This window comes from Campylobacter concisus (genome assembly GCF_050447445.1).
GTDB lineage: Bacteria > Campylobacterota > Campylobacteria > Campylobacterales > Campylobacteraceae > Campylobacter_A > Campylobacter_A concisus_BI.
In genome coordinates this window covers 461,373-519,043 of record NZ_JALMFW010000001.1, presented here as the reverse complement: position 1 = coordinate 519,043, position 57,671 = coordinate 461,373, and the positions used below count along the sequence as shown (strand labels likewise).

Here is a 57,671-nt window from a genome sequence, read left to right as displayed (position 1 = left end):
CATAACCACGCCTGACGGCAGTAGCATTAAAGCTTTAAGACGTGGTTTAATACCTAAAAAGACAAACAAAGGCAGACCTAGACGTTTTGTAAAACAAGGTGCAAGCGATATATAAAACAAAGCCGTGCGTAGTCTACTGTGCTTCCATTAATATACCAAAAGTGATTGATTACTTAATCTATTTAAAGCTATATTGTAGTATTTTTCAGATAGTTCAATGCCTAAGAATTTCCTACCATTGTTAATAGCGGCAACACCTGTACTGCCACTCCCCATAAAAGGGTCTAGCACCAAGTCGTTTTCGTTTGTGTGTATCTGCATTATTTCTTGCATAACCTTTAAACTTTTTTGGGTTGGGTGCTCTGTTCTCTCAGAGCCACTGACAACAGGTGCTGTATATATTGCACGTAGGTATTTTTTATCATCTGGTTTATTAAAAACCCATTTTGCACCTTTTTTTATCGCCCAAACGGCAAATTCCATATCCTGAACATATCTTCTGTCGATATTTCTAGGCATTGGATTGCTTTTTTGCCATACCAAGATATCCTTAACTTCACAATTACTATTTTCAAGAGTATCGCAAATATGACTTAAGAACCTATAAGAACAAAAAATTATAAAAGAACCATTATTGTCTAAAATTTTAGAATAGCTTTTTATCCAACTAAAAAGGTCAAAGTTCTTATCCCAATCTCCAAAATCAACCCCTTGTCGTTTTGCCTTATTCATAGTCGAAAAGTTATTATCTTTTGAGATATTATAAGGTGGGTCTGTAATGATATGATTTACTTTAAGTCCTTGTTTTATAAAACTCTCCACCATAGAGTAGGCATTTGAATTGTATATAGTGAAGTTTTTTTCTATACGCTGTTCTTGATTTACTTGGTTTGCAATGCTATCTGCTAATGCCTTGGCTAGTAACGGCGGAACTGCGTTTCCTATCTGCTTACACACTTGTGTTTTTGTCCCTTTAAAGTAAAAATTATCGCTAAAACTCTGAATTCTTGCAGCCTCTCTTGGTGTTATTGCTCTATGAAGCACTGGGTGCGAGTTTCTACCGTTGCTTGGAGTATCAAATCTGGTATCTATCGTAGGGCTAACATCATCCCAGACTAATCTACCCCAGGTTGTAGAGAATTTTTGCTTACCGTGTAGATGTTGTGGCAAATGCTCTTTACCGCATTCTGGTGGTATCATTTTTAGCTTGTTTATTGCTATTTTAGAGTGATTAGATGCTATATGATACTGCAATTTAGTTGTTCTCATCATCTTTTGATATTCGCTTTGTGGCTTCATTTTATAGTCTGCTTCCACTGCCCCTTCTCCACTTTCCAAATAGTTAAGGTCGCTAATGGCATCTCTTACATTTACTAAGCTACTACTTTCACTTGGAAAATCCAAAAATAACTCTTTATGTGCTATAAAAAAAACTCTTTCTCTATTTTGAGGAACACCATAATCTTTTGCATTTAGAATTTTGCAATTTACTGCATAGCCCATATTTTTAATCTTGTTTATAATCTCTTCTCTAAAATAACCACCTACTGCATTGTATAAATTCTTTACATTTTCTATTATAAAAATTTCTGGATTTACTCTCTCTACTAGCTCTAAATACTCTAAAAATAAAAAATTTCTCTCATCATCAAGACCTAAATTTTTACCTTTTAAACTAAAACCTTGACAAGGCGGACCACCTATTATCATATTTACTTTTAACTCTTTTGCTAAATTTACAACCCTATTTTTAACTTCTTTATTTGTTATATTGCCGCAAATACCAACCGCTTCTTTAAAATTATAACTAAATGTATCTATTGCTGCTTTTTCAAAGTCAAGACCTATAACAGTTTTAAACCCGTTATTCTGCTCCAAACCATATGAAAAACCACCAGCTCCGCAGAATAAATCCAAAATTCTATACACTGCCATACTCCTGAGGGATAACTTTTTTGTCCCTCAATTTTATTGTATATTTTCTTTATTTTTTATAAAATCCAACAATTACAAAAAGCAAGGATAGAATATGAAATATTTAAAAGTATCGGATTTTTTAACATCTAAAACAGAAATGCCATTTTTGCTCGGTGCTTTTTATGGCAGGTATTGCTTTACAGATGACAATACTCTTATATATACTCTATCCACATACAAGACATCATCTTATGTACCAGATGAAGCCTTTTACAAAAAAAGCAAAATTGACTATTTGGAGCGACTAAATTTTCAAAGTGAAATCTCTCAGTGGCACATTAATAACAATAAAAATATAAAGAGAGCAGAATTTGTATTTGTTCTAGAAAATGACCTAGGGCTAACCCAGCACCAATTTTTTGCTAGGCTTTATACTAAAATTTTATTAAGCGACTTTACAAGCAACAATAAAGCCTTACAAGATAGACAAAAATTTACACGAGCGTTTTTCGAGTTAAGAGGAAGCATTGACACAACAAGACCATTATTAGCACAGGATTATTTTTATAACAGCATTCCAGAGTTAAAAAGAATAAGTCTATTTCTAGATAATATAGGTTTATCTATAAATGTTTTAAATATAAATTTTAGAAATTTACAAGCTCAATATGTCTCTGGCGAAAATCGTAGAAACACCCAGTTAAGAGTAAATCTGTACTGGTACTTAGAAAAAATGGGGCTTATGAATATTTATAAAGCAGAAATCGTAAAGAAAAATTTTGGAATTAATTATGTAGATAGTGGAAAAGGATACTATAAATTTGATTGTGAAGCGCCAGCATTTAACCAAAATAGTTTTCAAGAGAGAATAAACTTCTACTCTACTCGTATTTTGGATAACGACTTAACGGAAAGAGATATTAACAACCTTAGAAAAGAGCTAAACTTTGACGAAGATATAAGCAATGATTTTAAAAGAAATATGAATATAACACAAATCGTAAGATACCAAACAAAAGATGAATGTGCTGCTTGTAAAAACAAATACAACATTGCAGACAGAAGCTTCTTACTGAGAAAATTCCCAGAGAGATATTATACAGAAATTCACCATTTCGTATCAGTAGGTAAAGAAAAAGAATTAGATGTTATAGAAAATTTAACAAAATTATGCCCAACTTGCCATAGGGCTTTAGGGCGTGGCAAAGCAAGTAAACAATACCAAAAAGAGTTAATTAAAAATATCATAAATGCAAATGAGCACAATTTAGAATTTGCTAGTCTTATATTCGAAAGCGACGATAAAGATTATTTAATTCAAAAAGTATATGAGAACTTAAAATAACCATAAAAAAATATTCTTAAAAATATAGGAGTAGCATATGAGTAATTATATGGTAAGCAACACAAGATATTCTGAAAACTTAGCAATAGAAATTTTAAAAAAACTTGATATAGTAGCAAAGTCAAACAATCTTAATGATATAACAAATGTAGATTTGTTAGCCGGCGATAAAAACATTAGAATTGATGTTCAGTATTCGCAGGATTTTTTAAAATATGGTGATTTAAGAATAGATTTTGTTTCAGCATATTCCATTGGATATAAAAATAATTTTTATCATAACCATACAATATTTCAAAATTTTGAATCGTTTTATGGCTTTAAAGTAGATAAAGTAGGTAAATACTTTCAGGTCGATTATTTAGATGCCGTAATTATTCTTTTTTATAATAATAAATTAATACAAGACAATAGTATGCCAGATAAAATTTTAATCATCAAGAGAGATGATTTACTAGGATATTTAAACAGCAATATACCAAATATTATAAAAACACTAAAATTAAATCACAAAGAAGAGCTTGGGGATAAACACGGATCTGCATTTATTCCTATAAATATAGAACAACTTGTGCAAAGTGCTTCGTGTTATTATGGCCCAATATCCTTCCTAATTAGCAAGAAAAGTGATATAAAAAAATATTTAAACTGCTAAATTTTTTAAGAGATATGTGTATTTAATTGCTTTTTACCCTTTTAAAAAACTCATCTAGGCTCTCAGCCGCCACTTCGCGTCTCACTTTTGAATAGCGTTTGGTTACGCTCGTAGTCGTATGACCCAAGATAGAGGCTATCTGTTCTAATGTCTTGCCTTCTGAAACAAGCACTCCACCTATCAAATGCCTCAAATCGTGAATGCGAATTTTTATCCCAAGTTTTTTTATAAGCTTTTGCCAATGACCCCTAATGGTGCCTTTATCCATCTTTTTATCTTTATCAGTTACTGCGTGAAACACTAACCCACTATCACGCCTACCGATATTTTTAAGCGTATTTATAAGCTCATCACTTAGCTTATAAGTCATCGGCTTTCTTACCTTATTATTCTCATACCTTATATTATATGTTTTGCTACTAAAATTTATATCTCGCCACTCCAAACTAAGAACTTCATTTAGTCGCCTACCGTGTGAGAGCCACACGAAAATACTTCTAAACGGCTCAGCTGGATAGCTATAAAGCGTATCGTACAGCTCTTTTAGCTTGTTTTCATCTAGTTCGACATTGATTTGGTTGTCGAATTTTGGTATCTGTATAAGCGTGGCTGGATTTGTTTTAAGCGTGCCATCTAAAACATATAGATTAAACATCGGTCTTAGGGTTTCTTTAACAGACTGCGATGTTCTAGGACTTTTACCCATATCTAGCATTTTATTTACGATGTTTTGCAACATTTCAGTCGTGATGTGAGTTATCGGCTTTTTGGCTAGATTGCTATCAGACAGAAGCCACTTTTGCATAAAGAGATTATAAGAAGCGAGCGTGTTTGCCGATAGTTGATTTTTCTTCATAGCCATATATCTGTCCCACGCTTGACTTAGCGTAGGTATTCGCACTTTTACCTCTTTATGCTTACCTTCTTTTAGCTTCGCTAATAAACCCTCCCTTTTTGAAGCCACCTCTTTTATAGCCTGTAAAAATGTAATCTTTTTACTAAATGAAAATGTCTTTTTGTTTTGAACTCGCATACCACTTATATTTACGATAGTAATTCTTAAAACTATTTTATAATCCCTATTGATATAAGTCGGAGCCTTTCTTATCGTCTTACCGCTAAACAAATCATCATTATTCACAAAGTATATATTTTTACAATCCGCATTATCAAGGTCTATCTTTATAAGCTTATTCGCCATTTTATTTCGCCTAAAATTTTACTAGGGTACACATTAGGGTACACATTTTTATAGCATATTATATATATTTATCACTTACAAGAAAATTATGACAGCTTTTAAAATGCGATATACATGGCTTTTATAAAAAGTTATAGTTAGTTGTAATTTGTATAGACTCCAGACTCAAAATCTGGTAAGGGCAACCTTGTGTCGGTTCGAGTCCGACCTCGGGCACCATTATAAACCTAAATACTTTCTAAATTTATCCGATATTATCTACAACATCTTTAAAAAGGATTTTAGATGAATATTGCATCATTGAAATATAACTTTATAAATTTAAAAGATTTAGAAAATCCTACAGATATGCTCCATGCCTTTAAGGATAAACAAGGTTTAGAGATAAATAACGAACAAATTTCAAATTTAAAAGAAAGTATAGAAGCAAGCAAAGTTATAAATGTTACTGATGCCGAGATAAAAGAGCAAAACAGACACAAAATCCTACAAAAAGTAGAAGAAATTTTAAATAACTACTCAAAAAATCTCATCTACAGTAACAATAAAATCCACTCCGATGAACTTTCTAGAGGCTATCATTTTAGTGAAAATGCCTACTTTAAAAATATAAAAGCTTCAGATAGTAGCAGCATGTTATCTACACTAAAAAGTGGATACTTAGAAAATACAAAATTTAAAAATTTAAATGATTACGCTTATTCAAACACTCTAAAAACAAAATATGGCGAAGTAGAAGTATTTTTAGATATTTACGGCGATAACGATAAACTTGGCACTACAAAATTAGAAAATAATAGTTATCTTTTTAGCTTTGATAGTAATAGTGATGGTGTGCTAGACCAAAAAGATATACTCTTTGATAAGCTAAAAGTAAGGGGTTACGACAAAGATGGAAATGAAAAAATAGCAAATTTAAGCGATGTGATGCCAAGGGTTGATCTTAGGCAGTTTATCAGCACAAATGTCATAAATCACAATCAAATAAAAAGAGAAGAGTTAAATCGTAAAGCAACGATCACAAATAATCCCGATCTTTATGTGGATACAAAAGATATTGATTATAGACACTCTTACTACGCCTCAGATCCAAATACTTTGTTCGCTGCAGAAAACAGATATGAAAAGATAGAGAAAAATGATATAAATAATTTCTTTAAAAAATATGCCCAAAATGACGGCTGGGTCGATCTAAGACACAATAATATCTTTGGCAAAGATAGCTCTTTTAAAAATTTTGCCTATCTTAAAGTGGGTTTTGATGACACTGCAAGACTAAGCGAGTTTAATCCGATCATTGAGCCGAGTAAAGATTACAAAAAAGATGAAAATTTCTCATATACAAAATTTCAAAAAGATAGTTTTATGAAATTTTACAAAGATTATAACGCTGAGTTTGACGCATACAACAAGATGATAGAAAATCTTGGCAATAATTTAAAGAAATTTGAAGAAAATACGGACGCTTATATATCAAAGCTTGAGAAGACGAAATCAGCCAAAATGATCGCGATGGAAAATGAATTTAAACAAGCAACTGGGCTTGAGTTTAGTATCTCAAATTTAAAAAAGGTAAAAAAGGCTTTTATAACAAATGAAGCCACAGCTGCCGCATCTTTGCAAGATAGCGATAGCGTCATAGCTATGAAGCTAAACAAAGATGGCACCATAAGGCTAAAATTTGATAGTGGTAGAGAGATAGACGTAAAAGAGCTTTATAACGATACTGGCAAGCTAAATACATCAAGTGAGCTAAAAACTAGCATAAATTTAGAGGCAAAAGAGATGAATAATGTGCAGCTAAATAGTTTGGATTTTAAAGATGTTGGCTTCATGCAAGGTGATAAAATCGTAAGCCTAAAAGATGCTGGAGCGATCGCTATTGCCAATCTATCTAATAAATTTGAGAGTAAATTTTTAATCAGTCTAAATAATGGTAAAAGCATATCTACAAGAGAAATTTATAATATCAGCTATCTTGAGAATGATTTAAAGAGTAAAGAAAAGATAGATGAGAGAGATAAATTTTATAAAAAGGTTGATATTAAGGCATAAATTTTGAGAGCAAATTTTAAAAAAGGTTTATTGTAATTTAATCTTATGGGTCCTATAATCAATTTTCCGTAAAAATTTAGATTTAAAAGAGAATGTTATGAATTTCACTCCACTTTTTGCAATTTTTTTCATAATCGCAACTGGTTTTTTTGCTAAAAAAGTCGGTATTGTTGAGCAAAAGCACTCGATCCCATTTGTGGATTTTGTCCTTTGTTTTGCAATGCCTGCGCTAATCTTTGACAAAATTTACCACGTAAATGTCGATGCCTCGCTTATAAACACGATCCTTATCGGCTTTGCCTCAACCGCCATTAGTGCTGCTTTGGCATTTGTCATAGGTAAGATTTTTAAATTTACCAAAATAACAACCGTCAGCATGATCATGCTAAGCCTTTTTGGTAACACACTATTTGTCGGTATGCCTGTCATTCAGGGCTTCTTTGGCGATGCGATGGTAAATGAGGTCATCTTTTACGATCAAATAGCCACTGGTATCCCACTTTCGATCCTTGGACCACTCATCCTCTCTTTTGCCGCACCAGAGAAGGTCTCGCTCTTTCAAAATACGATGAAAATTTTAAAATTTCCACCATTTATCGCGCTCATTATGGGTCTTATCTTAAAAGAAGTCCCGCTTCCAGATTTTATCTTTGCGCCACTTAGGATGTTTGAAGGTAGCGTCACCCCAGTGGCACTTTTTGCGATCGGCGTTGGTCTTAACTTTAGCAGTATCACAAGCTCATATAAAGGCGTTAGCGTCGTGCTTTTGTGTAAGATGATATTGCCAGCTATCGTATTTTTCATCATATTAAAAGTCTCAGGCATCCAGATGAGCAAAACTTGGGTCGTTGGTCTCTTTCAATGTGCGATGCCGACATCAGCCCTTGCAAGTGCGATGGTCATAAAAGCTGGACTTGATAGCTCGCTAGCCATCTCATCAGTGGCCATAGGCGTGCTATTTTCATTTATCACGCTTCCAGTTATATATTTTGTATTTGCGTAAATTCACACTTATTTCACACTAAGTGACTACAATTGCAACATAATTTAATTTAAAGGAGACTTTATGAAAAAGTTAATCTTAGTTGCACTTGGTGCTATGTTTATGTTTGGCGGTCTTGCAAATGCTACTGAAATGATGCAAAAGGACAAGATGGGCAAAGATGAGATGATGAAGAAAGAGCAGATGATGAAAGATGATATGTCTAAAAAACATCCTGTCAAAAAACACGAAGCTAAAAAAGAAGACATGGGCATGAAAGACGAAATGAAAAAAGACGACATGGGCATGAAAGACGAAATGAAAAAAGATGACATGGGTATGAAAAAAGACGACATGGGCATGAAAGACGAAATGAAAAAAGGCATGTAAAGGCACTTGATGGTCAGAATTTTGCTTGTTGAAGATGATGAAACATTACTTGATCTAATAAGCGAGTATCTGGGCGAAAATGGTTACGATGTCACCACTACAAACAATGCCAAAGACGCACTAGATCTTGCATACGAGCGAAATTTTGACCTACTTATACTAGACGTCAAACTCCCGCAAGGCGACGGCTTCTCCCTACTTTCATCGCTACGTGAGCTTGGCGTCACAACACCTAGCATATTTACCACCTCGCTAAACACCATAGACGACCTTGAAAAAGGCTACAAAAGTGGTTGCGATGACTATCTAAAAAAGCCATTTGAGCTAAAAGAGCTACTTATCCGCATGCAAGCTCTCATAAAAAGAAATTTCTCACACCAAAACGGCGAAGATATCAAAATTTTAGATGATCTTTGCTTTCACCCACAGAGCAAAACTCTAAGTAAAAACGGCGAAAATGTAAATATCTCGAGCAAAGAGAGCGACCTGCTCGCCCTATTTTTGCAAAACAAGGGCAAAATTTTAACCAAAGATGAAATTTTTAATAAAATTTGGAAATTTGACGAGGAGCCAAGCGAGCTTAGCCTTCGTGTATATATCAAAAATTTACGCCAAATTTTAGGCAAAGATGCCATTTTAAACAAGCGTGGAGACGGCTACATCTATGTCTGAAAAGACGCAAATTTTATTTAAAATTTTATCCCTCTATCTTGTTAGCTCTGTGCTATTTTTGAGCTATTTTTTTATACACGACTACCAAAATAAAAAAGAAGCACTCATCTTAAACGAGGTAAAAAGCCTAAAAGAGATCAAGATGGGCATATATATGAAAGCCAGGATGAATGGCCTAGACTCGGTCTCAAGCCTCACAAACGAAAAGGGCGTACATGCTTGTATCGTGCTGGAGAATGGTGAGAAAATTTATAAAGATTTTGAGTGCAAAAATATCAACAAAGGCAAAAATGTAAATTTGATAGACGGCAAGGTAGCGATCTTTGAAAAGATCCAGTATATGGAGGACAACGCCACAGACGAGCTCGCACGCGCAGACATCTTTCTAGTTGGCAAAAATATCAACGGCGAAATTTTATCCTTGCAAATTTCGACCACACTAAAGGCTGCATTTTTCCTCTTTGCCCTGCTCTTTGTCGCCTTTTATCTAGCAAAACTAAGCCTAAGACCGCTTTATGAAAAGATAGATACGCTAAATCACTTCATAAAAGACTCAACACACGAGATAAACACGCCTCTAAGCGTCATCTCGATGAGCATAGAAACGGCTGATCTTGAAAACCTAAATGAGCGAAATTTAAAGCGCTTTAACAACATCAGCCTCGCTGCAAAGAGCCTAGGCGGCATCTATGACGCACTCGTTCATCTAAGCTTCAACCTCGATAAACCAAGCAAAAAAGAGCTAATCGATCTAAATTTACTAACCACGCAAAGGCTTAGCTACTTCTCGCCATTTTTTGCCAAACGCGGACTTAAGATAGAGGCTAGCCTAAAGCCAAGCTTCATAAACGCAGACCTTGAAGATGTGAGTAAAATTTTAGACAACCTCTTAAGCAACGCCTCAAAATATGCAGCGCCAAATTCAAAGGTTAGCATCATTTTAGAGTCAAATTTCTTTAGCATAAGCAACACTGGGCATGGCATAAGCAAAGAGCAGCAGATGAAAATTTTTGATCGCTACACGAGATTTAACGACGATCAAGGCGGCTTTGGCATAGGGCTAAATTTAGTAAAAGAGTGCTGCAAGAAAAATGGCATCACCGTAAAATGCACAAGCGAACTTGATGGCGAGACTACGTTTTTACTCACTTGGCAGAGTTAAATTTAAAACCACTCTACTCTAAATAATAAAATTTATTAAAAAAGAGAATTTATATCCAAAATTTATTTTTGATAAATTTTATTAATATTATAATCCTTTTACAAAATCTTAATCAAGGAGAAAAGTATGAAACTACTTGAAAAATACGGGCTTTTCATAAATGGTGAGTGGCGTGACGCAAAAGACGGCGCTACACTTGATGCCAAAAATCCAGCAAACGGCGAGCACCTTGCAAAGATCGCTGACGCTACTGAAGAAGATGTAAATGACGCAGTTCGTGCTGCACGTGAGGCTTTTAATAAATTTAAACACACCACAGTTAGTGAGCGCGCAAAGCTGCTAAACAAGATCGCTGATATCATCGATGAGCACAAAGAGCACCTCGCAAAAGTTGAAAGCATGGACAACGGCAAGCCAATCCGTGAGACGCTAAATGTCGATATCCCTTTTGCAGCCGAGCATTTTAGGTACTTTGCTGGCGTTATCATGGGCGAAGAAGGCAGCGCAAATGTGCTTGATGAGAAGCAACTTTCTATCGTTTTACGCGAGCCAATAGGCGTAGTGGGTCAGATCGTGCCTTGGAATTTTCCATTTTTAATGGCAGCTTGGAAGCTAGCTCCAGTGATCGCAGCAGGCGACGCGAGCGTGTTTAAACCTTCAAGCGAGACAAGCCTAAGCGTGCTTGAGCTATTTAGGCTTATAGATAAAATTTTGCCAAAAGGTTTGATAAACATAGTAACTGGCAGAGGTAGCAAGAGCGGCGAGTGGATCAAAAACCACCCAGGCCTTGACAAGCTAGCATTTACTGGCTCAACTGAGATCGGCCGTGATATCGCCATAGCTGCGGCTCGCCGTATCATCCCAGCCACACTTGAGCTTGGAGGCAAGAGTGCAAATATCTTCTTTAGTGACGCAAATTTAGACAAGGCGCTTGACGGCCTTCAGCTTGGAATTTTATTTAACCAAGGTCAAGTTTGCTGCGCAGGGTCTAGAATTTTCGTAGAAGAGAGCTTTTATGACAAATTTATAGAAGCTGCGGTTAAGAAATTTAGTACTATAAAAGTTGGCGATCCACTTGATACTAAGACTCAAATGGGCTCTCAGATCAATAAAAAACAAGCTGAGCAAATCTTAAACTACGTCGAGATCGGCAAAAAAGAAGGTGCAAAAGTAGCAGTCGGTGGCAAAGCCTACACTGCAAATGGTTGCGACAAGGGCGCATTTGTCGAGCCAACGCTGCTAGTTGATGTGACAAACGATATGAGAGTGGCTCAAGAAGAAATCTTTGGACCAGTTGGCGTTGTCATCAAATTTAAAGATGAAGCCGAGCTTATCAAAATGGTAAATGACAGCGAATACGGCCTTGGTGGCGGTATTTTCACACAAGACATCACAAAAGCGCTAAGAGTTGCAAGGTCTATGGAGACTGGCAGGGTCTGGATCAACACCTATAACCAAATCCCAGCAGGCAGCCCATTTGGCGGATATAAAAACTCAGGTATCGGCCGTGAGACGCACAAGATCATCCTTGAGCACTACACTCAGATGAAAAACATCATGATAGATCTCACCGGCAAGGTTAGCGGCTTTTACGCACAATGATTTTAGGGGGTTTTGCCCCCTCTACTTCTTTAAATTTCATAAATAATTTTTCTTTCTAAATTTATCAGCAAATAACAATCTTTATTTTTAAGTTTAATAGACTAAAATTTGGCACAAAGGAGAAAATTTGAGCGAGCAAATTTACATTATCGGCGACGTTCACGGCTGTTTTAACACGCTTTTAGAGCTTATCAAGCAGTTTCCAAACAAAGAAAAATCTCAAATTTGCTTTGTCGGAGACGTGGTAGATCGTGGGCTTTTTAGCTGCGACGTGGTCGAACTTATCATGCAAAATGACTATAAAATGGTTATGGGAAATCACGAGCGAAGGCTACTTAGCAATAAACTTGAATTTCTAAACAACAAAGTGCCATTTGATAGGAGCTGGTTTTTTGGAAACGGCGGAGAAGCGACGTATAGATCATATCTTGGACAAAGCGTGGAGTTTAAGCAAAGGCATGTGGATTTTTTAGAAAGCAGGCCAGTTTATCTGGAATTTAAAGATTATAAAACCCAAAATGGCGAGCATCTAGTCGTCTCTCACTCAGCCGTTGGCAATATGTGGGAGCTAAGAAATGACAAATATGCTAGCGAAGAGTTTAAAAGGCACCTGCTCTCAGGCAGAGGCGACGAGATGCAAGTTAGTGGCATCTTTAACGTATATGGCCACACGCCAGTAAGAGAGGTAAAATTTTATAAAAATAGCGCAGATATCGACACAGGCTGCGTTTTTAACGAAGTTGGTTTTGATAAACTAAGTGCGTTAGAATTTCCATCGATGAAAATTTATACGCAAAGAAATGTAGAGTCTTTTGAAAAGGGGAAAGAATATGGAATTTTTACATCATAAAAACTCAAGTTTTGCTAGCAGGGTTGATAAATTTTGGAGCGAACTTGGTAAAAATTTAGACGTCATCAAGCGTAATTTAGAGGATAAAAATTACGAAACAGCAAGTAAAATGACTGAAGAGGCGCTAAATTTATGTTTAGTAGATCCAACCTTTATGATAGGCCTTGTTGATAACAAGATCGATCTAGTACTCACTCCAGAAGGACTCAAACATAGGCTTTTGTGGCTTAAATTTATCAAATCGCGCATGCCAAAAGAGTGTGAAGCAAAGCTTACTTGCACGCTTGGCAAACAACGCGCACCACGCGAAGTAGCCACTATACAGATGTATGGCGTGAGTGTTGATGCAAACGAGGTCATGGTCTATGCAAATTTTGAAGAAAAAAGCGTGGATATGTGCCTATACAACGAAACTTTGAGTAAGCTAAAAAGCGAAGATGAAAACAAGGCCTACACGCTAGCTTTCATACTTTGCGACAACGTTGTTGGCGAGACAGCGATGATAAACACACTTGGCGACTTTGAGATCGTAGATGAGCCAAGAGAAAAAGGCGTCGCGCTTACCGACTTTGCTGATCTTATAGATGATAAATTTGGCAAAGAAGCATCAAACGAGCCGCTTAAGAATTTTATGGTCTACGAGCTAGAGCCTCGTTCAAATGAACTGCGTGACGACGTTTTTACAGGATATACATCTCTTAGCGAGCTACTAAACGAGTACTACGACGGCATAAGCGATACTTATAACGAAGCTTTTGAACTTGGCATAAATTTTTGCTTTTTAGCCCTATCTCACGGTGGCGACATACAGTTTGGCGTTGATAGCAAAAACAAAATATCAGACGCGCTACATGAGAGTGAAATTTGCGAGATCATAGGTGAAGCAAATGGCGAGATGCGATCTTACATAGATATTATCTGCTTTGACAAAGATGAGCTAGATAAGGCTGTGAGTAAATTTAGCAAAGAGCTTGGTATAAAGATAGAAATTTGCGAGTTTAAACGCTGATCCACATAAAATTTTACATAAAATAATACATACGCTAGCTGGTAAACTTATAAAAACATATAGCCAGCTGGCCCGAACTATTCATTTTATCTTTTAAATTTAGAACTATTTGATAGATAAGCACAAAGTTTTAGCCCATATAAAAAGATGATCCATGAGATGTATATCCAGACAAAGAAGAAAAGCACAGCCGAAAACGAGCCATAAACGCTTAGATAGGTTTTGTTATAAAGGACATAATAGACAAAGGCCGACTTGCCAATATACCAAACGAGCGAAGCGACAAACGAGCTAAAAAATGCGCTCTTAAATTTTATCTCATCATTTACTGAGATGAGATATGTGATGCAAAATATCGCCCAAATGATGAGATATGGGAATATGCTTAAAAAATTTATCGAGTTTGTGATCACATTTGAGTTTAGCATCTCCTGAATGAGGCTTGAGAGATAAAAACTGCCAGCAAGACCAAGTGGCGCAAGCGTGATAAGCGTCCAATATGAGCTAAGTGCTGACCAAAATCCTCTAGCCTTACTTGCACGTGTCACTTTCAAAACTACATATTCATAGTCGCTAAAAAACATGGCCGATGTAAATATCATCGCTACAAAGCCAACTATGCCTAAATTTCCGCTATTTTGTAAGAAATTTTGCAAGTAGTTTGAGATGATCTCTTGATTACTTGGCAAAAGAGCCGAAAATATAAAGTCCTGAATTTTGGCGTAATAATCCTCAAAACTAGGCAGTTTTGTAAAGATAGAAAACGATATAAGAAGTATCGGAATGATCGATAAAATCGTATGAAAACTAAGGCTTGAAGCGTAGTGAAAGAGCTCTTTGTCCTTAAGCGTTGGGAGTAAATTTAAAAACTCTTTTAAGCTTTGCTTACTTAAGGACAAACGGCTCATTTATCAGTTATCTTCTTCGAAAAGTTTTTCGTAGTGAGCGTCGTAGTTGTTGATATGCTCGCTATTTAGCTTCCAAAACACAGTGTCTATGTCGCTAACTCTTGTATAAAATGGAAGTTGATAGTACTCAACCTCGCCACTTTTAAATTCTTTTAGCACTTTAAAGCTTTGGCAATCAGCAAAAACGCTTCTGCCATCCATTGCTATAAAAATTAAACCAGCTGCACTTTGAGCGCACATTTTTCTAAAGTCATCTCTGCTTGGATTTGGCTTGTATTCGTAGCTTAAGTATGCTCCGATAAGGTCTGGGTGGATAAATATCATATTTGGAAACGCAGAAGTGATCTCTTCGTAAATTTCTTTATTTGGCACAATGATTAATGAGCGGTTATAAAGATAGTTTAGCACGACCATATCGCCATTTGCAGGTGCGATGCCTGGAAGTGGGAGCGCCTTTTGCTCAAGCAGATCAAACACCTCAAATCTAATCTTAGCAAAGCCAGAATTTTTTGAGATAACACTAACTCTTGCGATGATAGAGCTATCAGTATCAAATTTATGAAGCACAACGCCACTTGAGCCGATTAAAATTTCTGGACTATCAACTATCGTCGCTGTGCCATCACTATCGACGCTAATTATAGGAGTTCTATACTCATTTAAAGAAAAATCAGCCCCAAAAGCAAAGCCAAAAACTAGCGATAAAATCACAAATATACGTTTCAAAAATATCTCCTAAGTTTAAATTTTTAGAGCGATTATAGCCTAAAATGCTTTATCTTTTGCAAAATTAAAGCAAGTTTTAGTTAAAATCCCACCAGCTTTTTAAAAGGACATTAATGCCTCGTATTTTTATAATTTTTGCAATATTATCTATAAATTTATACGCTATAAAGCCAAGTGTCGAAGAGCTTAGCTGGCCAAATGGAAGTAACTTCTTAAATTTCTTAGAGACAAACAAAATCCCACTTTCACTTTACTATAACTTAGCAACCGAAGATCAAGAACTAACAGAAGAGATCATCGCTGGCACAAAGTATCAAATTTATAAAGACGACAACGGCAATACCAAACAAGTACTAATCCCTGTTAGTGACGAGCTTCAAATGCATATTTTTAGAGATGACAATGATAAATTTAAACTCGAGTTTCTTCCCATCTCTTATCAAAGCGAGGATAAATTTTTAGCCTTAAAGGTGGACAAATCAGTCTCTGAGGACATTTTTGACTATACTGGCTCTGGCACGCTAGCTCTTGGCTTTAAAGAAATTTTTAAAGGAAGTGGCATTGATTTTAAAAAGATAAACAAAGGCGATACGATCGCTATCGTTTATAATCAAAAAATACGCATGGGCCGCTCTTTTGGCACTCCAGAAATCTATGCTGCGATGATAGAAACGAAAAATAAACGATATGTTATGTATAAATTTGAAGATAAATTTTATGATAAAAATGGTAAGAAAAATGATAAATTTTTACTAGTCCGCCCTCTTGCAAATGCCAGAATCACATCAGCTTTTACCCTAAAAAGATGGCACCCTATTTTACAAAGATATAGAGCGCACCTTGGCGTTGACTACGGTGCTCCAAAAGGCACACCGATCAAAGCCGCAGGCGATGGCACGGTTAAATTTGTCGGACAAAAAAGCGGATATGGCAGAACCGTCATCATCTCTCATGCTAGTGGCTACGAGACACTTTATGCTCACCTAAATGGCTTTGCTAAAGGCATAAAAGGTGGTCTAAAAGTCAAACAAGGCACGCTTATAGCCTACGTTGGCACAAGCGGTATGAGCACAGGGCCACACCTTCATTTTGGTCTTTATAGAGACAATAAACCTATCAATCCAGAAAGTGCAATAAAGGTTGTTAAAAGCCTAGAGGATAAGAAAGAATCAGCTAAATTTAAAGCAGTTGTTAGTAAAAATGATGAGCTAATAAAAAATGCTTTAAGCAACGAAAAAGAGTATCATAAAGTGGAATTTTTCCCTAATGTAATAGAATTTTAAAGGTAAAACTTGAGCCAAGAACTAGAAGAAGCAAAAGAGCTGATAGATCAGCATTTAGATGAAAATTTAGAAGACAATGAACTCTCGCCTTACGAGCTAGCCCAGCACCTAAAAACACTTAAAAAGCACGATGAAGAGCTTTTTGCCCACTATCTTGAGAAGCTAGATCCTGAAATTTTAGGTGATGTTGCTATCGAGCTACCTGATCACATGCTAAAAGATGTGATCGAACAGCTTCCAGCTGAAAAGATCGTAGAAGCACTTGAAGAGCTAGAGAGTGATGATGCGACTGACTTGCTTCAATACATCGAGGACATTGACGAGGATAAAGCTAGAGAGCTTTTTAACGAGCTTGACAGAGAAAACCAAAATGAAATTTTAAGACTTAGAAGCTATGAAGAAGATAGAGCTGGTGCTCACATGCAAACAGAGCTTTTTTCGGCTCACCTTGAAGAAAAGCTTGGCAATGCAGTAGCAAGACTTAGACAAGAAAAGCAAGAAGGCAAGCTAGAAAATATCTCGCAGCTTTTTATTATCGATAAAAATGGCGTTTTACAATACGCTATTCCGCTTGAAGATCTTATACTTTTTGATTTTACAAAGACGCTAAAGCAAAATATAGAGTCAGCACAGATCGATCACTACAAGCCACACGTTGCAAATGATATGGACCTTATGCAAAATGTCGCTGATATGTTTCAAGAGTACGATCTAAATGTTATTGCAGTTACTAGTAGCACTGGAATTTTGCTTGGTCGTATCACGTCTGATGACATCCACGACTACATTCAAGAGAGTGCAACTGAGCAAATTTATAACCTAGCCGGTGTTGATGACGAGTCAGAAGAGGACGATACGCTTTTTAAGGCTGGTCGTGGTCGTGCGGTTTGGCTTGGTGTAAATTTACTAACAGCTCTTTTTAGCTCATCTATAATAGGACTTTTTGACGAGACAATCGCAGCCTATGTCGCTCTTGCTGTTTTAATGCCAATAGTTGCATCAATGGGCGGAAATACCGGCACACAAGCGCTTACTGTTACGGTTCGCCGTCTGGCACTTGGCGAGATCGAGTTTAAAGATGCCAAAAATGTCCTAAAACGTGAGGTTAGTATTTCACTCATAAATGGACTAATCTTTGGTGTGGTAATGGGCATAATCGCCTCTGTTTGGTTTGACAAAGGTATGCTTGGCGTTGTTATTGGGCTTAGTATGATCACAAATTTATTCTTTGCTGGCTTTTTTGGTACGATCATACCTTTGACGCTAAGGCGCTTCAACATAGATCCTGCAGTCGGCTCAGCCGTCATTCTTACTACTTTTACTGATGCGATAGGATTTTTTAGCTTTTTAGGACTTGCAAAATGGATACTACTATAACTAATTTAGAAATTCTGCCTCTTGGCGAGTCAAAATACCTAAAGCCATTTAAGATGAAATTTATGCAAAATGGTGTCCAAAGAGATTGGGACTGCGTAAAAGTGATGAATAGCGTTAGCATTTTTTTATATCACGAGCAAAAAGATGCCTTTTTATTTGTAAAGCAGTTTCGTCCTGCCGTTTGGTACTCGCAAGAGAAGGAAAGCATCAAAACAAATGAACAAGGCTTTACCTATGAGCTTTGCGCAGGTCTTATGGATAAAGGACTTATCGAAGAGCAAACAGCCAGAGAAGAAGCGATCGAAGAAGTGGGCTATGAGCTAAAAGAGATAGAGCGTATCACGATGACATACGGTGCTTTTGGCTTTGGAGGCAATATGCAAACGATGTTTTACGCAAAGATCGATGAGAGCATGAAGGTAAATTCTGGCGGTGGCATCGATGGCGAAGATATAGAGCTTGTTTTTATAAAACGAGAAGATATGATGAAATTTGTCTTTGATGAGAGCAAAGTCAAGGGTTTTGGGCTTATCTTTGCCTATATGTGGTGGGAGAAATTTAAAAGCTAAAACGATATCTTTTTAATAAGCGCAAAAACAACGACTGCCACTAAAAAGATACCAACCAATATCACATAATCAGACATAACAAGCCTTTAAATTTAAGTTTTGGCTTATTGTAACCAAAATTTTAAATAAAGTAAGAACTTTATAACCGCATATATCATAAAATAACTCAAAAACACACAAGGAGAAGATGATGAGCGAAAATGAAACTCTTTTTATAAACCGAGAATTAAGCTGGCTACGCTTTAATTCAAGGGTACTCGCTCAGTGTGAAAAGGAAATTCCTTTACTTGAAAAGCTAAAATTTATAGCCATTTATATGACAAATCTAGACGAGTTTTATATGATCAGAGTCGCTGGCTTAAAGCAGCTTTTCGCAGCTGGAGCTACTACAAGCAGTGGCGATGGCATGAGCCCACTTGATCAGCTAAGAGAGATTAGAAAATATCTACAAAATGAGCAAAATTTAGTAGAAGATCACTATAAAAAGACAGTAAATGCTCTTAGCAAAGAGGGGCTTTTTATAAAAAATTATGACGAGCTTGATGATAGCTTGAAGCAAAAGTGCGACGAATACTTTTTCTCAAATATCTTGCCAGTCATCGTTCCTATCGCTGTCGATGCGACTCATCCATTTCCGCATCTAAACAACCTTAGCTTCTCTCTTGCCGTTAAGCTTGCCGATATAGAGCATCCAGAAATTTTAAAATACGGCATGATAAGAATTTCAAGAGTCTTGCCACGTTTTACACAGCCAAGTAGCAATGTTTTTGTACCGATTGAAACGATCGTACACCGCCACGCAGAAGAAATTTTTCCAGGGTATAAGCTACTTAGCTCGGCTGCTTTTAGAGTGACAAGAAACGCTGATATCGTCATCGAAGAAGAAGAAGCAGATGATTTTATGATGATACTTGAGCAAGGGCTAAAGCTTCGCAGAAAAGGGGCTTTTGTTCGTATGCAAATCGATAAAAACGTAGACGCTGATATCTTGGACTTCTTAAATTTTCATATGAAAATTTTTCATAAAGATGTCTATTTTTCAAGCATTCCGCTCACTCTTAGCTCACTTTGGGAGATAGCTGGAAGTAAAAATTTTACCCACCTAGCAAATGCACCTTATGTTCCAAAGACACTGCCACCATTTGGCAATGGCATCTCAGTATTTGACGCCATAGACAAAGAAGATGTACTCTTAGTGCATCCATTTGAGAGCTTTGATCCAGTCGTTAGCTTTATAAAAGAGGCCAGCAAAGATCCAAAAGTTATATCCATTAGAATGACACTTTATAGAGTCGATAAAAGCTCACCAATAATTCAAAGTCTAATAGACGCCGCAAGTGATGGCAAACAAGTAACTGTGATGGTTGAGCTAAAAGCTAGGTTTGATGAGGAAAATAACCTACACTGGGCAAAGGCGCTTGAAGACGCAGGCGCGCACGTGATATACGGCATCACAGGCTTTAAGGTGCATGCAAAAGTTAGCCAGGTCATCCGCCAAATCGGCGATAAGCTTAAATTTTATATGCACTTTGGTACAGGCAACTACAACGGCAGTTCGGCAAAAATTTATACTGACGTGAGCCTATTTACGAGTAAAGAAGAATTTAGCCAAGATACGACTTCGTTTTTTCACATCCTCTCGGGATATAATAAAAATCGCCGTTTAAACGCTCTTAGTATGTCGCCTTTTCAGATAAAAGAGCGTATCATCGAAAAAATAAGAGTAGAGGCAAGTAAAGGAAGCGAAGGTAGAATCATCGCCAAAATGAATGCGCTAATCGATGAAGACGTGATAAATGAGCTTAGCCGCGCATCAAACGCAGGTGTAAAGATCGATCTTATAGTTCGTGGTGTATGCGGACTAAGGCCTGACATAAAAGGCAAAAGCGAAAACATCAAAGTTCGCTCGATCATTGGCAAATACTTAGAGCACGCTAGAATTTTATACTTTAAACATGCTCAGCCAAAAATTTATATCTCTAGTGCTGACTGGATGCCAAGAAATTTAGAGCGTCGCTTGGAGCTTATGACGCCTATCTTTGAGCCAAGACTTCAAGAGAGACTACTTGAAATTTTAGAGCTTCAGCTAAGCGATAATGATCTAGCTTTTGAGCTACAAAATAGCGGTAAATACGTAAAAGTAGCAAGAGGTGAAAATGAAAAAGTAATATCTTGCCACGAAGTTTTGGAAAATTATATATCTAAAATTTACAAATCTGTAAAAAAAGATACAGATAAAGCAAAAGCCGATATGCTCGCAAGCAAACTCTTAAAAGAGAGCTAAAAATAAATTAAGCTTTTAGACCTAGTCTAAAAGCTATTTTTAATTAGCAAACAAACACTAGCATTTGATTAAGCAAGTCTTATTAAAAATTTCAAATCCACAACAAAAAGCAAAATTTATAAATTTACTTGAGCCCCTCAAAGCTAGCCAAATATTTCAAATTTTTTAAATAACTCTGGCTCGTCTTTTACTATGCCGCGCTTAACTAGATCAGCAACCACTTCGCGGTCACAATCCGTTTGTAACGGCCAGCCACGCGTATATCCCTCTAGCTCGTCCTTGCTCGTCGCATCTACGCAGAAATTTTCACCATCTATGAAAATATCGCGCAATGCATCAATATTATTTGTCACACGCCAAAGTAGCATATATGGGTTTTCAAGGTGATTTTGCATATCCACAACGATAAGGAGTTTGAAAAATTCTCTAAACTCCAAAAGCTTAGAAAATAGCTCTTTTACAGGGCGATTTTTTTCAAATTTCACCACACAAATAGGCGTTTTGGTATCCGTTTCAAACTGCTTAAGCTCTTTTACATTTGGCGTAACGCTTTGAAATTTAGCCAAGAGCTCACTATCACTTAAAACCTCAGGGCTAAATTTACAAAAGTCCTGCGTCGCATCTACGCCGAGTTTGCCACCAAAACACGAATTTGGACTAGCATGATCAAGTTGATCGCACACACCTTGGCTTATTAGCACACTCTGACTGCCAAAACGATTTAGAACAAAGCTAGTAAATTCATCATAATCTTTAAGTTCAGGCGCATCGGCTCCAACAAAAATAGCATGTTTTACAAAGCTCATCTGCCCAACGCCCCAAAATGCGTGCATGGCCTGCTTTGCATGAGCTGGATAGAGCGTATTTATCTTGGCTAAGATTAGGTTGTGAAAAACGCCATTTTCAGGCATATTGTAGTCCAGTAGTTCAGGCACGGTCGTTCGCAAAAGCGGCAAAAAAACCCGCTCAGTCGCCCAGCCCATATATTTATCCTCAAGTGGTGGCTTTCCAACCACAGTCGCGTGAAATACCGGCTCACGCTTGCTAGTTATCGCCGTTACATCCATCACCGGAAAAGGCTCGATAGGCGTATAAAAGCCAGTATGATCGCCAAATGGCCCCTCAAGCTCGCACTTAGCCGTATCCACAAAGCCCTCTATTACGTAGTCTACATCGTGCGGGACGTAAATTTCATTCGTTAAGGATTTTACAAGTTTGGCTGGCTCTTTGCGGATAAAACCATAAAGCAAAAGTTCAAAAACTCCCTTTGGAAGCGGTGCTTGCCCGCACCAAATGTAGAGTGGATCGCCGCCAATTGCCACGGATACGGGCATCTTGCGGCCCGCGCGCTTGTATTCGTTAAAGAAATTCGCGCCGTCTTTGTGGATCTGCCAGTGCATGCCAAGGCGGTTTTTGTCATAAATTTGCAGTCTATACATGCCTAAATTTTGCAAAGCACCATCCAAGCTTTGCGTATAAACCTGCCCCATCGTAATAAAAGCGCCACCATCATGTGGCCATGTCTTTAGTGCTGGAAGCGATAGCAAATCAGCATCCTCACCTATAAATTTCACCTGCTGGCACTCGCCCTCGCCTTTTAATCTCTTAGTAAAAATTTTTCTCATGCTAAAAAGATAGGCTAAAAAATCAAGCTTTTCTTTGAAATTCTCTGGTTTTCTGGGCTTTAAAAGCTTTTCTATCTCATCTGCGATCTCATCAGGATTTAGCCCAAAGATAAGCTCAAGTGCGTGTTTTGAGCCGTATATATTTGTAAGCACTGGGGCAAATTTACGCCCAGTTTTTTTACAGACTGGGTTTGCAAAAAGTAGCGCTTGCGAGCCCTCACGCTTAACCTCGATATAGCTTGCATGCGCGATCTCAAGATCAATATCTACTGGCTCATCAATAACACGAAGTAGATTATTTTCTTTTAAAAGCTTGATGTAGTCCATATTTCGCCTTTTTTGATTTTTGGGCGATTTTAGCCAAAAAAAGCTGAAAAAGGCGAAGCAAAGCGGATGGCTATTATTTACCGCACACACAGATAATTATCAGAGTATTCAATCGTTATCTCGGAGCCACCTTTGCGATATTGCCTCGCCGTTTAAATAGACACAAGCACTAAATTTATACTCTATTGTCGTAATGTCCGCAAACTAGTGTTCAACACACAGCCACACATGGCCGGCATACTTATGTCTTTTCAAAGTAATTCATTGCAAATTTTTTGTTAGCTTAAACACTAGATGGCATCACAGTTTTGAAAACGGCAGTAAATTTTGTGAATTTAATCTTTTTTTGCAAATTGATTAAATTTATAGCTACTCTAACAACTCGCCAAATATCTCTTTGCTATATTTCATAAAGCGCTCGTTAAGCTTTACATCCTCAATATCAATGCAAATGCGGCTATCTTGCACCTCAAAAATGATAGTTTTATCAGTGATCTTCACCTTTTTGCAAGCGTTGTAGCAAATATCGCCGTTGCACTCTGCGTATAGGCCGTTTATGTCGGCGTTTTCGTCGTCATCTTTTTTGAGTTTGATCGGTCTTTGAAAGATTATGTAGTTTTTGTAGTCGTATTTGTCGTCTGCAAGACCGATCATATAGTAGTTGTCTTTGCTATTTTTGGTAGCGGCTATGGCTTTTGCTTTAAAATTTAGCTCAAACACGCCTCTACGCCATCTCCTCGGCGCGTTTTAGCAGCTCTCTCGCTCCTTTTTCTATAAATTTATGTGCTAGCTCCTTGCCGATGCTTTGAAATTTATCTTTGCTAGTCTTTAAGCTATCTTTTATAAACTTGCTTCCATCAGGCAGACCAACGATCGCATCGATAGAAATTTCATCGCCTTTTAGTCTTGCACTTATGCCTATTGGCACCTGGCAGCCACCCTCTAAAACGCTTACGAAGTCGCGCTCTATAGTCGTTTCTATGACTGCATTTTCGTCGTTTAGAAAATCAATCTGCTCTAAAATTTGCTTCTCATCTCTAGCTTCTATACCAAGAGCACCCTGCCCCATAGCAGGTATCATCTCATCAAAGCCAAATGTATATATATGCGCCACTTCAGCCTTGATATTTAGGCGGTTTATGCCAGCCATAGCCAAAATGATCGCATCAAATTCACCCTCTTTTAGCTTTCTAAGTCTAGTTTGTACGTTTCCACGAAGCGAGATGATCTCAAGATCAGGCCTCATGATAAGTAGCTGCATCTTTCGGCGTAGGCTCGTTGTGCCAACTTTTGCGCCGTGCGGTAGGTCGCTAAATTTAGCAAATTTCTCACTTATCATAGCATCTCTCGTGTCCTCACGTGAGCAGATGGCTGCAAGTTTAAGCCCTTCTGGAAATACGACAGGCACGTCTTTTAGGCTATGTACTGCGATGTCAGTCTCGCCTTTTAGCATGCTATCTTCAAGCTCTTTTGTAAAAAGCCCCTTACCGCCGATCTTCGCAAGCGGCGCGTCAAGGATCACGTCACCCTTTGTCTTCATGCCCTCTAGCACGACCTTCATGCCCTTGTGCTGTGCCTCGATCCTAGCCTTGATATGCTCGCTTTGCCAAAGTGCTAAGATACTCTTTCTAGTTGCTATTTTTATCTCTTTCATCATCACTCCTAATTTACTCTTTTTGGCTCTTCAACGACCTCAACGTCTATGATCTCGCCCTCATTTTCTCTTGGGGCACGCTCGCTAAAATTTTGAAATTTAAACTCCTGATAACTCTCGTTTTTTGCCACATTTTTCTTAAATATCAAAGAAAAAACGACCACAGCAAGACCAAAAACATCTGTTAAAATTCCTGGCAAAAAGAGCAACACTCCGCCAAAGCTAAGCCCTAACTGACTAAACAAATTTCCGCCAAGAAAGCTTTTAAACGCCACTTGAGGCGAATTTAGACTAGAAAATCCAGCATTTAAAAGAAGCGCAATGCCTACAAATCCAGAGACCAGCACCTCAAGAAAGTAGTTTAAAAAGCCAAATTTATCAACAAAAAGATAGATAAATATCGCTTCTATCAAAAAAAACAAAAATGCAAAAAATCTCATAAGCTTTCTTTTATCTTTTTAAAGGCTTCGTTTGCACCAATCGTTTCTTTGCTTAAACCATCTCTTGTTATGAACTCAACCTTACCATTTGCAAATTCTTTACCTACAAGTAGCGCAAAAGGGAAGCCGATAAGCTCAAAATCATTCATCTTAACGCCAAATCTCTCGTTTCTATCGTCGATGATGACGCTAACGCCAGCTTTTTTAAGGCTCTCATAAAGTTCAAATGCAAATTTTGCGCCCTCTTCGTCTTTTAAATTTGAAATGATAATCTCGACATCAAACGGTGCGCACTCTTTTTTCCAGATGCAGCCCTTCTCGTCGTGGTTAGCCTCTATCATTACGGCTATTAGTCTACTGATGCCGATGCCGTAGCAGCCCATCAAAAATGGCTTAGCCTTGCCGTTTTCATCAAGATATGTCGCATTCATCGCAGCTGAATATTTATCGCCTAGCTGAAAGATATGACCGACTTCTATGCCCTTACTAAGTTTTAAATTTCCGCCACACTCTGGGCATTTATCGCCCTCTTTTACCTTTACAAGGTCTTTAAATCTCTCTTCGTTAAATCCGCTAACACTAACGCCAACAAAGTGGTAATCCTTTTCGTTGGCACCACATATCATATTATTTGCGCCTTTTAGCTCGTTGTCTATGTAAAATTTTACATCTTTTAGTCCAACCGGCCCGCAAAATCCAGCCACAAGCCCAGCTTTTATGATCTCTTCTTCGCTAGCATCGACAAGTTCGAGTGCCTTGCAAGCATTTTGTGCCTTTGTCTCTTGAAGCTCATCATCGCCCCTTACAAAAAAGACTACAATCTCTTCTTTGTCTTCATAAATAGCTTTTTTAATAACAGCTTTTATGCAGTAAAACTCGCTAACTTTAAAAAACTCAGCCACACCTTTTATAGTCTTTGTGTCTGGCGTTTTAAATTTAGCCGCGTCAGCCTCTGGCGCTTCAGTATCGGTTGTTCTAGCTTTTCTCCTAGCAGCCTCTATATTTGCAGCGTATTTGCAAGCCTCACAGCAAAGGATGTCATCTTCGCCATTACTTGCAAGCACCATAAATTCTTTACTGCCGCTACCACCGATAGCTCCACTATCAGCTTCAACGGCTCTAAAATTTAGCCCTAGACGGGTAAAAATTTTACTATAAGTTGCCTCCATAAGGTCAAACTCACGCTTTAGATCCTCTTTGCTTGAGTGAAAGCTATAAGCATCTTTCATCGTAAATTCTCGCCCTCTTAGCAATCCAAAGCGTGGTCTTGCCTCGTCACGAAATTTGGTGTTTATCTGGTATAAATTTAGTGGTAGCTGCTTGTAGCTAGTCACCTTGCCACGTACCAAAGCAACGGCTGCCTCTTCATTTGTAGGGCTTATGACAAAGTCATTTTCTTTTCTATCTTTAAAGCGTAAAAGCTCCTTGCCAAAGACGTTATAGCGGCCACTTTGCTTCCAAAGCTCGCCTGAAGTAACCACGCTAAAGCTCACCTCTAGCGCACCAGCCTCATCCATCTCCTCTCGTGCGATACGAGAAATTTTCTCATGCATGATCTTTCCAAGCGGTAGATAGTTATAAAGACCAGAGCCTATCTGCTCGACAAATCCACCTCTTATTAAAAATTTATGACTTGGCAAAGATGCGTCTTTTGGTGCTTCTTTGGTCGTTGGTGCATAAAATTTACTAAATCTCATCTATATCTCCCACTTGAAAATTTTGCTCTTCTTTTATATCAAATAAAAATCTAACTCCATTTGAGAGCTCGCTAGATCTCTCCTCGTCCGCAAGACTTTTTAGTTTCATCGTTGGCTGGTGCAAAAATGCTTTAAAAACTTGATGAATGAGCTTTTGTGCCTCCTCATAATCACTATGCTTTAAATATCCTTTTTTTATCGCTTTTTCTAGCTCGTTTTTAGCGCAAATTTCAGCTTGTTTGCGGATCGATTTTATTAGTGGCACACTCATATCTTCTTTTAAAATTTTTAAAAATTCGCTTGTGCCTTGACCTACGATCGAATAAGCCTTTTGTGCCTGCTCCTCTCTTAGAGCTAAATTTTTCCTTACTATCTCCTCTAAACTATCAACCGTATAGACGCTAATAAATTCCGTATTTATAAGGTCAATATCCCTTGGCACGGCGATATCAAAAAAGTATCTGTGAAATTCTCTTGGTTCGATTATGGCGTTTGTGATGATCGCGTGCGGGGCTGCGGTGCTTGAAAATATTAGATCGTAATTATTTACATACTCTTTTAATTTTAAAATACTATCCCAGCTAGCGTTGTCGCCAAGGCTATCAACTAGCTGCTCAACACGCTCCGAACTTCTGTTTATAATGATGACTTCTGCGCCACTTGAGATTAGGTGTTTTGCTGCTAGCTCGCCCATTTCGCCAGCTCCTACGACGATAGCAGTTTTACCTTCAAGCGTGCCAAAAATTTCTTTTGCTTTTGCTACGGCGACACTTGAAACGGAGATCGGGTTTTTAGAAATTTGAGTTTCGTTTCTAACTTTAGCAGCGCATTTACATGCATAATGGATGATTTTACTGATTTGTTCGCCGCAAGCTGAGCTATCGTAAGCAAATTTAAAGGCATTTTTTAACTGACCAACGATCTGCGTCTCGCCGACGACTAGGCTATCAAGCGAGCTTGCCACGGCAAAGAGGTGGTGCACGGCTCCGCTGTCTTCATAAATATCGGCCCTTTCATAAAGCTCATCTTCAAAAACACCTGAAAATACAGACATACACCTAAATACATGCGTCGTTGCACTTTCTAGATCACTAACGCTTGCAATTATCTCAACGCGGTTGCATGTATTTAAAACCATGCATTCGTTTATACTTTTGTTTGATCTTAGTAGTTTTAAAATTTGCTCTTTTTTCTCATCGCTATCAAATGCAAGCTTTTCTCTAACTGAAATATCAGTATTTTTATATGTAAAACTTATATCTAAATAGTGCATTAAAATTCCCTATCTATCATGCTTTTTATGATCCCTTCAAGCTCAGCGTTTTTATACTCTTTTATCGCTTCTATCGCTTCAGTCCCAAGCCTTTTTGCTTCATTTACCGCTTTTTGAAGCGAATTTGTCTTAATAAATTCCTCTTTTAGCCATGAAATTTCGCCCGCGTTTAGCTTCTTTGCCCAAAGCGATCTAAGCTTTGTCTTACCGGCCTCGTCCAAACTCTTATAAAGATATATGTATGGAAGCGTCGTTTTGCCCTCGACAAAGTCGTTTAGTGCTGGTTTGCCAAGTGTTTTTTCATCTTGAGTTATGTCTAATATATCATCAACTATCTGAAATGCAAGACCTAAATTTTTGCCATAAATTCCAAATTTCTCACTATCTTTGCCAGCTAGCTTTGCCCCGCAAATAGCCGTGGCCTCTATCAAAACAGCTGTTTTATAATAAATCATCTTTAGATATTCTTGCTCGTTTTCATTAAAATTTTCAGCCATTTTCACATCCATCATCTCGCCGATGCTTAGTTTGCTGACCGCATCTGAGATGACAGCTGCGATGCTTGGATCAAATTTTGTAAGCTCAAAATAAGCCTTTGAGTAGAGGATGTCACCTAGCATGACTGAGTTTTTACCGCCAAAAAGCGCGTTTATACTTGGCTTGCCGCGTCTTATATTTGCCTCGTCTATGACGTCGTCGTGAAGCAAGCTTGCAAGGTGGATGAGCTCGATGATAGCGCAAAGCTTAAGTGAAATTTCACTCTCGCCCGCGATCTTTAAAAGAAGTCTTGAGCGTAGCTTCTTGCCAGAGCTTATCTTTAAAAACATCTCAAACGCCTCTTTGTAGCCAAGCTCGCTTATAAATTTACCCATTATTTCATCGATTTTATCCATTTTTATCCTTCTATTTAGCCTCATCTGGATCTCTAAAACCCACATCCACACGCTTGCTCTCATCTAGCAGAGCCACCCTAAAATGCGCCTTTTTATCCTTAAAATCAATAAATGATATATAAAGGCTTACGCTCTCATTTGGCGGCATCGTAAAATCAGGCAAAACTCGCTGCATATAGGTGTTTTGTCCTTGTCTTAGCGAAAAGACCATCTGCCTTGGATAGCGCCTAAAAAAGCTTTGCACAGTGATATTTGTACTATCAAATAACGTCCAACGAAAGTCAAACGTTTCAACCCTTTGGGTTCGCTTTTCAGTTATAAAGACCCTAGCCCACTCATCTTTTTTAAGCTCAAATGTATGCACCGAACTTGGGTCAAAATTTGGCTCCTTAGCAAAGACAAGAGCAGCAAGCAAAGCAATGAGCGCGAAAATCTTACTCATTTTGGCTTAAAATTTCTCCGCTAAGCTCGATATATAGGTCATTTACTCCGTTATAAACTTTATCTTGCTCTGAGGCTATAAAATTTCTGATCTCGTCCTCGCTAACGCCATGCTTTTCACAAAGCTCGCTCATAGCCACAAATTTCTCAAAAATTTTATCTATCTCGTTTTTAACTAAAACGGCATTTGCGTTAAACAAAATGTCATAAAATTTATCTCTCGCACTGCCCTCAAATATATCTATCATCGCTGTTTCTTTGAAAATTTCTTAAGATTATAGCCAATTAAAACTAAGTTAAAAATTTAATATTATCTCCCAAGCCTCGCTAACGTTTTTGGCATTATACGTGGCAGTTTTGCTCTCCTCGCCAAATCCCCAGCTAACTTGCAAGAAAGGCATATTTGCATTTTTGGCTGCTAGCTCGTCTTTTAGGCTATCTCCAACAAAGATCGCCTTACTAGCTTTAGTTTTACTAACAGCTAGGTGAAGCATCGCAGGATCAGGCTTTTGTGGTATCTCCTTGCTAGCGCCGATAACCTCGTCAAATAGCTCGTAAATTTCATTTTTCTTTAAAATTTTCTCTAGCGTATCGTGCGGTGCGTTGCTTGCCAAAACGACTTTGTAATGAGCCTCTTTGCACTTTTGTAAAAGCTCTTTTACACCCTCATATGTAGTCGCGCACTCATCGTAAAATTTCTTAAATTTCTCTTCAAAGCCCTCTTTCAAGCTCCTGCTTGGCGTGTCAATGCCGTAAAACTCAAGGGGCAAATTTCTACCTGGCTCGTTGATCGCTTTTATGATAAATTCTTTTTCAAGTGGCGGCAAATTTAGTTCATCTCTTACTTCATTTACCGTTTTATATATCGCCTCGCCGCTATCGATCACTGTGCCATCCATATCAAAAATAACTACTTTCAATCCTCATCCTTAAATTTATTTTTATGTTTTTCTTTCTTATATGTCTTTTGATTTTTTAGCTTATCAAGTAGATTTGCCGCCTTTAAAAGCTCCTCTTTTGGGGCATTTTTGACAAGCAAATTTATAAAATTTTCTAGCGCCTTTGAGTATGGCTGATCAAGATAGACAGCCTCGACTTTTTCGATGACTTTCGCGTTTTTCTCCACTCTTTGACGAAATTCAGCCTCGTCAAAGTCATCTCTTTTTAGCCCATTTATCGCTGATTTTGCAAATTTTTCTAGCGCACGAAGATATTTTACACGCTTAAATTTGTCCGTGACTTGGTTCAAATTTTTCCTTTTTTTTTAGCAAATTATATCAAAATTTGATTTTATCCCCTAAATGTTGGCTTTGCTAATGTATAATTTACGCCAAAATTACTTAAATAAGGAGCAAAAATGAGGCAAGAAACCGCTGCGATCCACGTAGGCTACGACACACATGAGGGCTTTGGCACGATGGCTGTGCCTATTTTTCAAAGCACGGCTTACGACTTTGGAAGTGCCGAGACAGCCGCAGCTAGGTTTGATCTAAAAGATGGCGGCCACATCTACACAAGGCTTGGCAATCCAACGACAGATATCTTTGAAAAGAGGGTCGCTGCGCTTGAGGGCGGAGCCGCTGCGATAGCGACTGCAAGCGGTCAGTCAGCTTTGTTTTACAGCATCATAAATTTAGCCCAGGCAGGTGATAACATCATCATCGCCAAAAAAATTTATGGCGGCACGACAGTACTTTTTACGCACACACTAAAAAGATTTGGCATAGAGGCCAGAGTCTTTGACAGCGACACGGCTGATGATCTGGAGGACTTGATAGATGATAAAACGAGGGCTATATTTTTTGAAACGCTTTCAAATCCGCAAATTTCTATCCCAAATATAGAAAAAATCGTAGAAATCGCAAACAAATATGGCATCATCAGCATCACCGATAACACCGTGCCAACGCCTATCATCTTTCAGCCACTTCGCCACGGTGTCGATGTTTGCGTGCATAGTGCTAGCAAATATATGAGCGGTCAGGGTCTTAGCCTAGCAGGTGTTGTTGTAAGCGCAAATCACCTAAACGAAAAGCTAAAAGGCAACAAGAGATATGAGCACTTTAACGTCCCAGATGCGAGCTATCACGACATCGTCTATGCTGATATGACGGATCGTTTTGATATCTACACGCTAAGAATGAGGCTTGCCATCGTGCGCGACATCGGCGCCGTGATCTCTCCATTTAACTCTTGGCAGCTCATACAAGGGCTTGAAACGCTTGCTGTTAGGGTTGAGAGACACTCGCAAAACGCGCTAAAAGTGGCTAAATTTCTAAACTATCACAAACATATAAAAAGCGTGGCTTATCCTGGACTTGCCGACAACGTAGATCACGCAAAGGCGCAAAAATACTTTAAAGATGGCATGGCAAATGGACTATTTTGCTTTGAGACTGATAGCTTTGAGCGCGCAAAAAAGATGCTAGAGCGCGTAAAACTCTTTAAGATCGTGGTAAATATCGGCGATACAAAGTCGCTCATCACGCACCCAGCCTCAACTACGCACCAGCAGTTAAGTAGTGAAGAGCTTATAAAAGCTGGCATCACAAAAGAGCTAATAAGAGTTAGCATAGGCCTTGAAAACGCCGAGGATCTGATAGCTGATTTAGCTCAAGCTTTAGAATAAAGAAATTTCTAGCTCATTTTGGGCTAGAAATTTAACTCATCTTTTAAATCTTCTGTATGCTTTTGATCAAAATAATAAATCAATGTAAATTTTCTCATACACTTAAAATGGGCCACACCGTATATGTTTTGTCTAAAGCCAACTAAATTTTAAAAATTTACAAGCGAGCATATCACGGCTCTAAATTTAGTGCTAAACGAAGTGTAGCCTAAATTTAGTAGTCTGCTAAGGCGAGTGAGTAAAGTTTTAAAATTTACAAAGAGAAATAAAATGTGGCAATTTTTATCAAAAATTTTTAATAAGTCAAATACTTAATCGTATCTTGATAAAGCACTTGATTTTCGCATTGTATCAGTAGCAAATCATTTTCTTCAAAGATTGTTGAGCCAGTCGGCTTTTGATACTCATTTTTACGCTTTATTAGGATTATTAAAAACTCAGTTGGAAGCTCAAGCTGAGCCAAATCTTTGCCAATTAGTTTTGAGCCATAGTGGATGGTGTGCTGGCGAAGCGTATAACCTAAGATCGGAGAGTTTTCTACTGCCTTAACATCCTCTTGCTCACTCTCTTTGACTTTAAATTTATCAGCCGCAAAGCCAAGTGACATACCCTGTATCAAAATCGAAATCAAAACCATAAAAAATATAATGTTAAAAATCATATCCGCATCACGCACGCCATCGACATAAACATAGGTAGCTAGTACAACTGGCACAACGCCTCTTAGCCCAACCCAGGAGATAAAAATTTGCTCATTTATCTTAAATTTTGAAAATGCAAGCGATGCAAAAACACCAAGTGGCCTTGCAAAAAACATAAGCCATAAGGCCAAAACAAGCGCCATTAGTGCCGTTGCTGGAAGCTCGGATGGATTTACTAAAAGACCAAGTGTCAAAAAGACAACTATCTGCATCGTCCAAGCGATACCATCGTGAAAACCGACTAAATTTTTCTTATGAGAAAACTCTTTTTTATTTATAAAAATTCCAGCTATGTAAACAGCCAAGTAGCCATTGCCACCAACCTTAAAGCAAAGTGTGTATAAAAGCAATATCCAAGCGATAGAAAAAACTGGATAAAGGCCCCAGCTTTTTAGGCGAAGTCTATTAAAGATGGCTGGTAAAGCAACGCCAAATAAATAGCCCATAGTGATACCTATGCCAAACTGCTTAACCAGTGTAATCGCCCACTCTGACGCACTTGGAGTGCTATTTAATGAGATCATTTGAACGATCGTCATAGTTAAAAATATCGCCATTGGATCGTTTGAGCCAGATTCAAGTTCAAGCAATGGCGCAATGCTATTTTTAAGTGAAATTTTCTTAGCTCTTAGTATGGCAAATACCGCAGCTGCATCTGTTGAAGAGATGATAGAACCTAGCAAAAAGGCTTCCGCCCAAGTAAAATCAAGCAGATATTTTGCAACTGGAGCGATGGCTAGCGCGGTTAAGAAAACGCCAAGTGTGGCGAGCGCTAAACCTCTGCCAAAAATAGGCTTAATCGCTGCAAAATCAGTATCTAGCCCACCAGCATAAAGTATAAATATGAGTGCCAGCATGCCGACATTTTGAGCGATCACTTGATCATCAAAATTTACACCGAGCAGCCCATCTGAGCCAGCTAGCATACCAACGCCTAAAAATATTATTAAAGACGGAATTCCAAATTTATCAGAGATCTTACTTAAAAAAATGCTAGTTATAAGCAAAACCGCAAAAAATAGTAGTAAATTCTCCAAACAAACTCCACAAAATTATATTAAATCATGCTTTCAAAAGCTTCAAATTTTTCTTGATTTGAAAGCATTTCAAGCAATACGCCATAATTGTCTTTTATCTCATCTTGAAGCTTAGTAGTAAGCTCTTTAGCATTTCTTCCGTCTTTTGGATAGCTTACTATCAAATCAATTGGCTCAGCGTTTAAAAACTCTTGAATACCAGATAATAGCTCACTAGCTCCTCTTTCGTTTGTTCCATGAAGCAAAACCACATAATGCTCATTTTCTCTTACAACAACATCAGTTTGTCTTAAAAATTTTTCAAATAGTTCACTATACTCTTTAGTGCTTGGCAAAGAAAAATATATCAAAGATAAATTTTTTGCATAATCTTTTACATTTTTATAACGATTTATAAAAGCTATTTCAAGATCTATTATTGATAAGATATCAACTGGTGAGAAAATTTTTGCTGCCATTTTTAGCCCTTTTTTGTTTATTATGTTTTATTTAAGTCACTATTATATCTTGTAAATTTTCAAAAACAAAGACATTCATTCCGTTTTTATATTCGTATCTAAATTTAAGTCCATGAGCATCAAGTATATTGCTAACTATATATAAACCTAGGCCAAAACTCTTTTGCGTATCCTCTCCTTTAATAAATGGCTGGATATAAAAGTCAAGATCATTTTTTAGCTTCTCGCCTTGGGTTATAAATTTCATATGATCCTTGCTGACAACGATATTTACGTGCTTATCAGTTGAGTACTTTATGCCATTGTCTATCATATTTTTTATAGCGACTGAAAATAGCTTGAAATCAACAAGCACCCTAACCTCATCAAGCTCGCTGACACCAACACACTCTTTTTCTACCATGGCTATATCGATTGCCTCATCGATGAGATCTCTCATAAAACATGGCGTTTTATTACTAAGTCCTATTTTTGATGTTATCTGCTCGATCGCCGCAAGCTCGTTTATCAAATTTTCAAGCTTGTGAAAGACAGAGATTAGCCTTTCTTGATTTTTGCTTTTTTCTATCATTTGAGCGGCGATTAGCCCTTTTGTGATAGGGGTTTTTAACTCATGCATTATGTTTCTTAAGAAAAGATGCCTTGAGTCATTAAGAGCTTTGATCTGACAAACCGCCTCATAAAATGCTTCAGAAACTTCAGAAATTTCATCCTTGCCGTTGCCAACATTTTGTACGCCATCAAGCTCACCATTTGCAAATTTTACGATCTGACGCTTTAGCTTTCTAAGCGGTTTTATTTTATAGATAACAAAAATGTAAGCACCTAGCAAAATGACCGCAACCACCAAAAAGACAGCCTTTATCACCTCGTATCTGTAAGGCTGAAATTCTTTATCCATTAAAAGTTTTAGCTCGTCTAAATGCTCAATCCTTAAGTAGTGGTGCTTGTCATAAAGCAAGATCGCACTTGAACCTAGATCGCTTGAAATTTCTTCTAAAACGGTCGCTTGCTTTAAAATTTCATCTTTTCTCTTCTCGTCTTTGATCTCTGGCATATCGATGTTTGAAAGCTGGCGGTCGTACTGAGCTTTATTTATGATGCCACCCATATAAAATAAATTTGTCCTAGCAACGTTTGAGTATTTGTTATTTAGCTCTCTTGTATAGTTTTGCTTATCAAAGCCCATGAGCCATAAAAAAGCTAGAAATATCGAAACGAGCGCAAGGGCAAAGATAAAAGTTATGGTTATAAAAATAGACGATCTTGGCATCAAAGAACCAATTTATAGCCGATACCACGGATAGCGTGTATGTATTTTGGCTCTTTTGGATTTTCATTTAATTTTTGGCGAATCCTGCCGATGATGACGTCAATACTTTTGTTTGAGCTATCTTCATTTATGCTCTCGCAATTGTAGATGAGTTCCTCTCTAGTAACCGCTCCGCCCTCTTTTAAAAGTAGATATTTTAAGATATCGTATTCTGCGGCAGTTAAATTTAAGACACTGCCTTTAAATAAAATTTCATGTTCAAATTCTTTTAAAACCAGGTCTTTATTTAAATTTCTCGCCTCACTTGCTGGGGTGATACTCTGCCTTCTTAGATGACTTTTGATACGAGCCAAAAGCTCTTGTGGGTCATATGGCTTTGGCAAATAATCATCCGCTCCATTATCAAGAGCATTTACCTTATCCGTTATATCATGTCTTGCACTTGATATGATAATAGGAATATTGTGATTTTTCCTAATCTCTTTACAAACTTCTAATCCATCCATACCAGGCAATGTAAGATCTAGTATCACTAAGTCAAACTTACTTGTATTTAACGTAGATAGTCCGATATATGGCTCTTCAGCAGTTACTACTTCAATATCGTAGTTTTCTAGATATTCGGTTAAAATTTCAGCAAGCTCCATATCATCTTCTATCATTAAAATTCTAGTCATGATCTTTCCTGTTGTAAATTTATTTTTAAGGATTATAGCAGATTAAGATTTTAAAAATTTAAAAGGGTTAAGAGCTGAAATTTCAGCTCTTGGATGATTATTTTATAACAAGGCCTTGTATAATACCGCCGCGATTTATCCACACTAGTGTCTTTTTGCCTTTTGTATTTTTGATTGTATTTGCAAATGTTTGAAGATCTTTTATGCTCTCTTCGCCAACTTGTACGATCACGTCGCCTCTTTCAAAGCCAAAGTCTTCAGCTTTTGAGCCAGATTTTACATCAGTTACTAGCACGCCTTGAGTATCTGGGCTGATTTTGTATTTATATCTTATCTCATCGCTTAGATTACTAACGCTAAGTCCTTCGATGATAATGCTTTTTGCTATGTCTTTTGAATTGTGATCAGCGTTTGCAAGCTTGATTTTTGCATTCATTATTTTATTTGATCGCTCGTAAGTTATATCAACGCTGCTATTTGGAGTTAGTGAGCCAATGAAATTTTTAAGATCATTTGCGTTTTTGATAGCTTTATCATTAGCTGATATAACCAAATCACCTCTTTTTAGTCCAGCTTCATCTGCTGGCATGCCTTGCTCTACACCACTTATTAAAGCACCCTCTTTATTTGTGTAAAGCTCTTTTTGCTCATCAGTTAAATTTGCAATCGTAACGCCTATAAAGCCACGCTCGATCTTGCCGTCAGTTATCAGCTTTTTAGCGATATCTTTGACCATATTTGATGGGATAGCAAAGCCAATGCCGTTATTACCACCACTTTTTGAAAGTATGGCCGAGTTTATTCCGACTAAATATCCTCTGCTATCAACTAAAGCGCCGCCTGAATTTCCTGGGTTTATAGAGGCGTCTGTTTGGATAAAATTTTCATATTGATTAAGGCCGATATTATCTTTATTTAGCCCTGAAATGATACCTTTAGTGATACTTTCACCAACGCCAAATGGATTACCTATTGCAAATACGACATCTGCATCAAGCAACTTTGATGAGTCCGCAAAAGTGATCGCGTTTAGTCCGTTTGCTTCTATCTTTACGACGGCTAGATCGGTTTTTGGATCACTTCCTATTAGCTTTGCTTTATACTCTTTGCCACCATTTGCAAGAGTTACGACTATTTGATCGCTATCTTCTATAACGTGGTTATTTGTAACGATGTAGCCATCATTTGAGATAATAACGCCAGAGCCAAGCGAAGTAGTTTTTTCTTTTTCTTTTGGTTTTGCAAAGTTAAATCCAAAAAATTCATTGAAGAAAGGGTCATTAAACATCTGCTCAATACCAGCGTTATTTACCGTTTTTGTAGTTGAGATATTTACAACTGAAAGCTTTGCCTGAGCGATCGAGTCATAATAAGAAAGTACGCTATTTTTATCGCTAAGTGGCGAGACTCTCGTGATATTAGAGTTAGCTTCATTAAATTTAATATCAGCCCCCACTAAAAAAGAAGCTGCTACTAATGAAATTAGCACAATCTTTTTCATTTTTTTCCTTTAAACTAAAAATTTTTGCAAATTATAAATATAGTGAAAAAATAAAATCTTAACACTTTTTCTTGTTATTAAACAAAAATAAACTTGACTTGCATAGACTAAAGCTTTGTGATATAATCCGTATCAAAAAAATATAAGGAGAATATATGAGTGAAAGCTTATATGAGACTTTAGGGGTTTCAAAGGGTGCCTCAAGCGACGAGATAAAAAAAGCTTATAGAAAACTTGCCAGAAAATATCACCCAGACATCAACAAAGACCCTGGAGCAGAAGATAAATTTAAAGAGATAAATGCTGCTTATGAAATTTTAAGTGACGATAAAAAACGAGCTCAATACGACCAGTACGGCGATACTATGTTTGGCGGTCAAAATTTCCACGACTTTGCTAGTAGCTCAGCCGATATGGGCGATCTAAATGAAATTTTAAAGAATATATTCTCAGGTGGCTTTGGTGGCGGTGGAGCTAAATTTAGCAGTGGATTTGGTAGTAATTTTGGAGGCTTTGACGGATTTAGTAGTGGTGGATTTGGCTTTGGTGGAGCCGATCTAGACGTAAATGCAAAAATTTCTATACCCTTTGACGTGGCTGTAACTGGTGGTGAACATAAGATAAATTTTAATGGCGAAAGCATTAAGATAAAAATTCCAAGCGGCATAGAAGGTGGCGAGAAACTTCGTGTAAAAGGCAAAGGCAAGAGCGCTGGTGGTCAAAAAGGTGATCTTATACTTGCCATTAGCGTTGAGCCAAGCGACGAATATGAAAGAGTCGGAGATGATCTTTATAAAGATATAGAAATTCCACTAAAAACTATGCTTTTTGGCGGAAAAGTCAATGTACATACTTACAAAAAAGATGTCACGATTAAGATCGCTGAGAACTCAAAAACAGGTACAAAGATTCGTTTAAAAGGATATGGCGTGCAAAATAGAAAGAGCGGAATTTATGGCGATCTTTACTTAAAGGCCAGGGTAAAACTTCCAAATATCAGTGAGCTTGATGAAGGCTTAGTAAAAGAGTTAAAAGAAAAATTACCGGAGTAAAAAATGCAAAATTATGAAGAACCACTTTTTTTAATAAGCGTTGTTGCAAAGGTTTTAAGCATACATCCACAAACTTTAAGACAATACGAAAGAGAGGGACTTATCGAGCCATCAAGAACAGATGGCAAGATGAGGCTCTACTCGCAAAAAGACGTTGACCGCGTAAAAACTATACTAAATTTAACACGAGAACTAGGTGTAAATTTAGCCGGTGTTGATGTGATACTTCAGTTGAAAGAAAAAATTGACGATTTAGAATCAACTATTGATGAGCTAAATAAAAAATTGCACGAAGCTACTAGTCAAACTAGCACAAAAAGATCGCTCGTAAAAAGAAAAAATAGCTTTGATCTAGTCTTTTATGAAGGTAAAAAATAATTTATGGAACAAATTTTAGAAGGTTTCTTGCTTGTCGCAGCGATCTCAGTCGCATTAAACGTCATTTTTAAAAAATTTCAGATACCAACCATTATCGGCTACATCGTAACAGGTACGCTTATATCAGAATTTTTCAACCTAAAAAGCAATGATGAAATTTCTCATATCGCGGAATTTGGTATCGCATTTTTGATGTTTACCATTGGGCTTGAGTTTAGCTTTAAACACTTAATGGGCATGAAAAAAGAGGTCTTTTTAAATGGCGGCTTACAGGTTTGTTTAAGTGGCTTTATAATGGGTGTGATGCTTTATTATGCCCTTCACTTAAAAGACGAAACGGCACTTATTGCAGGTCTTGCGCTTGCACTCTCATCAACTGCGATCGTGCTAAAGACGCTAAATGATAGTGGCGATGTGAGTAAAATTTACGGCAGAAAAGCACTTGGAATTTTACTATTCCAAGATATTGCCGTCATTCCTATTTTACTTATGATAGATATGTTTAGCTCGCAAGATGCTTCAATAAATGAGCTTTTACTAAAGACATTTACAAGTGCGATTATTCTTATTGTTGTGCTATTTTTACTTGGTAAATATGTCATCAACTGGATATTTTATAAAGTTATTCAAACAAATTCGCAAGAGGTTTTTATAGCTACGATTTTATTTATGGTCGTTGGCTCTAGCACATTAGCTCACTTCTTTGGCTTCTCATACTCTTTGGGTGCATTTTTGGCCGGTATGATGATGGCAGAGACACAGTATAAACACCAAATCGAAGTTGATCTCATACCTTTTAGAGATCTACTTCTTGGGCTATTTTTTATAACCGTTGGTATGCAGATAAATTTTGCTGTCGTTATCTCAAACATCTGGCTTGTTCTTGGCCTAGTATTTAGTGTCATGGTGATAAAAGCGGTTATTGTTTTTGCTATCTTAAACATCTATTTAAAGCGAAGAGTTGCTGCAAAAACCGCACTTAGTGTTTGTCAAATAGGCGAATTTGCACTAGCTGTTTTTGGACTAATGACTACTAGAAATTTACTTGATATACAAACTGCTCAAATTTTTATCGCAGCCTCAGTTGTGTCGATGTTTGCTACACCTTTTATACTTAAAAAACTAGACGCGATAGCAGACCTCATAGAACGTGAGATCGTTGTTGAACCAAATGAAACTCTAAAGCCGCAAAAAATAAAAAATCACATCGTGGTTTTTGGCTATGAGAGACTTGGACAAGAAGTCGTTTTAAGACTAAAAGAGACAAAGCTTTTATATCTTGTGCTTGATAATGATATTAGTCTAGTTGAGCTTGGTAGGAGCCGCGGGGAAAATGTATTTTTAGGTAACGTTCTTCAAAGCCACACACTTGAAAATGCCTGCCTAAGCGATGCGGCCGCTGTTATTATAACTGTTAATAATGAGCAAAGGGTGGAGCTCATCGCGCAAAAGATAAAAGACTACGGCGTAAATACCCAAACTATAATAAAAATAAATGGTGAGGGTAATAAAGATATCTTTGGTGAGCTAGGTAAAAATTTTCACCTAATAAACGAAGAGCGTGTCATGGCAAAAACACTCGTACACGAGGCTCTTCAATGCAAAATCGATCATGATATAAGAGCGTAAAAGTATAAATTTATCCTAGAATTTTTACGAGTTTATGCTAGTTTTAAAATAATTTTTTAAAAATAACTTTTACAAGCAATGAGTAAGCCTAAATCTCTAGGCTCTACTCATTTCTTAAAGTTTGAAGCACATTTACTTCTGTGGCTTTTTTGGCTGGATAGTAAGACGAGATAGCCACGATAAACACAGCTCCAACTACGATAAGCACAAGATCTATCGTTGAGAGTTCAAGTGGCAGTTTGCTTGAGCCATAAACATCAGCTGGCAAATCTATGATGTTGAAATTTCCAAGTAAAAATAGCCCTAAAAAGCCAAGCGCTAAGCCAAATATAATGCCACCGCCCCCGATTACTAGTCCTTGATAGAAAAAGCTTCTTTTTATCTCGCTTTTACTGGCTCCAAGCGCTAAAAGCAAGGCGATCTCCTGCCTGCGGTTCATCACTGTCATTAGTAGCGAGCTTATGATATTTAGTGACGCCACAAGGATGATTAGCATCAAAACGATAAAAAGTGCTCTTTTTTCAAGTGCAAGTGCCGAGAAAAAATTGCCATTTTGCTCCCACCAGCCAATAGCAACCGTACCAGTTGGCAGGCCTTCACGCACTCTTTTTATATCATCAAATGGCCTACTTGAAAAGATGTGAATTCCATCATAAACGCCCTTTGGATAGTCTAAAATTTTCCTCAAAGCATCAACTGAAGTGTATGAAAATGCCTTGTCATAGGCGATTAGCCCAGATGTAAATGAAGCGCCGATATCAAATCGCTTCATCTTTGGCGTTAGTGAAAAGCCAGCTGGGTCAGCCTTTGTAAAGATAAGCGTTAATTTCTCATCGTTTCTTAGTCTAAACTCGCTCATTATGCCACTTCCCACAAGTATCTCAAAGCCGCTTAGCTCTTTTTCTTTTAAAGCCTCGTTTACGACTGAGTTTATCTGCTTTTCATCTTTAAAATTTACGCCATAAACCAGTCCGCCCTCAAGCGCATTTGCCGAGCGGTAAATGACCTGCGTGCTGATATATGGACTAAATTTAAGATCGCTAAATTTAGCCTTTAGCTCATCCACAAAGCTATCATCAATGGAGCCTTTAAAGGCACTTTGAACGGTTATTGGATAGTTCATCGTAAAAAGTTTACGCTCAAATTCTTTGTCAAACCCATTCATAATAGCCATAGCAACGATTAAGACCATAAGTCCTATGCTAACACCAAGAAAGGCGAGCAAGGCGCTTAGAGTGATAAATGGCTGAGTTTTATCAAATCTTAAATATTTAAAAAGTAGGTACTTTGGTAAGCTTGTCATCAAATAGCCTTTAAAAGATTAAGGCGCTTTTGGCGCCTTAAAAGTAGAAATTTTAAGCAAATATGCCTTTTTTAGGGCCACTTTTTCCGTGGCAATCTTTATATTTTTTACCGCTTCCACAAGGGCATGGAGCGTTTCTTGGTATCTTTTTTTCAGGCGTAAATTTATCATCCTCGCCTTGGTTGTTGTAGCTTAAATTTTCATTTTCAGCATTTTGACTAGCTTCAAGCATCATTCTAGCTTGCTCTTCTTGCTCCTCACGGCTCTTAAATCTAACAACCTGAAGCGTCTTAACACTCTCACTTTTTAGCCTGCTAACTAGCTCCATAAAGAGGTTGTAGCTCTCTTTTTTATACTCCACAAGCGGATCTTTTTGGTTATACCCTCTAAGCCCGATACCAGTTTTTAGAATATCCATCTGATAAAGATGCTCTCTCCACGCATTATCAAGCACTTGAAGGTATAAAATTTTCTCTATCTCTTTTCTTTGATCTTCATTTAGCACGCTCATTTTTTCGTTATATCTTACTTCAAAAATTTGTGCAAGCTTTTCTATTAGCTCATCATACTCTAGACCTTTTAACTCACTCTCGTCTATCTCTTCACCGCAGTCTGCAAGGATGATAGAGCATAAATTTTTAATATCAAAGTCATCTTTCAAGCCGCCATGGAAAATTTCAGCTGTGTCAAGTAAATTTGCAGCATACTCTTTTCTATTTTGAGCTATCTTTTCGCTCATATCATAGTTTTTATCAAGTAGTTCATCGCGGTATTTGTAGATAGTCTTTCTTTGCTCATTTGCCACGTCGTCATACTCAAGTAAGTGCTTTCTAGCCTCAAAGTGCAAGCTCTCAACTTTCTTTTGGGCATTTTCAACAGCTCTTGTCACCATGCGACTCTCGATACTCTCGCCCTCGTCGATACCAAGCCTATCCATGATCGCCTTTATGCGGTCGCTACCAAAAATTCTTAAAAGATTATCTTCAAGACTTAGATAAAATCTACTCATGCCAGGATCGCCCTGACGTCCAGCACGGCCACGAAGCTGATTATCTATCCTTCTACTCTCGTGCCTTTCGGTACCGATGATATATAGACCGCCTAAATTTCTAACCTCATCATCGATCCTGATATCAACACCACGTCCAGCCATGTTTGTAGCGATAGTCACAGCGCCTTTTACACCAGCTTGCGCGATGATTTCAGCCTCTTTTTCGTGGTTTTTAGCATTTAGCACAGAGTGTGGGATGCCAGCTTTTTTAAGCATCTCATGAAGCACCTCACTACGCTCGATACTTGCAGTTCCCACAAGCACTGGCTGACCTTTTTCATGGGCTTTTTTGATCTCGTCGATGACAGCTTTAAATTTCTCATTTTGAGTTTTATAGATAAGGTCGTTTTGATCGATCCTCTTAACTGGCACGTTTGTTGGGATCGAGATAACTTCAAGATTATAAATTTGAGAAAACTCAGTAGCCTCTGTCTGAGCCGTACCAGTCATACCTGCAAGCTTTTTATACATCCTAAAGTAGTTTTGGTAGGTCGTATCGGCAAGAGTTTGGCTCTCTTCTTGAATTTTCACGCCCTCTTTTGCCTCAAGTGCTTGGTGAAGTCCCTCGCTAAAGCGCCTGCCCTCGCTTAGACGTCCTGTAAATTCATCAACGATGACAACCTCGCCATCTTTTACAACGTAATGAACATCTTTTTCAAAGAGATTGTGCGCCTTTAGAGCTTGATCTAAGTGGTGGCTTAGCACGGCATTTTCAAGGTTGTATAAATTTTCAACCCCAAAGAGCTTTTCAGCCTTGCTTATGCCAGCTTCTGTGATCATTATCGTTCTATTTTTTTCATCTACTATAAAGTCGCCAGTTGGCTTTGAGCCTGGCACGTTTGGATCAGCTGGAGTGCCTCTGGTAAGCTGTTTAGCGACCTGATCAGCTCTTATATAGCCATCGAGCGTACGGTTTGTTGGGCCAGAGATGATAAGTGGCGTTCTAGCTTCATCTATCAAGATGCTATCGACCTCATCTACGATAACGAAGTTATGGCCTCTTTGCACCTTTTGGCTAGCTTCAAATTTCATATTATCACGCAGGTAGTCAAAGCCAAATTCTGAGTTTGTGCCGTATGTTATGTCCGCGTTATACGCAGCTTGTCTTACTTCATCATCGTATCCACCGCTTAGTATCACATCTACGCTTAAGCCTAAAAAGTTATAAAGCTCGCCCATTTGCGTAGCGTCACGCTTTGCAAGGTAGTCGTTCACGGTCACTACGTGCACACCTTTGCCACTCATCGCGTTTAATATAACTGGTAAAGTCGCCACCAAGGTCTTACCCTCGCCCGTTTTCATCTCAGCGATCCTGCCCTCGTTTAGCACCATGCCGCCTATTAGCTGCACGTCAAAATGGCGCATCTTAAGCACCCTTTTGCTAGCTTCTCTAACGATCGCAAAAACATCATTTAAAATTTCATCTAAAGTGACTTTTTCTTCGACGACTTGGGATTTAAGCTCGTTAAATTTTATCTTAAGCTCATCGTCGCTCATCTTTTCATAAGTTGGTTCTAGCGCGTTTATCTGCGCCACACGTTTTATATATTTTTTGACTTCTCTATCGTTTTTGGTGCCAAAAATCTTTCTAAATACCGATGAAATCATTATTTTACCTTCCTAAATTTTTAAACTTTGGATCTTAGCATAGTTTAACTATTTATTTAATTAAACTGGGCTAGAATACGCCAAAAAAGGATAAAAAATGAGAAAATTTCTAGTTGCATCTCTCATCGCAGTTTGCTCATTTGGTGCTGGCTTAAATTTCAAAAGCCTGCAAAGTGACTTTACGCAAACTGTTTTTAGCGAAGGCAAAAGCATAAATTACAAGGGTAGATTTTACGCAAAAAATGACAATACTGCACTTTGGATATATGAAAGTCCAACACCAAAGAGAATTTATTTTAACAAAGAACGTGTGATCGTGATTGAGGACGAGCTTGAGCAAGCCATCATTTCAAAGCTTGATGATACGCCAAATTTGACGCAAATTTTAGCTCATGCGGAGCAAATTCAACCAACACTTTACAAAGCAATATATGACGGAGTTGAATACTTTATAACTATTAAAAACACGCTTCCAACGACGATTGACTATAAAGATAAACTTTCAAATAAGATAAAAATAACTCTAAGCAACCCAGTAAAAGACGCGCTCATACCACAAGAGACGCTAACTCCTGTCATTCCTCAAGGTTACGACATCGTAAATCAATAAATTTGGCTAACTTTAGCCAAATTTATTCACTTCTCTCCAAAATCTTTTCCAAATTCTTGAACGTTATTTAGATCGATAGGCTTTTGAACTACATCATTTGGATCTGGCGAGATGATGATCTCATTGCCCTTTTTCTTCTTTTCTGGTTTTGTTACAATCTCTTCATTAACACTTGGATCGGAGCATAAATTTTGGCTTTTTATTGCTTTTATGATCTCGCTTAGTTCAAGATTATTTATCACTTTTATATTTAAGATAAGCACATCATCGATATCAAGAGAGTGCTTTTTGGCTGCGTATTTTATGAAAAGCTCTTTAAATTTCTCTTTTCCCATTGAGGTTAAAATATCTTCCACGTAAAAGCTACCAACTATTATGTTTAAAGCATCAAGCACATACGCTTCATTTTCTTCAACATCACGTCCAACGACTTCAAGGTTCATATTTATCTTTTTTGTTAAATTTTGTCCAGCTTTTGAGTAGATATCTGTTTGAAAATCTCTTACTTTTAGTACGTCTGCAAATGCAAAAATACAAAAAGTAAGGCTTAAAAATAGCTTTTTCATAAATTCTCCTTAATATGCAAAAATACGTTTTCTTGGTAAAATTTCTTAACTTCGTCGTCAATTTTAACCACTTTTCTTAAATGCTGCCTAAAATCACTTTTTTTATCATAAAAAAGTTTTAAATTTTTAGGACTTACCGCGCGAGAAAGTGCGACATAGAGTTGTCCTTTGGCAAAAATGTTGTTGATATTGCAAATGAGCGAGTTTATGCTCATTCCTTGAGATTTGTGGATGGTTAGAGCGTAAGCAAGCTTAAATGGAAACTGAAAAAGCGAGGCTTGCACATTTTCTTTGATCTCATCTTCGTTTAAATTTAACGCACTAAACATATAAGCAGCTTTTTCTATCTCACAAATTTCGCCGCTATCTTTTTTCACGATCACGCTTGAGATGATGCCATTTTCTTTTAAAATTTGCATGATCTTGCCTTGCTCTCCGTTGTAATATTCGCCCCATTTATTTGACGTAAAGATAATCTTAGCGCCTATCTTCATCTCCAAATCCCTTGAGATATTTAGCGTATTTGCCCATTTTTCAAACTCTTTTTTATCTAAATTTTCATCCAAAATGCTCACATCTGAGTTTGAAATTTCAAGTGGTGTGTCAAGTTCTGAAAGCCTTTTTTGATTTAGCATTTCAGCCTCGGCATTTCTGCCAAAAAGCACACTCGTATCATCATCTGGCTCTATCTTGGACACTCTTAAACTCTCTATATAGCTCATTATTTCATCATCTAGCTCGCCTACTCGCAGCCTAGAGAGAATCTCATAAAATTTAAGATCATTTGTGCGTTTTGAGATGAGAAGTTCGACATTTGTAAATTTCATATCCTCCCACGCACTGGAGTTAAAAGCGTATAAAAAATTAAAAAGCCTATTTTCGTTTTGCTCCTTTTGCACTGGTGGAAGCTGATAAAAATCGCCCACTATAAGCACCCTGCCTTTAAATTTGGAAGTAAGTAGTCGGTATCTTATCATCTCCATTAAATCTGAGCTCACCATTGAAATTTCATCAATTACAAGCAGATCACATGCATCAAGCATATTTCTTAGCTTGCTTAGTTTATCTTTTTGATGATAGTCAAAGCGCCTTAGCTCCTCGTAGTCCTTGCAGTAGCCAAATTTAAAAAAGCTATGCAAACTAACTCCTCCAAGGCTAACGGCACTTATGCCAGTTGAGCCAAGAATGATGACGTTTTTAAAATTTTCTTTGTAATGCCTGATGACAGAGGCTGTTAGATAGCTCTTGCCAACGCCTCCACCACCAGTTAAAAAGACGTTTGAGCGAGATAAAATTTCTAAAATTTGCTCTAGCATCTACTCAAACATCTCTGGGCGATACTCAAAGTGCATCGTATCAAAGTGCTTCCAGCGTCCGCCCCAGATAAATTTATGTTTTTCAAAAACACGCACTATCTTTTCAGGGATGAGGTTTTGGTAGCCACTACTCCACTGCCAGTAGTGGCTCTTTTTTACATTTATATCGATCGCAATGCCGTAACTGTGCGGACTCAAACGGTTTGTGCCAGCGATGATGCGCCATTTAAATGTCCCACCTGGATCTTTTAAATACTCAAGCAAGCTCGCATCACTTTTTACCATATCGTTTAGCTCATTGCTTATGTCTTGTAAGGCGGCTGCGGCTCCATTTTTAGAGTTAAATTTCAAAGGCAAATTTAAAAAGTCCTTTAGCCAGATGACATTTACTAAATTTGCTTTTACCTCGCTCTCGCTTGAGCCATAAATTTTGCCTAAAAACTCATAATTTCTACATCTGCCAGCATCACTTAATGCGGTGCTAAGCGGCGAAAATGCAGCGTAATCAAGCGCATTCATATCCTCTATATCGGCCCCAGTGCTACACTCATCATCTTTTTGTTTAAAGTCATCATAGACAAATATTGTTCCATCGCCAAATTTGACCAGATTATCCTCAACCTTAACACCATAAGCCCTTTGCAAAGCTGAAATTTTTCTAGCTTTATCGCTTATTACATTTTCTGGCTTTATCACATTTATAGAATCGACCTTTGAAATGAGCAAATTTGAGTTTTGTATATCGCTTCTGCTTTGTCCGATGTTTAACGTAGTTACAGCCGTAGCACCGATTAATGCTCTGCCGTTATTTTCAGTTTTTAGCCCCCAAGCATCATGCACCACATATATATCATCGCCCTTGTATCCAGCGTAAAGCATGATATGTCCTGGCAGATGCACAAGCGTAAGATATGGCACGCCCTTTTCTTTTATCTCTTTTGTCTTAGCAGCGTTACTAAGTCCTTTTAGATCAAATTTTTGTCCCATATTTGCTTGAGCTCTTGAGTTTCTGGGCAACCACACACCAAAACTTGCTAGCAAATCTTTGGTAAAAAGCGAGCAATCCCTTAGCTTATCAACCCCACCCCAACCATAAGGCTGAGTAAGAAGAGAGCTAATAAGTGTTTTTAGATTTGAGTCATTAAATTTAAGAGGAAAAAGAGCGCCAACAGACTTTGGCAACACAAATTCTCTCAAGAGATTTCTTACATAAATTTTTCCGTAGTAGTTTTTACTATCCTGCGCCAAAACAGGCAGTATCGCTCCAACTCTTGAATAAAACAAGAAATTTCCAGCCTTGTCATAAACTGGTATCTTATCCGTTTTTATGGTCACAAAACTTGACTTTTGATAGGCATTTGCCTCATCATCGCTTATAAATTTTATATCCTCTATCTTTACCCAGCCCCAAACCGCATCATCACTAACGAACGCCCAAGCCCTGTCTTTAGAAAGATGTGAGACAAAAAGTGGATGAGCGATGCTTAGTGTTGATTCTTGCAGATAATCAAACGGATAGCCCTCACCTGGAGTTTGCGGATTTAAAAATATCGGCTCATCGGTTGGAAAATTTCTTAAAGCTGTGTTTGCCGAAGTTAGAGCATAAGCAGAGATGCTTGAAAGAGCTGAAAAATTTGCATTTTCCTTTTGTGTGTCAAACCAGCTTTGAGGTACCTGTCTAAAATTTGAGCCAAAATACTTTCTCTTTTCACTTGGTTTATATATATTAAATGCCCAAAAGACATCGTTTGGATTAAATTTTACGCCCCTTAATGTAAAAACCTTAAACCTTCTTTTTAAAATTTCTTCTTGGTCAAAGCTTGCACTTTGCATATTTTGCGGTAGCGACGAGGCATCTTGCTTCATTTCAAAATCAAGCAAACTAATGCGTTCATTTGGCTTATATACATTTTCATCTGGTAAAGGATTTTGCACACTTGGCTTTGGCTGGGTCTGCGAACATCCCAAAAACAAAGCAACACTAAACGCTAAAAATATACCTTTTTTCAAATTTTTTCCTTATCCTTAAAAATATCTTCTACAATTAAAACAAAAATATAAAACATCTTTTCATCGTTGTTTTTACAAATTTGTTTCATCGTCTCATTCTCGCTTTTTACTTTTATGTCATTTGACCTTAAAATTTCTACAATATCAGAGCCAAATTTCTTTGAAAGTTCGCCCACCTTTACATCATTTAAAGCATTTAAAAACCTGGTTGTATTGCAGTCCATCTGCACTGGCTTGTGATTTAAAATATTTTTAAACTCAAGGCTTAGCTTCTTTAACTTTTTCTTTTTAACATAACTATGAATAATCGTCAAAACAACCAAACTAAAGCCGAAGAAAATGTGTAAATTTAGCGAATTTTCACTCATCTCCCCATTTAAGAAAAGAACGCCGCTCATAAAAAGACCGATCACACAGATAAAAAGCAACAACAAGATGATGTACTTAAAAATCACCTCAAGTATAATGTTGTCTTTTAGCCTATCAAACATCAAGCCCCACTATCTCATCTTCGCTGTAAACCAAAATTTCATTTTCTTTTAGCAGTTTTGCTGTGATGCCATCACCTGAAATAAGCCTCTTACTAAAGCTTCCATCATAAATTTGCCCACTTCCACAACTTGGACTTTTTGATTTTAAAATAGCCTTTTTGCAACCATTTAATTTGGCTATCCTTAGGCAAATTTCTGCTCCATTTTTGAAATTTTCACTCACATCTTTGCCTGAAAATTTACAAACAACCACACCATTTTTCATCTCAGCCGGCTCCCTCGGCGTGCTAAGTCCACCGTAAACTTCAGGACAAACAAAAAGCAGATGAAATCTCTTTGAAATTTCATCTAAAACATCTTTATTTAAAAGATTATTTTCGCCGTTAAATTTACAATTTATGCCGACCAGGCAAGCGCTTATTAAGATTTTTTCTCTCAAAGCCCGGCTTCTTTTAAAAGTTCACCAGCATAAATTTCACGAAGTTTGCTTGAAATTTCTCCTACTTTTGCACCGTTTATCGCCTTGCCATCAGCATAAACGACTGGTAAGAGTATGAGCGTCGCAGCCGAGATAAAGACTTCATCAGCACTATAAACTTCATCCATGCTAAATTTTCGCTCCTCTATCTTAAGGCCGATATCTTTAGCAATCCTTAAAAGTCTCATGCGGCGGATCCCTGGCAAAATTTCATTTGAAAGTGGTTTTGTAATTAGAGTTTTATCCTTGATGATAAAAGCACTTGAGCTACAGCCCTCTGTCACAAAGCCATTTTCCACCATAAAGCCCTCGTCTGCACCTTTTTTGTGAGCTTCATTTTTAGCGTAGCACTGAGCTAGAAGCGAGATCGACTTTATGTCGCGCCTTTTCCACCTTATATCCTCGACGCTTACCACTTTTATGCCAGTTTTTGCAGCTGGGTTGTTTAAAATTTCACTCTCGTAGCAAAAGATGAAGACGCTTGGGGTTAAATTTTCCATAAAATAGAAATTTCTAAACGCCACGCCTCTTGTTACTTGCATGTAAATTCCGCCCTCTTTTAAGGCATTTTTGGCGATCATCTCATTTAAGATCGCTTCAAATTTATCTTTTTCGTAAGGCAGGCTTATATCTATTTCATTTAAGCTTCTTTCAAATCTCGCCCAAAATCCATCTTTATCAACCATTTTTGAATTTATCACAGGCACAACCTCATAAATTCCATCACCAAATATAAATCCTCTATCAAAAGCACTAACTTTTGCCTCGTCTTTTTGCAAAAATTCTCCATTTAAAAAGACGGTTTGTAAAGCTTGATCTGCCATTTTTAGCTCCTTAAATTTTGGGCAAATTGTATCTAATTTTGTTTGAATTTATAGATTCTTAGATATAATGAACCAAAATTTCAAAGGTAAAAAGTCTATAAAAAATGCAAGAAACTTTAAAAGATAGAATCATAAAAAACGTTTTTTTTGTTTCAAAACAGCCAGTTTTATTCAGGGATCTACTTGAAGCAAATGCCCTTTTTAACGAAGGTATGCTAATAGACGGAGCAAAGTTAAATTTTAGATTTAACCACATCAAGCTCTATCAGATTTACGCACTTATCTGTTTTGTCATTTTATTTCCATTGTTAATCATCACGCATCATTTTTTAGCAAAAACTGACGCACACATATCTATAATAGCGACTGCTGTCGTTACTTCGGCCGTTTTCATTGGCTTTGATATGTTTAAAGTTTGGGCAAGAAGAGAGATAAGTCACGATCTTATCAAGAAAGCTTGGAGTGTGCATTTTCCTTATTTTAGCTATGAAAAATACTCAAGCAAGGTCGAAGAAATTTATAATACTGCTATAAAAAACGACATATCAAAAAAAGATTTAGAACAATATATATATGAAAAGCTAATCTCTCAAAAAGAGGGTAATTAATTAGTAAGTTAAGCTAGACTTTGTTTATTGAGCTAATTTTATTTTTGTGCAGTTATATACAAAATAGCTATATTATTTGCCAATATAATTGAATCGCCAAAATTTAAAAAACTTTAAATGTTTAGTTATTTCCATTGACGCTCTTGCATATTGTTTAAAATTTGATTTTTATAACGTAAATTTTCGAGCTTTATATTAAGAGCTCTATTTTCCTCTAAAAGCATATCTCGCTTACCGCTGATGTCGGCTATATCCCTACTTATATAATAAATCTGATTTGCTATGTAAATTTTTGGCAAAAATATAGCTAGAGCTATAAAAACAGCTAAATAGACCATCACTAATGTCTTAAAGCTTAAATTTACCTCACGTTTTTGCTCCTCGTCGTGAAGCGTCAATAGCTCTTCTTTTTCTTGCATTTTTATCCTTTTATCTTAAAAACTCTAAGTTTTGCGCTCTTGCTTCGTGAGTTTATCTTTAGCTCATTTTGGCTTGCTGTTAGTGGCTTTTTGGTTAAAATTTCTCCTAGTTCGTGATTGTTTCCGCATTCACATCTATAAACACCAGGTAGGCAGATACAGCTATTCGCCCATCTTTTAAAGCGCTCTTTTACGATCCTATCTTCAAGCGAGTGAAATGTAATAATCGCCACAAGACAATCTTTAAACACACATTTTTCTATACTATCAAGTAAATTTGTTAGCTCATCTAGCTCACCATTTACCTCTATCCTGATCGCTTGAAAGGCAAGTATTGCAGGGCTAACTCCGCGCCCTTTTATCTGGGCTGTACCTATTAAATTTGCAAGCTCTTTTGCACTCGTTATCTTGCCAAAATTTCTAGCATTTATAATCTTGTTCGCAATCCCAGCAGCATTTTTTATCTCGCCATAATCTCTAAAAATTCTAACCAACTCGTCAAAAGAGTAATCATTTACAACGTCAAATGCGCTAAAATTTCGCTCTTTGTCCATACGCATATCAAGCATGCTTGAGCCAAGATTAAAGCCCCTATCATCTTTATCTATCTGAAGCGAGCTAACACCAATGTCAGCCAAAATTCCTCTAACATTTAAAATTTCTTCTTGACTTAGCTTGCTAGTCAATTCAGAGAAGTTACTTTTATAAATTTTAACCCTACTACCAAATGGCTCAAGTTTTTTTAGTGAAAAATTTATAGCTTCGTTATCTCTATCACAGGCAATTAAATTTAAATTTTCATTTTGAGATAAAATGGCACTAGAATGTCCGGCATATCCAAGCGTGCAATCTATAAAATTTCCATTTAAATTTTTAAAAAAAGATAGAACTTCATCAAGTAAAACACTGATATGTGGACTTTGCAACGCTGCCTCTTTATAGTAAATAGTGTGGAAAATTTATCGAAATTTTACTTAAAAAGCTATCATTACACAAAATTTTACATAAATTTTAAGATAGCTTAAATATAATCGCTTAAACGTAGGAGAAAAAATGGAGCTAGAACACTCAATAAATGAGATAAAAACGATATCACTTTCTATGTTTAGAAAGAATTTTTTTGGCGTCTTTCACGGCTCGATTTCGGCAAGAGTCGAAAAAAATCAATTTATAATCAATAAACAAAATGCCATTTTTGATAATTTAAAAGATGATGATTTGACACTTCTTTCATCAAAAAAAGACTATCGTTGGAATGAAGCTAGTCTTGATGCTGATATACACTTAAATATTTATAAAAATATAAATGAGGCAAGATTTGTTTGCTACGCGATGCCACCATACGCAACTGCCTACGCAATGAAACATGAAAAAATAGTACCGAAAGATTATTTTGGGTATATGAGATTTGATAAAATTTCAGTCTATGATCCAAAACAATATGATGACTGGTATGAACGTGCAGAAACTGAAATTTATAGATATATGCTAGAAAAAAACACAAACATTATTATCGTTAAAGGATATGGTATTTACGCATACAGTAGAAGCCCTCAGCTTCTTGCAAAAGAGATAGCTTTACTAGAAAATAGCTGCAAATTGCTTCATTTAACTAGTGGTTATAGCGATTATAGTATTTAAAAATTTTGCTAACAATACTAAAAAATTGTTAGCAGAATTCTTTACAAAGGTATTTTTAAAGCCCCTATTTTAAGCTTATTTAAGGCAATTTTATATAATATATCATACAAATTTCGTTAGTCTTTTAAAGGAAAATTTAATGTTGTCTTGGATGCAAAAACATAAAAAATACCTAGTTGTTACCATTTGGGTAAGTACAATAGCCTTTGTTGGAGCAGGCTTTGTAGGCTGGGGAGCATATGATTTAAACAGCAATCGAGCCACTTCAGTAGCAAAAGTAGGACACAGAAATATAAGCATTCAAGAACTGCAACAAAAATACGATAGTTTGTATCAATACTACAATAACCTTTTTGATGGTAAATTAACGCAAGAAAAGGCTAATGAGTTAGGATTACAAAATGCTGCACTTCAGGCTACAATTCAAGAGAATTTACTATTAAATTTTGCAGACGATATAGGTCTTAGTGTTAGCAAAGATGATATTTTAAAATATATAATCGCTGATCAAACATTTCAAAAAGATGGTGCTTTTGATAAAAATTTATACTACGATATTTTAAGAAGAGCTAGAATAAATCCAACTGATTTTGAAGAAAATTTAAAACTAACAATACTACTTGATAAACTTAGAACTATTTTAAATTTACCAGCCAACAAAGAAGACATTGCAATGATGGAAGCAAGCTTTTTTATGCAAGACAAATTAGCAATACAGATAATAAATGCTAATCAAAGTGATATAAAAATAGATGAAAAAGAGCTAAAGGATCTTTGGGAAACAAATAAAAACAACTATATGACAAAGACTATATACGGTCTTGAAACATACTTTATAGAGTCAAACAAAAATGATGTAAATCAAACTACTTTGAGTGACTACTATAACGAAAACAAGGAGAGATATAAAGGCTCTGATGATAAAATCAAATCATTTGACGAAGTAAAGACTGAAGTTATTAAAGACTACAATATTGAGAAAAGCAAGACCGATGCTTTAAAAAAATATACCTCTATCAAAAAAGCTGAGCTTGCAACAAATGAATTTGTTAGTATAAATGAAGATAATGCGACATTCTCACTCGATGAAATAAAAGGGGCAAAAGTTGGTGAGGTGATAAAACCGTTTACATATAAAGATGGATATTTGATAGTTAGGGTAAAAAGCATAACTCCTCCACAACCTATGAGTTTTGAGCAAGCAAAAGCAATGGTACTTGAAATTTACAAAGATAAAAAGAAAAAAGAAAACTTAATAACTATGGCAAAAGAGTCTTTACAAAATTTCAAAGGAACTAATATAGGCTTTATCAGTAGAGATATAAATAGCTCTATCTCAGGACTAAATGAAAGCGAAACTAGAGCTTTTGTTTCTCAACTTTTTGAAACTAACAATAAAAAAGATTATGTTATATTAGAAGATAAGGCCGTTATATACGATATTTTGGAACAAAGGTTGCTTGTAGATAATATAGATAATAACTATAAGCAAATAACACAGCAAAACGTTACAATGCTTAAAAATAATGAGTTAATAAAAGATTTAACAAACAAACTAAAAAAATACTATGAAATTAAAGAATATATCAAAAGGTAATTTATCTTGAGTACAAAAATTTTAGGTATAGATATCGGCTCTTTCCAGATTTGTGCAGTAATAGCACAACATGATGAAAATGGTATTAAGATAATTGGAATTGGAACTGAAAAAACGCAGGGAATAAGAAAAGGTGTTATAACCAATATAGAGCAAGCTGCAAAGTCTATAAAAAATGCATTAATAGAAGCACAAAGAGTTGCAGGAACACGCTATGAAAAAGTCATAGTTTCTATTTCTGGTGCGTATACAAAAAGCGTTGACAGTAGCGGTGTAGTAAATATACCAAATCATGAAATAGGCATAAAAGAGATTGAGCGTGCTATGCAAATGGCCGATCATACGGCTGATATACCTCATGAATATGAAAAACTACATGTTCTTCCTTATAATTTTAAAGTAGATGGACAAGAACATATTGAAGATCCAATAGGTATGAACGGTAGTAGACTAGAAGTACAAACACATATTGTTACGGTACAAAAGTCATCTATTAGCAACCTGAGAAAAGCCGTAAATTTAGCAGGTGTTCAACTAGATAATATAGTCCTTTCAGGATATGCTTCTGCAATAGCAACATTAACAAAAGATGAGAAAGAGCTTGGTGCCGCACTTGTTGATATGGGTGGTGCTACTTGTAATCTTGTGGTACATTCTGGAAATTCTATAAGATACAATGAATTTTTACCTGTTGGCTCAGCAAACATTACAAATGATCTTTCTATGGCTCTGCATACACCTCTTCCAAAGGCAGAAGAGATAAAATTAGGTTATGGTGCTTTAATAAATAAGTCAGTTGATCTGATAGAGCTTCCGATCCTTGGAGATGAAACAAAAAGCCACGAAGTTTCACTGGACATAATATCAAATGTTATATATGCCAGAGCAGAAGAAACCCTTATGGTACTTGCTAAAATGCTAGAAGATAGCGGCTATAAAGATAGCATTGGTGCTGGAATAATACTTACTGGCGGTATGACTAAGCTAGAAGGTATTAGAGATCTTGCATCTGCGATATTTGACAAAATGCCGGTTCGTATAGCAAAACCAAAAGAAATGGATGGATTATTTGAAATTTTAAGAGATCCAGCAAATTCTTGTGCTATAGGGCTTTGTTTGTATGGTGCTGGCAACTTTAGCCCATACGAGATTGATTCTGAGAAAAAAATGAGATACCAAGGGGAAATAGCCTCAAAACCGAAAGCAAATTTTAGAAATGTTTTTGTAGAAGAAGAAAACGTACAAAATTTTGGACAAGAGGTGCAGGATCCAAATGAAAAAGAGGATAGTTTTTCTGATAAAGATTTTGAATTAGAAATAGCAAATAAATCAAAAAATAAAGAAGAGCTTGCCAATATTGCAGATATTAGCAAACAAGAAAAAAAGCCAAATGCTTTTGCAAAATTTTGGTATAGTATTACACAATTATTTTAAGGAGAATTTCAAAAATGAGTAGCTTCACAGTAGAAGAAAATAAAAGCATCTATGGTGCAAAGATAAAGGTCGTAGGTGTAGGTGGAGGTGGTGGCAATATGGTCAACCACATAATAAGAGTTAATCCAAATTTAAATATAGATCTTATTGTTGCTAATACAGATGCTAAGGCTCTTGAAAATTCTCTTGCACATACAAAAATACAGCTTGGAGAAAAGACGACAAAAGGTCTAGGTGCAGGCATGAGACCTGAAATAGGAAAAGCTGCTGCTGAAGAGAGCTATGATGAAGTAAAAAGTGCACTTGAGACATCAGATATAGTTTTCATTGGTACAGGACTTGGTGGTGGAACTGGTACAGGTGCAGCTCCAGTAGTTGCTCAAGCTGCAAAAGATATTGGTGCACTAACAGTTGCGGTTGTTACTATGCCTTTTATGTTTGAAGGAAAAAAACGTAGAAAATTGGCTGATTGTGGCCTTGAAGAGCTCAGGAAAGAAAGCGATTCTATTGTTGTCATTCCAAACGATAAACTCCTAACATTAATTGATAAAAATGCTGGCATAAAAGAAAGCTTTGAAATGGTTGATGAAGTACTTGCAAGAGCCGTCAATGGTATGAGTACGATCGTACTTGACTCAGGAAAAAGCGACATAAATCTAGACTTTGCAGATGTTAGAACGATTATGAGCCATAGAGGACTAGCTTTAATGGGTGTTGGCGAAGCAAGTGGCGAGGATGCAGCGCAAGAAGCTATAAAAAATGCTATACAATCACCACTTCTTGATAACATGACAATAAATGGTGCATTTGGTATTTTAGTTCATTTTAGAATAAGCCCTAGTTGCCCACTAGCTGATATCAATAATGCGATGAGCATTATTCATGAGGCAGCAGATGAAGATGCTGAAATTATATTTGGTACAACAACTGATGACAAAATAGAAGATAATAAGGTTGAAGTTACAATAATAGCCACAGGTTTTCAAAGCTCACAAAAAGAAACTGAAAAAAAAGATGAAGTACAAACTTCTAATGCAAGCGAT

General features: G+C 37.0%; 53 protein-coding genes and 4 pseudogenes (2 of these 57 cut by a window edge). 25 read left to right on the top strand and 32 right to left on the bottom strand.

The genetic code is table 11. From position 1 onward, the window contains the following. Positions 1 to 115, top strand: the 3' end of a protein-coding gene (locus MTT30_RS02670; RefSeq protein WP_429800887.1) for a hypothetical protein. It extends 503 nt beyond the left edge of the window; 115 of the gene's 618 nt are visible here — the last part of the coding sequence; the start codon falls outside the window, past its left edge; the stop codon is at positions 113 to 115. Between the two features lie 32 nt (positions 116 to 147). Here MTT30_RS02670 and MTT30_RS02665 read toward each other — a convergent pair whose 3' ends face one another. Together MTT30_RS02665 and MTT30_RS02660 are read right to left on the bottom strand one after the other, a co-directional pair. Beyond that, the gene (locus tag MTT30_RS02665; protein WP_223155820.1) at positions 148 to 825 is read right to left on the bottom strand and encodes a DNA-methyltransferase; all 678 of its coding nucleotides are present in this window, start codon (positions 823 to 825) and stop codon (positions 148 to 150) included. A gap of 78 nt (positions 826 to 903) precedes the next feature. Next, positions 904 to 1,935: pseudogene (locus MTT30_RS02660) on the bottom strand (DNA cytosine methyltransferase); the annotation flags it as partial. A gap of 94 nt (positions 1,936 to 2,029) precedes the next feature. On the opposite strand from MTT30_RS02660, the gene MTT30_RS02655 reads away from it, so the two are divergent. Both MTT30_RS02655 and MTT30_RS02650 read left to right on the top strand, forming a co-directional pair. Continuing rightward, on the top strand, positions 2,030 to 3,262 hold the full coding sequence (locus MTT30_RS02655; RefSeq protein ID WP_429800886.1) for an HNH endonuclease: 1,233 nt from the start codon (positions 2,030 to 2,032) through the stop codon (positions 3,260 to 3,262). 37 nt (positions 3,263 to 3,299) lie between these two features. Next, a complete protein-coding gene (locus tag MTT30_RS02650) occupies positions 3,300 to 3,917 on the top strand; it encodes a hypothetical protein (protein WP_429800885.1) in 618 nt (205 codons plus the stop codon). Between the two features lie 22 nt (positions 3,918 to 3,939). Here MTT30_RS02650 and MTT30_RS02645 read toward each other — a convergent pair whose 3' ends face one another. Next, on the bottom strand, positions 3,940 to 5,118 hold the full coding sequence (locus MTT30_RS02645) for a site-specific integrase (protein WP_429800884.1): 1,179 nt from the start codon (positions 5,116 to 5,118) through the stop codon (positions 3,940 to 3,942). A gap of 285 nt (positions 5,119 to 5,403) precedes the next feature. Here MTT30_RS02645 and MTT30_RS02640 point away from each other — a divergent pair, with 285 nt between their 5' ends. The 8 genes from MTT30_RS02640 to MTT30_RS02605 all read left to right on the top strand — a co-directional run bounded on the left by MTT30_RS02640 (position 5,404) and on the right by MTT30_RS02605 (position 13,840). Then, positions 5,404 to 7,173, top strand: coding sequence for a response regulator (locus MTT30_RS02640; RefSeq protein WP_429800883.1), 1,770 nt, complete (start codon positions 5,404 to 5,406; stop codon positions 7,171 to 7,173). A gap of 97 nt (positions 7,174 to 7,270) precedes the next feature. Beyond that, positions 7,271 to 8,176, top strand: coding sequence for an AEC family transporter (locus MTT30_RS02635; RefSeq protein WP_429800882.1), 906 nt, complete (start codon positions 7,271 to 7,273; stop codon positions 8,174 to 8,176). A gap of 63 nt (positions 8,177 to 8,239) precedes the next feature. After that, on the top strand, positions 8,240 to 8,545 hold the full coding sequence (locus MTT30_RS02630; protein WP_012001714.1) for a pyruvate kinase: 306 nt from the start codon (positions 8,240 to 8,242) through the stop codon (positions 8,543 to 8,545). Between the two features lie 9 nt (positions 8,546 to 8,554). Further along, positions 8,555 to 9,217 (top strand): response regulator transcription factor, encoded by a 663-nt coding sequence (locus tag MTT30_RS02625; protein ID WP_002940533.1) that lies wholly within the window; start codon positions 8,555 to 8,557, stop codon positions 9,215 to 9,217. After that, positions 9,210 to 10,379, top strand: a complete 1,170-nt coding sequence (locus MTT30_RS02620; protein WP_429800881.1) for a sensor histidine kinase — start codon at positions 9,210 to 9,212, stop codon at positions 10,377 to 10,379. The genes MTT30_RS02625 and MTT30_RS02620 overlap by 8 nt, the downstream gene beginning before the upstream one ends. Positions 10,380 to 10,505: 126 nt before the next feature. Then, on the top strand, positions 10,506 to 11,981 hold the full coding sequence (locus MTT30_RS02615; protein WP_429800880.1) for an aldehyde dehydrogenase family protein: 1,476 nt from the start codon (positions 10,506 to 10,508) through the stop codon (positions 11,979 to 11,981). A 127-nt stretch (positions 11,982 to 12,108) separates the two neighbouring features. After that, the gene (locus MTT30_RS02610; protein ID WP_429800879.1) at positions 12,109 to 12,831 is read left to right on the top strand and encodes a metallophosphoesterase; all 723 of its coding nucleotides are present in this window, start codon (positions 12,109 to 12,111) and stop codon (positions 12,829 to 12,831) included. Beyond that, positions 12,812 to 13,840 (top strand): hypothetical protein, encoded by a 1,029-nt coding sequence (locus MTT30_RS02605; protein WP_429800878.1) that lies wholly within the window; start codon positions 12,812 to 12,814, stop codon positions 13,838 to 13,840. The genes MTT30_RS02610 and MTT30_RS02605 overlap by 20 nt, the downstream gene beginning before the upstream one ends. An 86-nt stretch (positions 13,841 to 13,926) precedes the next feature. Here the strand turns inward: MTT30_RS02605 and MTT30_RS02600 are convergent, their stop codons facing one another. Next, positions 13,927 to 14,748, bottom strand: coding sequence for a YihY family inner membrane protein (locus MTT30_RS02600; RefSeq protein WP_103582681.1), 822 nt, complete (start codon positions 14,746 to 14,748; stop codon positions 13,927 to 13,929). Positions 14,749 to 14,751: 3 nt separating this feature from the next. Further along, a complete protein-coding gene (locus MTT30_RS02595; RefSeq protein ID WP_054196506.1) occupies positions 14,752 to 15,474 on the bottom strand; it encodes a plasminogen-binding N-terminal domain-containing protein in 723 nt (240 codons plus the stop codon). A gap of 113 nt (positions 15,475 to 15,587) precedes the next feature. Between MTT30_RS02595 and MTT30_RS02590 the strand changes: the two genes are divergently transcribed. From MTT30_RS02590 to MTT30_RS02575, 4 genes and pseudogenes are all read left to right on the top strand, one after another. Continuing rightward, positions 15,588 to 16,757 carry a peptidoglycan DD-metalloendopeptidase family protein gene (locus tag MTT30_RS02590; RefSeq protein ID WP_429800877.1) on the top strand — a complete coding sequence of 390 codons (1,170 nt, stop codon included), beginning with the start codon at positions 15,588 to 15,590 and terminating at the stop codon, positions 16,755 to 16,757. Between the two features lie 9 nt (positions 16,758 to 16,766). Further along, a complete protein-coding gene (gene mgtE, locus MTT30_RS02585) occupies positions 16,767 to 18,134 on the top strand; it encodes a magnesium transporter (RefSeq protein WP_429800876.1) in 1,368 nt (455 codons plus the stop codon). Further along, positions 18,119 to 18,703, top strand: coding sequence for an NUDIX domain-containing protein (locus MTT30_RS02580; RefSeq protein WP_429800875.1), 585 nt, complete (start codon positions 18,119 to 18,121; stop codon positions 18,701 to 18,703). Before mgtE ends, MTT30_RS02580 begins: the two co-directional genes overlap by 16 nt. A 178-nt stretch (positions 18,704 to 18,881) precedes the next feature. Next, a pseudogene (locus tag MTT30_RS02575) lies at positions 18,882 to 20,987 on the top strand (RNA degradosome polyphosphate kinase); the annotation flags it as partial. A gap of 143 nt (positions 20,988 to 21,130) precedes the next feature. Here MTT30_RS02575 and MTT30_RS02570 read toward each other — a convergent pair. The 11 genes from MTT30_RS02570 to MTT30_RS02520 form a co-directional block, all read right to left on the bottom strand. Continuing rightward, positions 21,131 to 22,939 carry a menaquinone biosynthesis decarboxylase gene (locus MTT30_RS02570; protein WP_429800874.1) on the bottom strand — a complete coding sequence of 603 codons (1,809 nt, stop codon included), beginning with the start codon at positions 22,937 to 22,939 and terminating at the stop codon, positions 21,131 to 21,133. Positions 22,940 to 23,308: 369 nt separating this feature from the next. Next, complete coding sequence (locus tag MTT30_RS02565) at positions 23,309 to 23,659, bottom strand: hypothetical protein (RefSeq protein WP_429800873.1); 351 nt, start codon at positions 23,657 to 23,659, stop codon at positions 23,309 to 23,311. A gap of 4 nt (positions 23,660 to 23,663) precedes the next feature. Continuing rightward, on the bottom strand, positions 23,664 to 24,593 hold the full coding sequence (gene hemC / locus MTT30_RS02560; protein ID WP_429800872.1) for a hydroxymethylbilane synthase: 930 nt from the start codon (positions 24,591 to 24,593) through the stop codon (positions 23,664 to 23,666). A gap of 8 nt (positions 24,594 to 24,601) precedes the next feature. Continuing rightward, positions 24,602 to 25,033 carry an FxsA family protein gene (locus MTT30_RS02555; RefSeq protein WP_107686461.1) on the bottom strand — a complete coding sequence of 144 codons (432 nt, stop codon included), beginning with the start codon at positions 25,031 to 25,033 and terminating at the stop codon, positions 24,602 to 24,604. Then, the gene (locus tag MTT30_RS02550) at positions 25,030 to 26,730 is read right to left on the bottom strand and encodes a proline--tRNA ligase (protein ID WP_429800871.1); all 1,701 of its coding nucleotides are present in this window, start codon (positions 26,728 to 26,730) and stop codon (positions 25,030 to 25,032) included. The genes MTT30_RS02555 and MTT30_RS02550 overlap by 4 nt, the downstream gene beginning before the upstream one ends. Further along, positions 26,720 to 28,003, bottom strand: coding sequence for a glutamyl-tRNA reductase (gene hemA, locus MTT30_RS02545; protein WP_429800870.1), 1,284 nt, complete (start codon positions 28,001 to 28,003; stop codon positions 26,720 to 26,722). The genes MTT30_RS02550 and hemA overlap by 11 nt, the downstream gene beginning before the upstream one ends. Next, complete coding sequence (locus tag MTT30_RS02540) at positions 28,003 to 28,896, bottom strand: polyprenyl synthetase family protein (RefSeq protein WP_429800869.1); 894 nt, start codon at positions 28,894 to 28,896, stop codon at positions 28,003 to 28,005. Before MTT30_RS02540 ends, hemA begins: the two co-directional genes overlap by 1 nt. A 10-nt stretch (positions 28,897 to 28,906) precedes the next feature. Beyond that, on the bottom strand, positions 28,907 to 29,338 hold the full coding sequence (locus MTT30_RS02535) for a hypothetical protein (protein ID WP_072594949.1): 432 nt from the start codon (positions 29,336 to 29,338) through the stop codon (positions 28,907 to 28,909). Beyond that, positions 29,331 to 29,585 carry a DUF2018 family protein gene (locus tag MTT30_RS02530; protein ID WP_012001636.1) on the bottom strand — a complete coding sequence of 85 codons (255 nt, stop codon included), beginning with the start codon at positions 29,583 to 29,585 and terminating at the stop codon, positions 29,331 to 29,333. Before MTT30_RS02530 ends, MTT30_RS02535 begins: the two co-directional genes overlap by 8 nt. Positions 29,586 to 29,633: 48 nt before the next feature. Continuing rightward, complete coding sequence (locus MTT30_RS02525) at positions 29,634 to 30,257, bottom strand: HAD family hydrolase (protein ID WP_107952507.1); 624 nt, start codon at positions 30,255 to 30,257, stop codon at positions 29,634 to 29,636. Next, on the bottom strand, positions 30,254 to 30,586 hold the full coding sequence (locus MTT30_RS02520) for a hypothetical protein (RefSeq protein ID WP_107952509.1): 333 nt from the start codon (positions 30,584 to 30,586) through the stop codon (positions 30,254 to 30,256). Before MTT30_RS02520 ends, MTT30_RS02525 begins: the two co-directional genes overlap by 4 nt. A 108-nt stretch (positions 30,587 to 30,694) precedes the next feature. Between MTT30_RS02520 and MTT30_RS02515 the strand changes: the two genes are divergently transcribed. Continuing rightward, the gene (locus MTT30_RS02515) at positions 30,695 to 31,966 is read left to right on the top strand and encodes an O-acetylhomoserine aminocarboxypropyltransferase/cysteine synthase family protein (RefSeq protein WP_429800868.1); all 1,272 of its coding nucleotides are present in this window, start codon (positions 30,695 to 30,697) and stop codon (positions 31,964 to 31,966) included. Between the two features lie 295 nt (positions 31,967 to 32,261). Here the strand turns inward: MTT30_RS02515 and MTT30_RS02510 are convergent, their stop codons facing one another. The 5 genes from MTT30_RS02510 to MTT30_RS02490 all read right to left on the bottom strand — a co-directional run bounded on the left by MTT30_RS02510 (position 32,262) and on the right by MTT30_RS02490 (position 37,613). Next, a complete protein-coding gene (locus MTT30_RS02510) occupies positions 32,262 to 33,704 on the bottom strand; it encodes a potassium/proton antiporter (protein ID WP_429800867.1) in 1,443 nt (480 codons plus the stop codon). A gap of 20 nt (positions 33,705 to 33,724) precedes the next feature. Beyond that, the gene (locus MTT30_RS02505) at positions 33,725 to 34,162 is read right to left on the bottom strand and encodes a pyridoxal-5'-phosphate-dependent protein (protein ID WP_149707333.1); all 438 of its coding nucleotides are present in this window, start codon (positions 34,160 to 34,162) and stop codon (positions 33,725 to 33,727) included. 31 nt (positions 34,163 to 34,193) lie between these two features. Continuing rightward, positions 34,194 to 35,435 carry an ArsS family sensor histidine kinase gene (locus MTT30_RS02500; protein ID WP_072594942.1) on the bottom strand — a complete coding sequence of 414 codons (1,242 nt, stop codon included), beginning with the start codon at positions 35,433 to 35,435 and terminating at the stop codon, positions 34,194 to 34,196. After that, positions 35,435 to 36,112, bottom strand: coding sequence for a response regulator transcription factor (locus MTT30_RS02495; RefSeq protein WP_087578684.1), 678 nt, complete (start codon positions 36,110 to 36,112; stop codon positions 35,435 to 35,437). Before MTT30_RS02495 ends, MTT30_RS02500 begins: the two co-directional genes overlap by 1 nt. 97 nt (positions 36,113 to 36,209) lie before the next feature. After that, positions 36,210 to 37,613 (bottom strand): Do family serine endopeptidase, encoded by a 1,404-nt coding sequence (locus MTT30_RS02490; protein WP_429800866.1) that lies wholly within the window; start codon positions 37,611 to 37,613, stop codon positions 36,210 to 36,212. Positions 37,614 to 37,768: 155 nt separating this feature from the next. On the opposite strand from MTT30_RS02490, the gene MTT30_RS02485 reads away from it, so the two are divergent. From MTT30_RS02485 to MTT30_RS02475, 3 genes are read left to right on the top strand one after another with little or no spacing between them, the layout of a single operon-like run. Then, positions 37,769 to 38,665, top strand: coding sequence for a DnaJ C-terminal domain-containing protein (locus MTT30_RS02485; protein ID WP_087578683.1), 897 nt, complete (start codon positions 37,769 to 37,771; stop codon positions 38,663 to 38,665). A gap of 3 nt (positions 38,666 to 38,668) precedes the next feature. After that, a complete protein-coding gene (locus tag MTT30_RS02480; RefSeq protein WP_072594938.1) occupies positions 38,669 to 39,043 on the top strand; it encodes a heat shock protein transcriptional repressor HspR in 375 nt (124 codons plus the stop codon). A gap of 3 nt (positions 39,044 to 39,046) precedes the next feature. After that, entirely contained in the window at positions 39,047 to 40,672 is a 1,626-nt protein-coding gene (locus MTT30_RS02475) for a cation:proton antiporter (protein WP_103619087.1), read from the top strand. 103 nt (positions 40,673 to 40,775) lie between these two features. Here MTT30_RS02475 and MTT30_RS02470 read toward each other — a convergent pair whose 3' ends face one another. From MTT30_RS02470 to secA, 3 genes and pseudogenes are all read right to left on the bottom strand, one after another. Then, complete coding sequence (locus MTT30_RS02470; protein ID WP_429800865.1) at positions 40,776 to 41,975, bottom strand: ABC transporter permease; 1,200 nt, start codon at positions 41,973 to 41,975, stop codon at positions 40,776 to 40,778. A 52-nt stretch (positions 41,976 to 42,027) separates the two neighbouring features. After that, positions 42,028 to 42,129, bottom strand: a pseudogene (locus MTT30_RS02465) (SEC-C metal-binding domain-containing protein); the annotation flags it as partial. A gap of 108 nt (positions 42,130 to 42,237) precedes the next feature. Beyond that, a pseudogene (gene secA, locus MTT30_RS02460) lies at positions 42,238 to 44,634 on the bottom strand (preprotein translocase subunit SecA); the annotation flags it as partial. A gap of 97 nt (positions 44,635 to 44,731) precedes the next feature. Here secA and lolA point away from each other — a divergent pair. After that, on the top strand, positions 44,732 to 45,244 hold the full coding sequence (lolA, locus tag MTT30_RS02455; protein WP_103560261.1) for a LolA-like outer membrane lipoprotein chaperone: 513 nt from the start codon (positions 44,732 to 44,734) through the stop codon (positions 45,242 to 45,244). Between the two features lie 26 nt (positions 45,245 to 45,270). Here the strand turns inward: lolA and MTT30_RS02450 are convergent, their stop codons facing one another. Genes MTT30_RS02450 through MTT30_RS02425 form a run of 6 tightly spaced genes read right to left on the bottom strand, consistent with a single transcriptional unit; the run spans position 45,271 to position 50,929 of the window. Continuing rightward, positions 45,271 to 45,810: a hypothetical protein gene (locus MTT30_RS02450; protein ID WP_054196480.1), complete on the bottom strand. Its 540-nt coding sequence runs from the start codon at positions 45,808 to 45,810 to the stop codon at positions 45,271 to 45,273. Next, on the bottom strand, positions 45,807 to 47,126 hold the full coding sequence (locus tag MTT30_RS02445; protein WP_429800864.1) for an ATP-dependent DNA helicase: 1,320 nt from the start codon (positions 47,124 to 47,126) through the stop codon (positions 45,807 to 45,809). Before MTT30_RS02445 ends, MTT30_RS02450 begins: the two co-directional genes overlap by 4 nt. Then, positions 47,127 to 49,136 carry an SH3 domain-containing protein gene (locus MTT30_RS02440; protein ID WP_429800863.1) on the bottom strand — a complete coding sequence of 670 codons (2,010 nt, stop codon included), beginning with the start codon at positions 49,134 to 49,136 and terminating at the stop codon, positions 47,127 to 47,129. Then, the gene (locus tag MTT30_RS02435; RefSeq protein WP_429800862.1) at positions 49,133 to 49,627 is read right to left on the bottom strand and encodes a chemotaxis protein; all 495 of its coding nucleotides are present in this window, start codon (positions 49,625 to 49,627) and stop codon (positions 49,133 to 49,135) included. Before MTT30_RS02435 ends, MTT30_RS02440 begins: the two co-directional genes overlap by 4 nt. Next, positions 49,620 to 50,066, bottom strand: a complete 447-nt coding sequence (locus MTT30_RS02430; RefSeq protein ID WP_429800861.1) for a DUF523 domain-containing protein — start codon at positions 50,064 to 50,066, stop codon at positions 49,620 to 49,622. The genes MTT30_RS02435 and MTT30_RS02430 overlap by 8 nt, the downstream gene beginning before the upstream one ends. Beyond that, entirely contained in the window at positions 50,063 to 50,929 is an 867-nt protein-coding gene (locus MTT30_RS02425) for a D-amino acid aminotransferase (protein WP_429800860.1), read from the bottom strand. The genes MTT30_RS02430 and MTT30_RS02425 overlap by 4 nt, the downstream gene beginning before the upstream one ends. Before the next feature lie 104 nt (positions 50,930 to 51,033). On the opposite strand from MTT30_RS02425, the gene MTT30_RS02420 reads away from it, so the two are divergent. Continuing rightward, complete coding sequence (locus MTT30_RS02420; protein WP_148790021.1) at positions 51,034 to 51,537, top strand: hypothetical protein; 504 nt, start codon at positions 51,034 to 51,036, stop codon at positions 51,535 to 51,537. Between the two features lie 125 nt (positions 51,538 to 51,662). Here the strand turns inward: MTT30_RS02420 and MTT30_RS02415 are convergent, their stop codons facing one another. Continuing rightward, on the bottom strand, positions 51,663 to 51,956 hold the full coding sequence (locus tag MTT30_RS02415) for a hypothetical protein (RefSeq protein ID WP_021090986.1): 294 nt from the start codon (positions 51,954 to 51,956) through the stop codon (positions 51,663 to 51,665). A 2-nt stretch (positions 51,957 to 51,958) separates the two neighbouring features. Further along, complete coding sequence (gene rsmH, locus MTT30_RS02410) at positions 51,959 to 52,882, bottom strand: 16S rRNA (cytosine(1402)-N(4))-methyltransferase RsmH (RefSeq protein WP_429800859.1); 924 nt, start codon at positions 52,880 to 52,882, stop codon at positions 51,959 to 51,961. Positions 52,883 to 53,009: 127 nt separating this feature from the next. Here rsmH and MTT30_RS02405 point away from each other — a divergent pair, with 127 nt between their 5' ends. The 4 genes from MTT30_RS02405 to ftsZ all read left to right on the top strand — a co-directional run. Continuing rightward, on the top strand, positions 53,010 to 53,597 hold the full coding sequence (locus MTT30_RS02405; RefSeq protein ID WP_084108231.1) for a class II aldolase and adducin N-terminal domain-containing protein: 588 nt from the start codon (positions 53,010 to 53,012) through the stop codon (positions 53,595 to 53,597). A 139-nt stretch (positions 53,598 to 53,736) separates the two neighbouring features. After that, on the top strand, positions 53,737 to 55,194 hold the full coding sequence (locus MTT30_RS02400) for a peptidylprolyl isomerase (RefSeq protein ID WP_429800858.1): 1,458 nt from the start codon (positions 53,737 to 53,739) through the stop codon (positions 55,192 to 55,194). A 6-nt stretch (positions 55,195 to 55,200) separates the two neighbouring features. Beyond that, on the top strand, positions 55,201 to 56,628 hold the full coding sequence (gene ftsA, locus MTT30_RS02395) for a cell division protein FtsA (protein ID WP_021090773.1): 1,428 nt from the start codon (positions 55,201 to 55,203) through the stop codon (positions 56,626 to 56,628). A gap of 14 nt (positions 56,629 to 56,642) precedes the next feature. Continuing rightward, positions 56,643 to 57,671 carry the 5' portion of a cell division protein FtsZ gene (ftsZ, locus tag MTT30_RS02390; protein ID WP_021090604.1) on the top strand. The gene runs 111 nt beyond the window's last position, so the window shows 1,029 of its 1,140 coding nt (coding positions 1-1,029); its start codon is at positions 56,643 to 56,645; its stop codon lies off the right edge, out of view.

Excerpts from the sequence above, each read along its gene's own strand:
- MTT30_RS02665 (WP_223155820.1), bottom strand. The coding sequence starts at position 825 with ATGGTGGAGAGTTTTATAAAACAAGGACTTAAAGTAAATCATATCATT.
- MTT30_RS02655 (WP_429800886.1), top strand. The coding sequence starts at position 2,030 with ATGAAATATTTAAAAGTATCGGATTTTTTAACATCTAAAACAGAAATG.
- MTT30_RS02650 (WP_429800885.1), top strand. The coding sequence starts at position 3,300 with ATGAGTAATTATATGGTAAGCAACACAAGATATTCTGAAAACTTAGCA.
- MTT30_RS02645 (WP_429800884.1), bottom strand. The coding sequence starts at position 5,118 with ATGGCGAATAAGCTTATAAAGATAGACCTTGATAATGCGGATTGTAAA.
- MTT30_RS02640 (WP_429800883.1), top strand. The coding sequence starts at position 5,404 with ATGAATATTGCATCATTGAAATATAACTTTATAAATTTAAAAGATTTA.
- MTT30_RS02635 (WP_429800882.1), top strand. The coding sequence starts at position 7,271 with ATGAATTTCACTCCACTTTTTGCAATTTTTTTCATAATCGCAACTGGT.
- MTT30_RS02630 (WP_012001714.1), top strand. The coding sequence starts at position 8,240 with ATGAAAAAGTTAATCTTAGTTGCACTTGGTGCTATGTTTATGTTTGGC.
- MTT30_RS02625 (WP_002940533.1), top strand. The coding sequence starts at position 8,555 with ATGGTCAGAATTTTGCTTGTTGAAGATGATGAAACATTACTTGATCTA.
- MTT30_RS02620 (WP_429800881.1), top strand. The coding sequence starts at position 9,210 with ATGTCTGAAAAGACGCAAATTTTATTTAAAATTTTATCCCTCTATCTT.
- MTT30_RS02615 (WP_429800880.1), top strand. The coding sequence starts at position 10,506 with ATGAAACTACTTGAAAAATACGGGCTTTTCATAAATGGTGAGTGGCGT.
- MTT30_RS02605 (WP_429800878.1), top strand. The coding sequence starts at position 12,812 with ATGGAATTTTTACATCATAAAAACTCAAGTTTTGCTAGCAGGGTTGAT.
- MTT30_RS02600 (WP_103582681.1), bottom strand. The coding sequence starts at position 14,748 with ATGAGCCGTTTGTCCTTAAGTAAGCAAAGCTTAAAAGAGTTTTTAAAT.
- MTT30_RS02590 (WP_429800877.1), top strand. The coding sequence starts at position 15,588 with ATGCCTCGTATTTTTATAATTTTTGCAATATTATCTATAAATTTATAC.
- MTT30_RS02580 (WP_429800875.1), top strand. The coding sequence starts at position 18,119 with ATGGATACTACTATAACTAATTTAGAAATTCTGCCTCTTGGCGAGTCA.
- MTT30_RS02570 (WP_429800874.1), bottom strand. The coding sequence starts at position 22,939 with ATGGACTACATCAAGCTTTTAAAAGAAAATAATCTACTTCGTGTTATT.
- hemC (WP_429800872.1), bottom strand. The coding sequence starts at position 24,593 with ATGAAAGAGATAAAAATAGCAACTAGAAAGAGTATCTTAGCACTTTGG.
- MTT30_RS02555 (WP_107686461.1), bottom strand. The coding sequence starts at position 25,033 with ATGAGATTTTTTGCATTTTTGTTTTTTTTGATAGAAGCGATATTTATC.
- MTT30_RS02550 (WP_429800871.1), bottom strand. The coding sequence starts at position 26,730 with ATGAGATTTAGTAAATTTTATGCACCAACGACCAAAGAAGCACCAAAA.
- hemA (WP_429800870.1), bottom strand. The coding sequence starts at position 28,003 with ATGCACTATTTAGATATAAGTTTTACATATAAAAATACTGATATTTCA.
- MTT30_RS02540 (WP_429800869.1), bottom strand. The coding sequence starts at position 28,896 with ATGGATAAAATCGATGAAATAATGGGTAAATTTATAAGCGAGCTTGGC.
- MTT30_RS02535 (WP_072594949.1), bottom strand. The coding sequence starts at position 29,338 with ATGAGTAAGATTTTCGCGCTCATTGCTTTGCTTGCTGCTCTTGTCTTT.
- MTT30_RS02530 (WP_012001636.1), bottom strand. The coding sequence starts at position 29,585 with ATGATAGATATATTTGAGGGCAGTGCGAGAGATAAATTTTATGACATT.
- MTT30_RS02515 (WP_429800868.1), top strand. The coding sequence starts at position 30,695 with ATGAGGCAAGAAACCGCTGCGATCCACGTAGGCTACGACACACATGAG.
- MTT30_RS02505 (WP_149707333.1), bottom strand. The coding sequence starts at position 34,162 with ATGGCAGCAAAAATTTTCTCACCAGTTGATATCTTATCAATAATAGAT.
- MTT30_RS02500 (WP_072594942.1), bottom strand. The coding sequence starts at position 35,435 with ATGCCAAGATCGTCTATTTTTATAACCATAACTTTTATCTTTGCCCTT.
- MTT30_RS02495 (WP_087578684.1), bottom strand. The coding sequence starts at position 36,112 with ATGACTAGAATTTTAATGATAGAAGATGATATGGAGCTTGCTGAAATT.
- MTT30_RS02490 (WP_429800866.1), bottom strand. The coding sequence starts at position 37,613 with ATGAAAAAGATTGTGCTAATTTCATTAGTAGCAGCTTCTTTTTTAGTG.
- MTT30_RS02485 (WP_087578683.1), top strand. The coding sequence starts at position 37,769 with ATGAGTGAAAGCTTATATGAGACTTTAGGGGTTTCAAAGGGTGCCTCA.
- MTT30_RS02480 (WP_072594938.1), top strand. The coding sequence starts at position 38,669 with ATGCAAAATTATGAAGAACCACTTTTTTTAATAAGCGTTGTTGCAAAG.
- MTT30_RS02475 (WP_103619087.1), top strand. The coding sequence starts at position 39,047 with ATGGAACAAATTTTAGAAGGTTTCTTGCTTGTCGCAGCGATCTCAGTC.
- MTT30_RS02470 (WP_429800865.1), bottom strand. The coding sequence starts at position 41,975 with ATGACAAGCTTACCAAAGTACCTACTTTTTAAATATTTAAGATTTGAT.
- lolA (WP_103560261.1), top strand. The coding sequence starts at position 44,732 with ATGAGAAAATTTCTAGTTGCATCTCTCATCGCAGTTTGCTCATTTGGT.
- MTT30_RS02450 (WP_054196480.1), bottom strand. The coding sequence starts at position 45,810 with ATGAAAAAGCTATTTTTAAGCCTTACTTTTTGTATTTTTGCATTTGCA.
- MTT30_RS02445 (WP_429800864.1), bottom strand. The coding sequence starts at position 47,126 with ATGCTAGAGCAAATTTTAGAAATTTTATCTCGCTCAAACGTCTTTTTA.
- MTT30_RS02435 (WP_429800862.1), bottom strand. The coding sequence starts at position 49,627 with ATGTTTGATAGGCTAAAAGACAACATTATACTTGAGGTGATTTTTAAG.
- MTT30_RS02425 (WP_429800860.1), bottom strand. The coding sequence starts at position 50,929 with ATGGCAGATCAAGCTTTACAAACCGTCTTTTTAAATGGAGAATTTTTG.
- MTT30_RS02420 (WP_148790021.1), top strand. The coding sequence starts at position 51,034 with ATGCAAGAAACTTTAAAAGATAGAATCATAAAAAACGTTTTTTTTGTT.
- MTT30_RS02415 (WP_021090986.1), bottom strand. The coding sequence starts at position 51,956 with ATGCAAGAAAAAGAAGAGCTATTGACGCTTCACGACGAGGAGCAAAAA.
- MTT30_RS02405 (WP_084108231.1), top strand. The coding sequence starts at position 53,010 with ATGGAGCTAGAACACTCAATAAATGAGATAAAAACGATATCACTTTCT.
- MTT30_RS02400 (WP_429800858.1), top strand. The coding sequence starts at position 53,737 with ATGTTGTCTTGGATGCAAAAACATAAAAAATACCTAGTTGTTACCATT.